The sequence below is a fragment of the Flavobacterium marginilacus genome, from assembly GCF_026870155.1.
In the GTDB taxonomy this organism is placed as follows: domain Bacteria; phylum Bacteroidota; class Bacteroidia; order Flavobacteriales; family Flavobacteriaceae; genus Flavobacterium; species Flavobacterium marginilacus.
Genome location: NZ_CP113975.1, coordinates 3,806,315 through 3,863,985, shown reverse-complemented (window position 1 = coordinate 3,863,985; position 57,671 = coordinate 3,806,315). Strand labels below are relative to the sequence as shown.

Here is a 57,671-nt window from a genome sequence, read left to right as displayed (position 1 = left end):
GATATTGAATTACAGCTGAAAGACTTGGAAACTGTTGAAAAACGTTTAGAAAAAGTAAACCGCGCAGCTAAAACCGGAAACAAAGAAGCCCAGACTGAAAAAGCGCTTTTGGATAGAATCAGAGAAGCTTTATTGCAGGCAAAATCAGCGAGGGTTATTACTCCTCAAAGTAATGAGGAAGAGGTTTTGCTGGAGAGTTTTCAGCTGATTACTGCAAAACCCGTATTGTATGTTTGTAATGTTGATGAAAATTCGGCAGTTTCAGGAAACAAGTATGTAGATCAAGTTCGCGAATTAGTGAAAGATGAAGAAGCTGAAGTAATTATCCTTTCGGTAGGAGCAGAGGCTGATATTACTGAATTGGAAAGCTATGAAGAGCGTCAGGTTTTCTTGGAAGATATGGGATTGACTGAGCCAGGTGCATCGGTTTTAATCCGTGCAGCTTACAAGTTATTGAAACAGCAGACGTATTTCACTGCTGGTGTAAAAGAAGTTCGTGCCTGGACTATTAATATTGGAGCTACAGCACCACAGGCTGCTGGAGTTATCCATACTGATTTTGAAAAAGGTTTTATCCGCGCCGAAGTGATTTCATACGATGATTACGTTCAATATGGTTCTGAAGCTAAAGCTAAAGAAGCCGGTAAATTCAAAGTTGAAGGAAAAGAATATATTGTGAAAGATGGTGATGTAATGCACTTTAGATTTAACGTGTAGTTTTTTAGAGAATAGAACATAGAGAATAGAGAACCTGCAGGAGTAAAACCTGTAGGTTTTTTTATGGACTTAATTTCCTTTTTGATCTAAAATCACGGCATTCGCTTATAAAAGTTTCTGACACTAATTACACTAATTTGCACGAATTAAGATTACTGTTTAATTACACAAAATATTCGAAACTGTAAAATTTGATTTCAATTTTGATAAGAATTAGTGTTAATTGGTGAAATTCGTGTTTATCTTTTTTAAATGCGAATGTCGTGATCTAAAATTATTTGAATTGATTTTATGATTTTTATACGTACATTTCACCTTGAATTATTTGTCTATAAAATGAAAGTATGCTTTTTGTTTCTGGGATTTCTGTTTTTAGTGGCTTGTAAAAAAGCAGATGTCCCTGAGGAAGAAGGTTTTGCTATGCGTTTTGAAAACCCGCAGCCTATAAATGATTCAGAATTGTCTAAAATTCCAAATAAATTCAGAGGGCTTTTTATGGATTCGGATTCTGTTTATTTTAATATTACTGACAAAATGATTTTTCAGGAGTATTATAACAAATCCCGATTTCACAAAAAAGAATTAGATTCTATAAAAGTTTTTTTTTGATTTAAAAGGTGATCAATATATTTCAAAACTCAATAATGATGTTTATGATTACAGGTATATTGGTGATTCTATTGAGTTTTCAAATAAACAGATTGATACATTTTTTATTTTTTCGGATACTCAAAAAGCAAAACGAATCGATGGAGAGTTGGTGCTTAATTACAAAGATTCGATTTATTGGAAAATAAAAACCATCAATGTAGAAAAGAATATCCTTAAAATAAAATACATTTATTCTGAAGAAGATTTTAAAAGAATGGATTCACTAACAAAAATAAAATCAACTATGATTGACTCTACTTTATTTATTCTAAAGCCTTCAAGAAACGAATTTAAGCGGGTTTTGAATTTAAAAAACTTTGGAAAAATCAGAGAATATAAAAAAGTAAAAAATAATTAATTGATATAAAACATAATGCTATGAAAATCATCGCCTTTGCCGGAAGCCCCAGTAAAAAATCCATCAATAAAAAATTAGTTACTTATGCATCCAGTTTATTCGAAAATGCTCAAGTAGAAGTTTTGGATTTAAACGATTACGAAATGCCATTATTCAGTGTAGATAAAGAAGCTGTGATTGGGCAGCATTCTTTAGCGCAAGCGTTTTTAGAAAAGATAGCCTCTGCTGATCTTTTGGTAGTTTCCCTTGCCGAAAATAATGGTAATTATAGTGCTGCTTTCAAAAATACAATCGATTGGTGTTCGAGGATAAACGGAAAAATATTTCAGGAAAAACCAATGTTATTAATGGCTACTTCGCCTGGAGCAAGAGGCGGAGCAAGTGTTTTGGAAATTGCCAAAAATAATTTTCCTCGCTTTAATGCCGATATTAAGGCGGTTTTTTCTTTACCAAGTTTTAATGATAATTTTGATGTGGAAGCTAATGTTATTTCAAATACTGAATTGAATAATCAGCTGAAAGAAATTGTAACCAATTTTTAGATGAAAAAAAATATATTTCGACTGTTCTTTGTTTTCTTTTTTTTTAATTCAATATATTCTCAAGACTATCAGCGGGTTGATAAGGCTGTAGGGTATTACCCATCATCATTTAGTAGTCCTTTGGAATTAGCAAATAAAATAAAACAAGATTTTACCTCTGAAGGTGACAAAGCAAGAGCTGTTTTTACATGGATGGCTTTACATATAAATTATGATATTGAAACCTATTTGAATCCAAAACCTGCAAAATCATTTTCTTATGATAATGAATTAGAGAGGGATTTTAAATGGCATGAAATTAGAAATAAGGAAATCAACACTGTTTTTAGAAAACAGAAAGCTGTCTGCAGCGGATATTCTCTATTGTATTATCATTTAGCAACATTGGTTGGATTGCAGGGACAAATTATTGAAGGAGGTTCGAAAACTAAATTTGATGATATTGGCAGAAAAAAAATTGCAATCAATCATACTTGGAATGCAGTAATGATAGATGGAACTTGGCGATTGGTTGATGTTACTTGGGGAGCGGGCGAAATTATTAATGAAAATAATTTATGGGTTAAAAAATTTAATCCAATTTATTTTGATTCAAATCCGAAAATTTTCTTTGCGAAACACATGCCTGTTTCAAAGGTATGGGATAATAAAAGTCTTGATGAAGTCTTTTTTTTGAAAGGACCTCTTTTTTTTGATGAATATTTCAGTAAAGAGGTTGAAATTGTTGAGCCAATAAATGGAGTGATAGAAGTTCGAGGGAATCAAAAAATAAATTTTAAAATTAAAAACCGTTCAAAAAATCAAGAAATTAGATATGCAACGAAAGGAGATACGATAAGTGTTAATCCTAATAAAATAGATGATAATTTAGAACAATTTGAGGTGGATTATACAAAAAGAGACGGAAGATTTATAAAAATATATGCCTCAGGTTCTGTAATTGCTGTTTTTAAAATAATGCCAAAAAGGGAGCAATAAATTTTTAATGAGTTTATTATAAAATTCACACTCTTCTGTCAATATTATTCTTGATAACTTTGCGGGTTTCCTCTTTTAAATTTTCCCGAATTACACTACATTAGCACATTCGCGGTATTTGTAAATGGCAAATGCCGAACAGAAAGCAGTTAAATTCGCTAAAATCCCAAAATGTCAGATCAAAATCAATACACCGAAGATAATATTCGTTCTCTCGACTGGAAAGAACATATCCGTATGCGTCCCGGGATGTACATTGGAAAACTCGGAGATGGTTCTTCGCCGGATGATGGTATTTACATTCTTTTAAAAGAGGTTCTCGACAACTGTATCGACGAGTTTGTGATGGGCTCGGGGAAAACAATTGAGGTAACTATCAAGGACAAAACGGTTTCGGTTCGTGATTACGGCCGCGGTATTCCGCTGGGAAAAGTGGTCGATGTAGTTTCGAAAATGAATACAGGAGGAAAGTACGATTCCAAAGCTTTTCAGAAATCGGTTGGTTTGAATGGTGTGGGAACAAAAGCCGTGAATGCGCTTTCGAATTATTTTCGAGTAGAATCGGTACGCGAAGAGAAACAAAAAGCAGCTGAGTTTTCGGCTGGGAATTTAGTTTCCGAAGAAGATATTATCGAAACTACAAAGCGAAAAGGTACTAAAGTTACTTTTACGCCGGACGAAACGATTTTCAAAAATTACAAATTCCGTTTGGAATATGTCATCAAAATGGTCAAAAACTATTGTTACCTAAACAATGGTCTGACGATTATTTTCAATGGTGAAAAATATTATTCAGAGAATGGTCTTCGCGATTTATTGGAAGAAACCATTAATGCTGAGGATTTGGAATATCCAATTATTCACTTGAAAGATAATGATATTGAGATTGCTCTTACTCACAGTAAAACTCAGTATAGCGAGGAATACCACTCTTTTGTAAATGGTCAGAATACTACGCAGGGAGGAACGCACTTAGCCGCTTATCGTGAAGCAATTGTAAAAACCATTCGTGAGTTTTACAACAAGAGTTTTGAAGCTTCTGATGTTCGTAAATCGATTGTCAGTGCGATCAGTATTAAGGTAATGGAACCTGTTTTTGAATCACAGACCAAAACCAAATTGGGATCGATGGATATGGGTTCTGATGATGGAACACCGCCGGTTTCAGTTCGTACGTTTGTAAATGATTTTATTAAAACCAAATTAGATAATTACCTGCATAAAAATCCGCCGACTGCTGAAGCTTTATTGCGTAAAATTCTGCAGGCAGAACGAGAGCGAAAAGAATTATCAGGAATCAGAAAACTGGCTACAGACCGTGCCAAAAAAGCAAATCTTCACAATAAAAAATTAAGAGACTGCCGAGCGCATCTTCCGGATACCAAAAATCCGCGAAACCTTGAAAGTACGCTTTTTATTACCGAGGGGGATTCGGCTTCCGGGTCGATTACCAAATCCCGTGACGTGAATACACAGGCAGTTTTCAGTCTGCGCGGTAAGCCTTTGAATTCCTACGGAATGAGTAAAAAAATTGTGTATGAAAACGAAGAATTCAATTTACTGCAGGCTGCACTTGACATTGAAGACGGACTGGAAAAACTGCGTTACAACAACATTGTAATCGCAACCGATGCTGATGTCGACGGTATGCACATTCGTTTATTGCTGATTACTTTTTTTCTTCAGTTTTTCCCTGAATTAATAAAAGAAGGGCATTTGTATATTTTACAGACACCGCTTTTCAGGGTTCGAAACAAGAAAGAAACGATATACTGTTATTCTGAAGAAGAGCGTGTAGAGGCTATCGAAAAATTAAAGCCGAAACCGGAAATCACCCGATTTAAAGGTTTGGGGGAGATTTCGCCAGATGAGTTCAAGAATTTCATCGGAGACACGATCCGCCTAGATCCGGTCATGATGGACAAACATACTTCGATAGAACAGCTGTTGTCTTTCTATATGGGTAAAAACACACCGGACAGACAGGATTTTATTATCAAGAATCTGAAAGTGGAATTGGATGTGATTGAGGAAGCTTAAAAATTAGCAGCATATTATTGGCGAACGATCTACAAAATAAAGTCATATTTAAGCAAGTTGCCGAGTTATTGCAAAATGCCCGGCAACAGGTTTTGCGTACAGTAAATTCAACTATGGTTTATACCTATTTTGAAATAGGAAGAATCATTGTTGAAGAAGAACAAAACGGAAAAGACAGGGCTGAATATGGAAAACAGCTTTTAAAGGGACTTTCTGAACAGTTGACAAAGGAGTTTGGAAAAGGGTTTTCTTTAGTCAATATAGAGAACATGAGAAAGTTCTATTTGACTTACTCAATTTCCGAGACAGTGTCTAGGATTTTCCAAATTCAAAAAACCCAGTCACTGACTGGGGAATTTAAATTTGGAAAAGCGCAGTCACTGACTGGGGTTTTTGAAAACCAAAAAACGCAATCACTGATTTCGTTTTTCAAACTAACTTGGACGCACTATATTTTCTTAATGCGAATTGACGATGAAAAGGAAAGACGTTTTTACGAAATTGAGTCCGAGAAATACAATTGGAGTGTTCGCGAATTAAAACGCAATATGATTCGGCACTTTACCCACGATTGGCTTTAAGCCGAGACAAAGAGGGGGTTTTGAAACTCTCCGAAAAAGGACAGATCATTGAGAAACCTAAAGATATTATCAAAGATCCTTATATACTTGAGTTCTTGGGATTACCAGAATTACATCAGTATTCGGAATCACAATTAGAGGAAGAAATTATCAATAAGCTGGAGCATTTCTTATTGGAATTGGGTCACGGTTTTACTTTCGTTGGACGGCAACAAAGAATTACATTTGACGATAAACATTTCAGAATTGATTTGGTTTTTTATAACCGAATATTAAAATCTTTTGTTTTGATTGACTTGAAAATAGGAGAATTAAAGCATCAGGATTTGGGTCAGATGCAGATGTATGTCAATTATTATGACAGGGAGATACGCTTGGAGGATGAGAACAAAACGATCGGGATTGTACTTTGTCAAAATAAGAGTGAAGCTGTAGTAAAATATACTTTACCAGAAAATAACGAACAGATTTTTGCCAGTAAATACAAAACTGTTTTACCAAGTGTTGAAGTTTTAAAACAACTTCTTGAAAGTAAATAAATTTATTAAATGAAGAAAATTATACTTTTGATTACTGTCCTTGTTTTGGTTTCTTGTAAAAATGAAAAGGCAAAGAATATTATAGAAGATGAAGCAGTTCCTTTTGTTAAATCAGTCAGTAAAACAATAAACAAAAGAGATTTTCCCATAAAGAAATTTTCAAAAATTGAATTGGTCTCCTATTATAACAGAATTATTTGGGACACTGTAAAATATAAAGGAGAACGGGCTTCTTATAAAATGCTGGTAGATAATTATAAACTGACTTTTGATAGTACAATGATACAGGAAAGGGTCGTTTTAAATAAAAATCAAGAGAAAGAATTGCTTAATTTGATAGTTTGTGATACTTGTGTTCCAGAAGAAGTATCTTCAGCTTGTTATGATCCAAGGCACATGATTTTGTTTAGAGATAATAAAAACAGAATCATTGGGTATAATGAGTTTTGTATTAATTGCATCGGATCAAGAAATTCGGTTAATCTTGAGGGTTTTCAAAAATACTGTTATTCAGATATGGGAAAACTATTTAAGAAATTTGGAATTAAACTTTTTGTGGAAGATGGTGAGGATAGTAAAGAATATGAGTTTTTAAGAAAAAAAGGGTTTTAAATAATTGGATTTAATACAAACGCTATAAAATGTCTCTCGAAACCCTCAACGACCGCCAAATTGAAGCTGTAAAAGCAGAAGAAAAACGCATCTTGGTTTTGGCAGGCGCTGGTTCGGGAAAAACCAAAACTTTACTACAGAAAATAAAGTATTTAATTACTGAAAAAAAAGTACAGCCCTCCGAAATTTTGGCCATTACTTTTACCAAGAATGCGGCCAACGAAATGATAGACCGCTTGATTATTGAAGCGGATCAATCTGGAGAGTATGAGCGGATAATCTTTGATAAGAAATTGCAATTTGACGAGAAAAACCGTCAGCGGCTTATTTATATCAAAAAGTACAAATGGATTGAAAATCTAACCATTCGGACCTTTCATAGTTTGTGTTATAAAATTATGCAAAATTATGGGGTAAAGGAATTTGATAATAAATTCAAAATTATATCCGAAGACAAGAAAAAGGACGATGATCCAATGCTGGTTTTTTCCGCTCCAGAAACCAGTTTCGAAGTTTTTCATAAACTGCTCATCAGGCAATGTGAAAACACCAAATACCTTTTGAAACTCAAAAAATATCTGTTGGATTATGTGGTTGATAAAATCCATACCGAAAAGTTCCAAAACCTTAATTTGTACCCAGACGGAAAAATATATACGACGCTTCGAGGCGAAAAGGTGCGTTCAAAATCAGAGCAATATATAGCCGATTGGCTTTTTAGACATAGCATTGTTTATCAATACGAACCACAAATTAATATAAAAGATTTCGATTTTAAACCTGATTTTTATATTGAAGATGCCAATATTTATTTGGAACACATTTCCAATAAAAGCTTTCCGTTCAAAAACAAAGCCGAACAGTTTGCTAAAGGCAATATTCTATGTGTAAAAACTTATGAGAAGATGACGGAGGATTCGGCTCTTTTCAATCACGTTTTAGACAAAATTATAAAAGGACGTTTGTCCGAAAATTATAAGAGTGAATTGATTTTGTCTTATCAGGAAGAGTTTGGACGTTATCAGGAAGAGGTTAAAGATTTTGTTTTTCAAGCCATTCGCATTTGTGATATGCTCAAAGTTGAGGGCAGTAATTGGGACGATATCTATGCCAAATCACAAGCCGATCCTCACGAAAGGATCCGGATTTTTTATAGCATTGCCATGCCTTTGGTTAAAGAATTTTTGGGTTATTGCACTAATAAATCGTATCTGGATTTTAACGATTTAATCAGTCGAACGGTTTCGTTATTCAACAACAACAAGGATATACTTCAAAAATTTCAAACACAATATCAGTATTTGCTGGTCGATGAGTTTCAGGATGTCAATAATCTTCAGGTTGAAATTATAAAGCTGTTGCTGACAGAGAAAACGCAGCTTTTTTGTGTAGGCGATGACTGGCAGAGTATTTATGGATTTCGGGGGTCGAATGTAGATTGTATTTTGAACTTTGATCAAAATTTTGAAAGTGCTAAAACTATCAAATTAAATCTGAATTACCGCAGTACGCAAAGTATTGTTGGAGCAAGTAACGAAGTCATCAAACACAATAAATTTAAGATAGAAAAAGAAATTTTTGCTTCCAAGATTTCCAGTTTTAAAATAATGGAATACGAAGGGAATAATCAAGATGAAAATGTGGCTTTTTGTGTTGAAAAAGTACGTCAATTATTGAATGAAGGATTCAAAAATGATGATATTTTGTTTTTGTACCGCCGTAGCAAAATGTATCAGCCCTATTATTTCGCTTTACGAAACGAAGATTTAAAAGTGCAGGGAAAAACCATTCATGGGGCAAAAGGCTTGGAAGCAAAAGTGGTTTTTATAATCGGTTTGACGGACGGTTACGGAGGATTTCCTGATATTTGGCTGGAAGACCGTATTTTTCAAGTTATAAAACCCGCCAATCACGATAGCTTGATGGAAGAAGAGCGCAGGCTGTTTTACGTAGCGATAACCCGAGCCAAAGATCAACTGTATCTGATTACCGAAAAAGGAAATGCTTCCCGTTTTTTAAAAGAAATACCAGACGAGTTCAAAGAAACAGTTGCGGCAGAATCCTATGGAAATAAAGATACATTTAGCATTTGCAAAAAATGCCAAAAACAGGTAGAAAATATGTTTGTTTTTTGTCCTTTTTGCGGGAAGAAGAAAGTATAGAGAAACAAAAAAATAACTTAAATAAAAATAAAATGTCCAATACATATGGAAAAACTTGGTGGGGACTGCAATGGCTCAACACTTTATCGAATATAGATTATGATAATCGTTTGCCAAGAGGAAAAAGTTATGCCAATAAAGGCTCTGTAACCAAAATTACCATCAAAGGCAATAGAATAGAAGCCAAAGTTGCAGGTAGCAGGCCTAAACCGTATAATGTTGACATTACTTTGCCGCCTTTTTTCGACCCCGAATTAGGGAATTTTATTAGTCAGTTAGCCCAAAAACCAACTATAATTTCTAAATTGCTAAACCGAGAACTCGATCCCGAGGTATTAATTATTGCCGAGAATTTAGGTTTGAAAGTTTTTCCGAAACAGTGGACTGATTTCAAGATGCAATGTTCCTGTCCCGACTGGGCGGTGCCCTGCAAGCACTTGGCTGCCGTGGTCTATAAAGTGAGTGCCGAAATTGATAATAACCCATTTTTGGTATTTGAGCTGCACCAAGTGAATTTGATTGAAGAATTGAATAAGCTGGGGATTTTTGTAAATGCCCCCACTTCTGAAATTCCGAAGATTACCGATTTGTACTTTGATTCCAAAAAGAAAAAAACGTCAGATTACAATCCTGACAATGCGTACAAGAAATTATCTTTTTCCAAGTTATCGCCTATACATGAACCCTTAACCGCTTTATTGGCTGATTTTCCTGCTTTTTATCAAGGTGCTGGAAATTTTAAGGAAAAATACAGTTCCAAAATTGCCAGAACGGTAAAAGCAGCCCAGAAGGTGGTTCAGGGCAAAATAGCATTGGAGAATTTGTTTCTAAAGGCAAGTCTTCAGGAACAAAAAATAAATTCACACAGCCAGAATAAAATTACGATAGACGAAACTTATCAATCCAAGGTTTTTGTGAACGAAACCCAGTTTTCGTTTCTTCATTTTCTGCAGCAAATAGCCCAAATTCATTCTTCTAAAACCCTAGACTATCAGCCTTCGACGGCTTCCCTGCATACGATTTTACATTTTTCTGTGCATCTTTTGGCCAATGGTGCGGTGGTGCCTCAAATCGTACAATTGCAAAATAAGGAGTTTTCCATACGCTGGCTGCCTGCAATGCTGAGTAAGGATGTTCGGGATTTGGTTCAAAAATTAGAAGATATTTTACCACCGGACATTTTTCTTTGGGAAGAAAAAAAAGGAAAGAAAGTGATAAATAAGAATCAGGCATTCAATTTGCTTTCGTTGTTTTTGACTGAAGTTATACATATTCTGGAAGATGTTCCAAATCAGGATTTGTTTCTGAATCTGTTCTTCAGAAATGAAATTTACGGATTCAAAAAACCAGGGGAAGAAGCTTTGAGTGGCGGTATTTCAGCTTGGACACAAAAATATTTTATTGCCCAAGGCAATTATAAACCCCAGATTGTGGTTAGTGAACTATCAGATGATTTTTTGATTACACTAAACATAAAGGATAAGCAGCAACAACCTAATGAAGCACCTTATGGTTTATATGATATTTTAAATTTAAAAAAATTTGATAAAAACCGCTACGAAATTCTACAAAGTCTGACTCAATTAAGCTCCTTTATTATTGGTTTAGATGGATATATAAACAGTAAGGGTGCTGAAAAAATGGTTATGAGCAATGCAGTTTTTACGCCTTTTTTGATGGAAATGATTCCTGCCATTCAGCTTTTGGATATTGATATTTTGCTTCCAAAATCATTGCAGGATATTTTAAAACCCAAAGCGAGTCTTAAAATCAAACGAAAACCCGAAGGTAAATCCTTTATTACACTCGGAAAATTATTCGATTTTGACTGGCAAGTGGCTATTGGCGATACTTTGATGAGCGAAGAAGAATTTCATAAATTACTCAAAAAATCAGATGGATTACTCAAATACAAATCCAAGTATATTTATGTCAATCAAAATGAATTAGAAAAGCTGCACAAGCATTTTTCGTCCACCAAAGAATTTTCGGCTTTCGAAATGTTGCGAGCCGCTTTGAGCGGAGAATATCAAGGTGCAACAGTTGGTTTGACGGATGACGTTCGGGATTTGATTGCTGAACTTACAAATTTCTCCGAAATTGAATTGCCAAAAGGCATCAACGCCCAGTTGCGACCTTACCAGCATCGTGGTTATTCATGGATGTACCGTAATGCTAAAATTGGTTTTGGTTCTGTTCTTGCCGATGATATGGGATTAGGGAAAACCCTGCAGGTGATTACCACCTTACTGAAATACAAGGAAGATGGATTACTTGAAAAAGAAAAAGCCTTGGTCGTTGCACCAACAGGACTTTTGACCAATTGGGAAACCGAAATAGCCAAATTTGCCCCAAGTCTAAAAACCAAAATCTACCATGGTGCCACTAGAAAATTTGATAAAAAGGATGATTTTGATGTTTTGATTTCTTCTTACGGAATCGTGCGCAGTGATGCCAAGGAATTAAAAAAGAAAAAATGGCATTCGCTGGTAATAGATGAAGCACAAAATATAAAAAACACCAATACCGAGCAAACAAAAGCGATTAAAACCATTGGTGCCAACCATTTTATAGCAATGAGCGGAACACCGGTCGAGAACCGTTTGAGTGAGTTGTGGAGTATTATGGATTATAGCAATCGAGGTTTTTTGGGCAATATCAAAGAGTTTAACGAAACCTACGGAAACCCGATTCAGCAGTTTAATGACGTGGCTGTTGCCGAAAACTTGAAGAAAGTGACCGCTCCTTTTATGATGCGTCGGTTAAAATCGGATAAATCAATTATTTCTGATTTGCCTGACAAAATCGAAATGGATTGTTATTCGACTCTAGCCAATGAACAAGCCAGTTTGTATGAAAAGACATTGCAAAAAGCTATGGAGGATATAGATAGTCTCGATCTTAGTGATGACAAGGCTCTTTTTGTCCGACAAGGATTGGTGCTCCAGATGATTTTGGCACTCAAACAAATATGCAACCATCCCACACAATATTTAAAAAACAATATTCTCGATGCTTCGTTAAGCGGCAAAATGGAATTGTTGTTTAACAAACTTGACAGTATTGTTGAAAGTGGCGAAAAAGTATTGATTTTTACTCAATTCACCGAAATGGGTAATTTGATAAAACATTTTATAACCGAAAGATACCAAGAAGAACCATTGTTTTATCATGGTGGCTGTAACCTGAAACAGCGTACAGCAATGGTAGACGGTTTTCAAAACAATCGCGCCGACAAAGTATTTATTCTGTCATTGAAAGCGGCAGGAACAGGTTTAAATCTTACTGCCGCCAATCACGTCATTCATTTTGACCTATGGTGGAATCCTGCGGTAGAAGCCCAAGCCACAGACCGTGCTTACAGAATTGGACAAAAAAGCAACGTGATGGTGCATCGTTTTATTACCAAAAATACTTTCGAAGAAAAAATAAACGATATGATTCAAGCCAAAAAAGCACTTGCCGAAATGACGGTTTCTACTGGTGAAAACTGGATTGGTAATTTGAGTAATAAAGAATTAAAGGAGTTGTTTACGGTTTCTTAAACTATACAAATATTGTTATTTGAATAACAGTTTATAATAGTTAAGTTTGTAACAGAATAAAAATAAAACAAAAATGATAAATAAAATATCGTTTAAAAATTATAAGCTTTTTAAAGAAAAGCAAACACTAGAATTAAGACCGATTACTATTTTAATTGGTAAAAATAATAGTGGGAAGAGTGCTGTTGCAAAATTACCAACTTTAATTGCAGGAAGTTTAAGTGGTAAATTTTCTCAACCATTTGAAACTAAATTTGAGGAAGTTAGAATAGGTTTAAATCCAGAGGATATATTTTATAATAGAGAGATTACAAATGATTCGTTAGATTTTGAAATTTCAGAAGACAATAGATTAATTGCAAAATGTTCAATTATCGGAGATATTCACAACAATATTAGATTAAGGAGTTTAAATTATAATAGTATTGAGATAGATTTAAAGACTACTAAAGCTAAAGGTTTTGTTCCTGAAATTACAAAACCAGTAGAGACAATTAATTTTGATTATGTTGAAGCTTTTAGAATTAAACCGGAACCTAATTTTCAAAAGAACGCATCAGAAATTACTAAAGTTGGAATAAATGGCGAAAATTCATATTCTTTATATGCAAAATACTACGATGAACAAAATCCCATATATAAATCTTTAAGTAATTGGTATTATGAAAATTTTGAAAATTGGAGATTAGAAGTTGGTCAAATATCAGGATCAGTTATATCTTATGAAATTACATTAAAAAATGAAACAAATAAGCCAATCAATATTGTGAATACAGGCTCGGGAATAAGTCAGTCTTTTCCTTTAATTTTGAGATCTTTTATGGAGGTTGAAAAACCAACACTTATAATTATAGAAGAGCCAGAAACTCATTTGCATCCTGCGGCTCATGGTAATTTGGCTGAAAGATTTGTTGATTCGTATATAGAAGACAATAATAGAAATTATTTAATAGAGACACATTCTGAAAACTTTATTTTGAGGTTGCAAAGTATAATTGCTGATCCAGAAATAGCTTTTACATCTAATGATATTAAAATTTATTATGTTGATTTTGTGAAAGAAGAGCAATGCAGTAAGTTAGTTTCTTTAGAAATTTCTGAAGATGGTGAAATTGAAGATTGGCCGGATAATGTTTTTAACGAAAATTTGGATGAAGTTTATAAATTGAGAAGAAATCAAAAAAAGCGCCAATATAATGCAAATTAAAGTTAAAGAAGATTGTTTTTATAAATCAGATAAATATATCGATTTGGATGCAATTTTTTCTTTAATAAAAGAAAGACAACATGCCTGGATTGATATTGATTTAGAAGAGTTGTCAAAAACTCTATGGTATCAAGAATTAGGAAAACGTGACAAAGATGATTTAAAAAGGTTTACTATAGCAAGTACTAGGAAAATTAAAAATAAATTGACTATAAATATTTCTGAGGATAATGTCAGTCCAAATACTTTCAATATAATAGAAGCTAAGATTTATTTAAAACAACCTTTGTCAATTTTAGTAGAGAATAGTCAATATGAAACTCCTTTCATAAATTCAATTATACGAAATTTTGATTTTGAAAGTGAAATAAATTATGCTAAAGAGGAAGGGTGGTTAGTTTATGAAAATTTAGGAGGTGGAAATAATAATGCTATAGAAGGGAAAATTAATGAATCATTCAATCATCCTTTTTTAACTAAAGATAAATCTGAATATTTAAGGACTTTCGTCATTAAAGATAGTGATCGAGAATATTGTTCCATTAGTGAAGATGGGAGTACTGTATCACAACAACAATTACCTCCTCATAAAATTAGCTATTTTAAAGAAAGGAACATTCCTTATCATATTTGGTATAAAAGGGAAAAGGAAAATTACATTCCTAATTCAGTTTATATAAATTATGAAACTGATAATGTAAAGAAAGAATATGTTAAAGCATATCTTCGTTTAAATAACCATCAAATGGATTTTTTAGATATTGAGAAAGGTTTTTCTTATTTCGATAAAGAAAGTAACATTGTTAAGGTTAAAGATAGAAATGAATTAAAGCCAGAAATCAAAAAATTATATTGTAATATTTCTGAAGATGATTACAAAATTTTAGGACTTGGATTTTCAGTAAAATATCAAAACTTTAAGGTCAATTTTTCGAATGAATTTGCTACAGTTTCAAGGGATGATATGTTAAGCAGGATTAATCATCAAACAAGAATAAATTCAATCCATGATGAAGTTGAACGCAATGAATTTGATCATATAATTCATGAAATAAAAAGGCTTTTATGAGCAAACTAGAAATAAGTACCAAAGTAAGGCGTTTGTCAAATTATTTAAGTGAATTTGAAGCGGGCATGATTCAGATACCTCCTTTTCAAAGAGATTTTGTTTGGAGTAATGATAAAAAAAAGGATTTATTAGATAGTTTAAAAAATGGATTTCCTATTGGTTCTGTTCTTTTTTGGAAACCTGATTCATCTGTTAAAAATGATTTAATAGATGAAGAAATTCAGATGATTGGTGGTTACTATTTAGTAAATACAAATTCAGAATTTCAATATATTCTTGACGGATTTCAACGTTTGTCAACTTTGTTTGGTTGTTTTATAGATTCAAAAAAAACTCATCTCAAAAGAGATGAACAAATTTGGAAAACAAATTTTGATATTTATTATGATTTAAAGGAAGATAAATTTGAGTATAATCGAAAATCAAAAAATGATTTGGCTTTTTATCAAATTCCATTGTATTATTTTATTGATGGTGAGAATTTTTTTGACTTTTCAAGCTCTCTTGTTTCATTAGGTTATTCAGACGAAGAAAAAAAACTTTTTATTAATAGATATAAAAATTTCGGAGCTAAAATTTCAAGTTATGACATTCCCGCAATTGAACTAATTGGAGGTACAATTAAAGAAGCTGTAAATATTTTTTCAAGATTAAATTCAAGAGGTGAAATTGTTTCAGATGATTGGAAAGTATCAGCATTGAGTTATAATAAGCAACGTAATTTTAGATTTGGGAGTGAAATAGATAAGCTTTTTGAAAATTTAACTAAATATAATTTTTATACTTCAAAAAATGATAAAAAGAAAAAAAGAAATTTGGTTTTACAAAGTGTTTTGAGTGCTTTTGATGAAGAAAAAGCTTATTTTGATATTGCTAAAACTACTGAAGAATTAGAGAAATTGGCTAGTGAGGAAAATTTTATAGACGTTTCTTTAAATGCATTGTCAAATTTTGAGAAAACTGTAGAATTTCTTTTTAATAATTTATTAGTATTGAATAGTAAATTTATTTCATCACAATATCAATTAATATTTATTATTAATTTTTTTAATAAAGTAAAATTACCTACTGAAACGCAAATAAATGAATTGAAGAAATGGTTTTGGATAACTTCTTATTCTAATTATTTTACGATTTATAATCTGGCAGATATAAGATTAGCATATAAAAAATTTAATGGTTTTATTCAAAATGAAAATACGACTCCTATATACATTGCTCCATCTATAGAGTTTAAAACAAAGGGATTTCCTAAGTTAATAGATTTTGGAAGCGCTAGAGGAACTTCTTTGGCTCTTTTTATGGTAAATTATTCAATAAATCAGGATGAAATTTTAAATGGAGAATCAATAAACTCGAAAAATATAAAAGGAGTTGTTGAGTATAAATTATTTAAAAATGAAAAGGCTACTGAGAATTTAGTTTATATTGTAAAAAGAGATAATGAATTAAATGATTTAATTAAAAACAGTAAAGATTTATCTTTTCTTTTAAACATTCAATATAAAGGACAATTTAAAGAATTATTCATAACAGATGATATGCGTGAAGCTTATAATGATTTGGATGATGAAAGAGTATTAGAATTGAGACTTAAATGTATTGTTGAAGCTGAGGAGAAATTTGTTAGAGAAGAATTAAGAATAGAATATATAAAATAATAATCGATTTCAATCAATGAAAGACGAAGAAGACGATAACATAATTCCAAATGACGACGAGGATAATTTCACCGAAAACCCGATTGATGACAATCAGGACGGAGATCAAAGTATTGAAGTAGAAGCCAGACATTTTGAAGGCGCACATTTTTACGAAAATCAGGAAGAAGAAGGCGAGGACGTGATTACGAAAGTGACCGGAATGTACAAAGACTGGTTCCTTGATTATGCTTCGTACGTAATTCTGGAGCGTGCCGTTCCTGCTATCGAAGACGGATTCAAACCAGTTCAGCGCCGTATTATGCACTCTTTGAAAGAGCTGGATGACGGCCGTTACAATAAAGTTGCCAACGTTGTTGGTCACACCATGCAGTATCATCCGCACGGAGATGCGAGTATTGGTGATGCGATGGTGCAGATTGGACAGAAGGAATTATTGATTGACTGCCAAGGAAACTGGGGAAATATTTTAACAGGTGACGGCGCTGCAGCTTCTCGTTATATCGAAGCACGTTTATCAAAATTTGCTTTGGAGGTTTTGTATTCGCCAAAAATCACTGATTGGGGTGTTTCTTATGATGGACGCCGTGCTGAACCGAACAATCTTCCAGTAAAGTTTCCACTGCTTTTGGCACAGGGAGCCGAAGGTATTGCGGTTGGTCTTTCGACTAAAGTACTGCCTCATAATTTTAATGAGCTGATAGATGCTTCAATCAAGATATTGAAAGGAAAACCATTTACGCTTTATCCGGATTTCCTGACTCAGGGTATCGCAGATGTGTCGAATTACAATGACGGAATGCGCGGAGGACGTGTTCGTGTTCGTGCTAAAATTGGCCAGCTTGACAAAAATACTTTGGTGATTACCCAAATTCCGTTTTCGACAAATACGACAACTTTGATTGACAGTATTTTGAAAGCCAATGAAAAAGGCAAAATCAAAATCAAGAAAATTGAAGATAATACAGCGGCTGAAGTAGAGATTTTGATTCATCTTTTTCCGGGCGTTTCTCCGGACAAAACTATCGATGCCTTATTTGCTTTTACGGCCTGTGAAACTTCGGTAGCTCCTTTGGGATGCGTAATCGAAGATAACAAACCGTTATTTATCGGAGTTTCGGAAATGCTGAAAATTTCAACGCATAGAACGGTTGATCTGCTTCGTCAGGAATTGGAAATCCAATTGGAGGAATTAAAAAACAAATGGCATTTCTCGACTTTGGAAAAAATCTTCATCCGTGAAGAAATGTATATTGACTTCAAATTGTATGGAGACAGAGAGTCTTTATATAAATATTTATACGACCGATTTGAGCCGTTCAAGAAATCATTTGTCAGAGAAATTAATGATGAAGATTTACAGCGTTTGACTCAGATTCCGATGATTCGTATTACTCGTTTCGACTCTGATAAAGCTGATGATTTTATAGCGAAGCTGGAAGACGAAATGAAAGAGGTTGAATATAATCTGGAACACCTTACTGACTTTGCTATTACATATTTCACCAAATTAAAGGAGAAATACGGAAAAGGAAAAGAACGTCAAACGGAGCTGCGCAGTTTTGATAATATCGAAGCGACAAAAGTGGTTTTGAGAAACACCAAATTGTACGTAAACAGAGAAGAAGGTTTCGTAGGGACCAGTCTAAAAAAAGACGAGTATGTTGCTGATTGTTCGGATATTGATGATGTGATTTTGTTTATGCGCGACGGAAAAATGATGATTACAAAAGTCGATGCCAAAACCTTTGTCGGGAAAGACATTATTCACGTTGCGATTTTTGACAAAAGTGACAAACGCACCATTTATAACATGATTTACCGTGACGGAAAATCAGGGCCATCATATATTAAACGATTCAATGTTTCCGGCGTGACCAGAGATAAATTGTACGATTTGACCAATGAAACTAAAGGATCACAAACCTTATATTTTTCATGTAATCCAAATGGTGAAGCGGAGGTAATTACCATTTTACTGCGCCAAGTTGGAAGTATTAAGAAACTGAAATTTGATATTGATTTTGCGTCTTTGGCAATTAAAGGACGCGCTTCTAAAGGGAATCTGGTTACGAAATATCCAATCAAGAAAATTGAGTTGAAGGAGAAAGGTATTTCGACTTTACTGCCAAGAAAAATCTGGTTTGACGATACTGTGCAGCGATTGAATGTTGATGCAAGGGGTGAACTGCTGGGGGAATTCAGGCCGAGTGATAAGATTTTGATTATTTCGCAAGGCGGAAAATTGAAAGTTGTAACGCCTGAATTGTCAACTCACTTTGATGAAGACATGATTGTTTTGGAAAAATGGATTCCGAAGAAACCAATTTCGGCAATTTATTATGACGGTGAAAAAGAGCGTTACTTTCTGAAACGTTTCTTGGTTGAAACCGAAAATAAAGAAGAATGTTTCATCACGGAACATGCTAATTCCAGACTGGAAATTGTAGCGACAGATTACCGCCCAGTAGCAGAATTAGTATTTACCAAAGTCAAAGGAGTGCAGAAAGAAAATATGACTGTGGATATCGAAGCTTTTATTGCTGTAAAAGGATTTAAGGCACTCGGAAACCAGCTGACGACAGATAAACTCAAACAGGTAAATTTATTAGAACCTTTGCCTTATGAAGAACCTGAAGAAGTTGTTCCTGAAGTAATTGAAACGGAAGGTATTGATGATTCGGAAGTGCAATTGGATGACGATGGACAGGTTACCTTATTTTAATAAAAAAACAGTTTAGAAATTTCTAAACTGTTTTTTTTGATCTTATTGTCAATACTAACATAGAAGAACTATATCTCTCTTTAGCCCTGATCGAAGTGATATCCTTTGTGGTTTTTCTTTAAAACCACAAAGATAAAACGGAGAGCAGAACCAATATTTCCAAAAAGGCCAAATCTTTCTGCTTCAAAAAAAGAGTTGCTATTTGTTAGTATTTACTCAATGAAGCTTTATAGATGCATTCTTCTATTTTTTCGACCATTTTGATGCTTCCGCAAAAGAAAGCAGTTCGTTCATGCAGTTCTGTTGGTTCTATTTCCATTACCCGGTTTACTCCGTCAGAAGCTTTTCCTCCGGCCTGCTCAACGATAAATGCCATTGGGTTGCATTCGTATAGAAGCCTTAGTTTTCCTTTGATGGCCTTGGAACTTGTTGGGTATAAATAAACGCCTCCTTTGATTATATTTCTATGAATATCGGAGGCTAAACTGCCAATGTATCTGGAGGAATAGGGACGATCCTCTTCTTCTTGCTGACAGTATTTTATATAGTCTTTTACGCCTTGCGGGAAATGAATGTAGTTGCCTTCGTTTACAGAATAAATAGAACCATCTATTGGACATTGCATTTTTGGATGAGACAAGTAAAAAGTGCCTATCGCAGGATTTAAGGTGAAACCATTTACGCCTTGGCCAGTGGTGTAAACCAGCATGGTTGAGGTTCCGTAAATCACATAACCAGCGGCAACCTGTGCGGTTCCAGGCTGTAAAAAATCCTCTAGTTTAACTGGAGTTCCTACTGGAGTTATTCTTCGATAAACCGAAAAAATTGTTCCAACGGATACATTTACATCAATATTGGAAGAACCGTCCAGAGGATCCATCAAAAGGACATATTTGTTGTTATGGCTATTGTCGCTTCCTTGAACGGTTATGAATTCATCATTCTCTTCGGAGGCGATACCGCATACTATTTCTCTGTTGATCAGGGTTTGGATAAAAATTTCATTAGCATAAACATCGAGTTTCTGCTGGTCTTCTCCTTGGATGTTTTTTTCGCCGATACCTCCAATGATATCTACCAATCCGGCTTTATTTACTTTATAGCTGACTACTTTTGATGCTAATTTTATAGAATTAAAAATCCGGGATAATTCTCCTGATGAATAGGGGAAATCTTTTTGATTCTCAATAATAAATTCTCCTAGAGTCTTATTTTTTTCTTCCATGTTATCTTTGTTTGATGTCGTCGTTTTATTAGTCTAAATAATGTTAAAGCTATGAAATTTAATGCATTATGTTTTGGGTGCTAATGCATTTACCTCAAGAATTCTCAAATTCTCAAATTTTAGAATATTATAATTCTAAAAATTTATTAATAAGTGTTTAAAATATATAATCAGTTTTACTGATTTGAGTTTTTTTATTATAGTATTGACAGAAAACTATATTTATATGGCTATCCTTAACGAATACCAAACAGATCGAATTAGCTACAGATTAAAAAAACAGTAATGAAATTTATGAGAATCTGTGTAATCAGTGGCGAAAAAAAGTACATGGTATTATTTGCGGACAGTCATATTTATTTAATATATTTTTTGAGATCCAGGTTTGTTTTTTTTAATTCTTCTGCTGCAATTTTGGCCATTTCAGTAGCACCTTTTACAGAAAAGTGAGTGTCATCTGCTTTATCTTCTTTGTAATAAGGGATTTCTCCAGCCTTGAAATGCAGGTGCAGCTGTTTTGATTTTTCCGGTCCATAGGACTGCTCAGCTAATTCAGATAAATATTCCATGTCTATAAAGGGAACATTATATTCCTGAGCAACCAAGCGGGTTTCCAGAGTATATTCGCCATGTGTACTGATCAAAACTCCTTTTTCATTAAAATTTCTTCGGGTTACTGATGAGAATAGGATTGGAGTTGCACCTTTTTCTCTGGTTTCGGTTACAAAACGGATTAAATTATGACGGTATGCAGTATGCGGGTTGGTGTAACGCAAAGAATCTTTTTCTTTTTCATCATTATGACCAAATTGGATAAAAACATAATCGCCTTTTTTAAGTTTTTGGAAAACAGCATCCCAAAGTTTTTCGTTGATGAAACTTCGAGTGCTTCGGCCATTTACAGCTCTATTGTCAAATGTTATTTTGTCTGTTAAAAATTGCGGAAACAGCTGGCCCCATCCTCTTTCCGGGTTTTCTTCGGGTTTTACCTTATTGGCCATTGTAGAATCACCAATGCCGTAGATTGTTGGTTTTTGCGCTAAACAGTTTAGAGTTACCAGCATAAAAAATAAGGAAATCCATTTCATAATTATTCGTCTTTAGTTTTACAGTTTATTTTACGACAGTAGGAATCGTTGCTTTTTGCCCTACAACAACTTCATTTATGGTTACATTTTCGGAGTTGGTAACTGTCATACCGTTTTTTGCGGATTGTATATTGATATTGTCTAGTTTGATGTCTGTTACTTTTTTATCGGGAAACCCTTCAATTACAATTCCAGTATTTGTGGCTTCAATACAGCTTATATTGGAAAAAGAAATATCAGAAACTTTAGAAGGGTTTAATCCGCTGCCTTCTCCGTGATAATTTGCGGTGATATAAAGGCAGTCTTCTACTTTTCCAAATGCGAGATTATTAAAATAAATGTCTTTGATGTAACCGCCTCGGTCAGAATTTGTTTTTATAAAAATGCCTCTTTTCAGATAGCCTCTGAACTTGCTGTTTTCTACAAAAACATTTCGTACTCCAGCTGACATTTCGCTTCCAATTACAATTGCGTGAAGGCCTTTGAATTCACAATTTCGGATAACAATATTTTCCGAAGGCGTATCAGAATTGCTTCTGCCTTCATCATCTCTTCCGGCTTTTATGGCAACATTGTCATCGGCATTGTCAAACAATACATTTTCAATCAGGATATCACTGGAATATTCTGGATCTACACCGTCATTATTATTGTTGTGAGCACTGTATTTTAGTCCTCGGACAGTTATGCTCTTGCTTTTTAGCAGATGAATGCACCAAAACGGAGAATCTTCGATTTGAACATTCTCGATAAGAATGTTTTTTGAATTGATAAATTGAATAAGCTGCGGTCTTAAATAATGGCCTTCACCAAAAATACGCTCCTTAATCGGCGTGTTTTTATGATTCATATCTCTGCTTAACAGCTGGTCTTTTTTTTCAAGCGGTTTCCATTTTATCCAGGTATTTTTGGCTTCACCATCGATGATTCCGTTTCCGGTTATTGCAATGTTTTCTACGTTATTGCCATAAATCAGCGGACAGTAGTTATAAAGCAGAGTGCCTTCCCAGCTTGTTAAAACTAGCGGATAATCCTTTGGATTGGAACCGAAACGAATTTTTGCACCGTCTTCTAAATGTAATTTTACATTGCTCACAAATTGAATAGGACCATTTAAGGTGTAAATTCCTTTTGGAACTATAATTGTGCCTCCGTTATTTTTTTTGCAGAGCGCCATTGCTTTATCAAAAGCAGGTTTAGCGTTGCTGACCGAATCGCCTTTTGCCCCCAGTTTTGTTACTTCTATTTTATACAAAGGAATAATCGGCAGCTGAATGCGTTTAACGATTGCATTCACTTTGTCTGCAGGGAAAGTATTTTCTTGAGAAAAACCATGCAGTGAAAAAAGCACTATAAGAATGAATTTATATTTCATATCTCTAAAATTTAGTTTACTCTTAAATACCATTGTTTGTCAATATTAGGAGTATCTGGTGCCAATATTTTTTTGATAGTGTACGTTTTAGCTTCAGTATCTTTTAACTGATATGACCAGGTTACTCTGTTTTTTGGCTGAAATCCTTCACCAGAGCATTTGTATTCCGCATAAAAAGTATTGGTTTCCGGTTCTGGTTTTGACCAATAATGCCAGCCTTCCGGCAAAATATGTTTACCCATTTCGCAGTTAATAAAAACGGTTTTAGCATACGGTCTCCAAGGCCTGCCAAGATAGGCTTGTGTCACTTTTTGAGCAGCTGTGAGTTTACAGTTCTTAAAAACAAATCCGTAAGCGACTCCTTTTGGTGTTGAAGCAGCTGTGGCGTAAGAGTCACTTTTGCTATGAACAGTACAATTTTCGAACAAGGCTGTGGCTTCTCCAAATATAAAATCGGTGGTGCCTTCGATATAACAGTCCTTAAAATAGTTTTTGTTTTCTTCGCCAGATATAAAAAGAGTGTCCTGATTTCCTAAAAAAGAGCAGCTGCTAAATAAAGCTCTATTGGCATTTACATTCAGAGCCACGGCTTGTCCCACTGGTCCTGATGTGTTTTGAATGGTTAAGTTTTTTGCAGAAAAATCATTTCCTTCGACCAAAACGGTATAAGTATAGAAAGTGCTGTTTCGGCCTAAATTTATTTTGGCAAAATAATCGTCATACGTTATAATTGTTTTGTCACGGCTTTCGCCAATCAATGAAATATTTGTATTCCAGGCATGAATTTTTACTTTTTCATAGTAAGTTCCATTTTTTACATAAATTGTGATTCTTTGGCTTGGATATGCTTTAGCTGCGTTTATGGCTCCTTGTATTGTTGTAAAATCTCCGGTTCCTTTTTGATCCACAATAATATTAAACTCATCTTTTAGAACGGTTTCACTTTTTTTTTGAGGTTTTAAATTCTCTACTTCAATTTTTTTTTTCCAGCTGGCGTATTTTTTCAGCACTTCTTTTGGTTCATTGGTGTACCAAGAATAGCCCACTCTTCGTTCTTGTCCTATTTCAGCAAGAGTTGCTTTCTTTATTCCGTCGCGGTCACAAAAGAAAGGAGTGTTATCGTTTAAATCCATAAAACGAGCCCAAAGGGGAGAGGCATTAGGACCTTTGACCATTACTTTTTCCATTATTTTGCTGTTAGGAACAGGAACTCGGTCTTCTCTGAGATCTGTGATTTTTGTTTTTTCGAACCAAGCAACGGTACTGTTTACAGCAGTTACAACTTCAGGAGAGGGTTTTTCTATTGACATTAAAAGCAATACAATTTTGGATGATTCTTTTCCGCTTAAAGAAGCCAATTCGAAAGCACGGGCATTTGCAGGAAGAAGCGTTACTTCGTCATGCTGGGCACACCAGGCAGTAAGGACTCCGTTTTGCTTGTATTGTGTTTTCAGGATGCAGTCAATTCCTTTGTCGAAAGCTTTTTTAGCTTTTTCAACGGCAGCATCTGGAGCTTTTATGCTGTAATAATCTGTTTTTTCAGCAATCTCTTTCAGAATGATAAGGATATTGGACATCGAATCATCATTATAGGTGATATGAGTGTAATATCCTTTTTTTAGCGGATAAAACTGAGGCCACCCTCCATTTTCATATTGCGCTTTCAATAAATAATCCAAACCAGCCAAAAATGCATTTTTGTATCTTTCATCTGGTACTTGAGCGTACATTTTTGATAAAAAAAGCATTTCCTGGCATGTTGCTCCATTATCTGTTGTTACTTCTTTTGTATCGGGTTTGAGAGCTGTTAACTTTTGTTTTTCGCTTGCTGTCAGAGGATTCTGCATCTGAATGTTTTTTGGCCAGCCGCCAATATTCCGCTGGTACAGCAATACATTTTCGGCGACTTCTTTAGCTTCCGGTGTGGCAAACCAAGCACTTTCCTTATCACGTATCAGTGATCCCCATTTTTGTTCCTTTTGTGCATGAATGCTTATGTTGAACAGTAACAGTATTAGTATTGCGATATTTATCTTAATATTTTTCATTTTTAAAAGCATTATTTTGTTATTCTGAACCAATCGATTTCAACATTCCCTGCATCATTTATAACACCCTGTCTTAGTGCTGTAAAACCAATTTTTGCACCAATCCATCTGCCTTCTCTTGCTTTAAAAGCTTCGCCGACAGGAGTGAAGTCCTGTCCGTTTTCACTATAATAAAAAGTACAGATGCCTCCCGGTTTTATTTTGGCCTGCATATAGATACTTTGAGTATTTACAGCAATAGGAGTACTTTCGGTTTCGATTCCTTTTTTATCGATGTTTTTGGCTGTTTTTTGTGAAAGATACATTTTGCCTCCTTCCTGTTTGAAGCAAAGGTAGCTGTAATCCAGTCCCATTATGACAAGTCCCATACTTTCGCCGTCAAAACGAGCATTGAATTTTATTTTTGCTGTAGCTGTAAATTCATTTGAGGGGAATTTTTGCAAAAGGAGATTAGGTACTTGATAAAGAGTTGTGGCTTCTTTTGGAACAGGAATGCAGTTCAGGCTGTAATATCCCATACTCGTTGGAAATCCCCAAACTATCTGAGGATTAGCGTGCCATTGCCATTGAAGACCTAATTTCGTGCTGTTAAATTCGTCACTGTCAGGCGGTGTTTCAATTGGAAATGTTTTTTTTCCGACATTTGGTTTTTTGTGCGACATAACAGGTTCGCCAATACCATTTTTATCATCATCATTCCCTATAACCGGCCAATCGTTTTCCCATTTCATCGGCTGGAGATGTACCACTCGGCCATAAGCAAACTGATCCTGAAAATGGATAAACCAGTCTTCGCCTGTCTGGGTTTGTACCCAAGCTCCCTGGTGAGGACCGTTTATAGCAGTTTTCCCCTGATCCATTACTTTCTTTTTCTCATAAGGGCCGAATACATTTTTTGAACGCATAACAGTCTGCCATCCTGTTGCTACACCGCCTGCTGGTGCAAAAATGTAGTAATAGCCGTTTCGTTTATAGAATTTTGGACCTTCGATAGTAGCTTCATCGGGATGCCCGTTAATAATCATAACATCATCATTATTATTGGCAGCTGATCCTTCAGTGTTCATTGTGCATATCGCCAAAATACTTTTTATGCCTGCTCTGCTTCCCGCAAAGGCATAAGCGAGATATGTTTTTCCGTTATCATCCCATAATGGAGAAGGATCAATTAAACCTTTTCCTTCCTTTACCATAACCGGTTCTGACCAAGGTCCTGCAGGATTTTTTGCCTTAACAACGTATATTCCGAAATCTGGATCGGGGTAATAAATGTAAAATTCGCTGTTATGGAACCGAATGCAGGGAGCCCAAACGCCATTTCCGTGCTGTGCTTTGTCATAGACTTCGATAGGTTTCTGCTTTGCAAGAGCATAACCAATTATTTTCCAGTTAACAAGGTCATTAGAGTGGAGTATAGGCAGACCAGGGATGCAGTTGAAGGATGAAGCGGTCATATAATAATTATCTCCCACACGGATTGCATCTGGATCAGAATAATCAGCATAGAGAATTGGGTTTTTATAAGTGCCGTCACCATTATCGGCTGTCCAAACTTTTGAATACTGTTTTTCGCTTTTTTCTTGTCCTATTACTGTCTGAAAAGCAATACAGCATAAAAAAACAGTTGTGATTTTTGTAAGCTTCATTTCAATTGCGGAATATAATTTTTTATCTGTTTAATTCTAAAGCTGCTAATATGAATGGGCCTGTGGCTTTAGGATCATTATCTTTTTTTCTTTCGTTAATATAATATTCATAAGAGCCGTCTCTATACGGAGTGCCTCCTAAACCAGCTACCTGACAGGCTTGAGTCAGTGTAATTCCGCCGTCAGCATCAGTTTTTATTAACTGCTTAGTTAATCCGTCAAACGCTTTATTGGCAAGGTTTTTATATTTTGCCGGCAGGTAGCCTTTGTTTGCTCCTTTTGCAAATGCATAAGCAAACATTGATGACCCTGAGGCTTCAAGATAGTTGCCTTTTTCACCGGCTTTATCTGTAACCTGATACCATAAACCGGATTTTTCATCTTGATATTTGGCTAAAGCAGCAGAAACGTTATTTAAATAACCCACTAATTCTTTTTGTTTTGGATGATCTTTAGGGAAATAATCCAAGGCATCAACAAGCGCCATCGCATACCAGCCTAAAGCTCTTGACCAGTAATTTGGTGAATTTCCAGTTTCTTTATCAGCCCAAGGCATTTTTTTGCTTTCATCCCAGGCATGGTATAATAATCCCGTTTTTGGATTAGTTGCGTGCAGCTGAATCTGCTCAAATTGTTTGGCTATATCGTTCAGGCTTTTTCCGTTTTCAAAAACTGCAGTATATTGTGCATAGAAAGGCTCTCCCATGTAAAGACCGTCTAACCACATTTGATTAGGATATATTTTTTTATGCCAAAATCCGCCGCTTTGGGTTCTTGGCTGTTCCTCTAGCTGTTTACGAAGCAGCTGCATTGCTTTTAAATATTTTTCTTCTTTTGCTGCAGCGTATATATTAAAAAGTAACCGCCCGGCAACAATCATATCAATATTGTATTTCTCTAATTCATAGGTTTTAATTGTGCCGTCATTTTGGACAAAATTATCTACATAGCTTTTTATGTAAGCAGTATATCTGGAATCAGGATTTTTTTTATTTAATTCTTGGAAGGAATATAAAACCAATCCGTGTACATAGTCCCATTTTGGAGCTTTTGAATCGTCAATCATATAGCTTTCCGGATGACGTTTCATTAGTGTTAAAGCCATTTTTTCTGACCATTTTGAATCTTTTGAAATTGTAATCTCACTCTGTCCTGCATTACTTTGTGCAGATTCCTGAGCGATAGTCTTACAGCTGAAAAACGCTAATGAAATAAAAAGACCTGCTGCTTTGAAAGCATTTTTTTTTCCGTTTACCATGATTATTTATTTAATATTTACTGATTTTTATTTATCTAATTCGATTGCCGCTAGAAGAAAAGCACCTAATCCATGTGAATTGTCTGTTATTATTTTTTCATTGATGTAATAGTTAAATGAACCGTCTCTATAAGGGTTTCCGCCTAAACCGGCACTTGCACAGACTTGTGTAATGTGGATTTCTCCATTTTTGTCTACTTTTATTAATTGGCTGATTAAACCATTGAAACCATTATTAGCCGCGGTTTCAAATTTAGCCGGTAAATAACCTTTATGTAATCCTTTTGCTAAAAAATAAACTAACATTGAAGAACCGGATGCTTCCAGATAGTTTCCTTTTTTCGATCCTAAATCCGGAATTTGATACCATAATCCTGATTTATCTTGGTATTTACTTACTGCTGCAGCCAATTCGTTTAAATAGCGTACCAGTTCTTTATGTTTGGGATGATCTTTTGGGAAATAATCTAAGACATCTACTAATGCCATTCCATACCACCCTAAAGCTCTTAGCCAAATATGCGGAGCTGTTCCGGTTTTTGAATCTGCCCAAGGCATTTTTTTGCTTTCATCCCAAGCATGAAAATATAATCCTGTTTTTTTATCGAATGTATGATTGTGAAGCAGCTCGAACTGAAGAGCAACATCGTTTAGTTTTTCTCCTCCTTCAAATGCTGTAGTGTAACGGGCGTAAAATGGTTCTCCCATATATAAACCATCCAGCCACATTTGATTTGGATATATTTTTTTGTGCCAAAAACCTCCAGAAAGAGTTCTAGGGTGATCTTCAAATTGTCTTCTTAGTGTTTGTAACGCGGTAAGATATTTTTGTTCTTTGGTGGTGTCATAAAGATTAAAAAGAATTTTTCCAGCATTGATGAAATCGATATTATGATCTTTTGGATCAAAATTTTGGAAAGTCCCATTCTTATTAATCAGTTTATCAGTGTAATCTTTGATGTAATCAAAATATTTTTGATTTTTTGTCTTATGGTATAACTTTTCGTATGCTGTTAAAATCATTCCAATTTTGTAGTCCCATTTTGGAGCAGGATGATTATCAATCTGCCAAGCTTCAGGATAGGCTCTCATTATAGAGAATGCCATTCTTTCAGACCATTTTAATTGATCTGAAAGGATGATTTCCTTTTGAGATTCCATAGTTTGTGCTTTTAGATCGATGGAAGTAAAAAATAATAATATTAATAATCCTTTCATGATTTACAGTAGTTATACTTTTTATAATTTAAAATAAGGAGTTTGACTTTTTTCAAACTCCTTATTTTGTTTAATTGTAAGTTTCAATAAAAAGAGAGGTCTGCAAAATTTGCAAACCTCTTTTATTTAATAATTCTATTTATCTCCAACGAGGATCTCCAACTTTATTATCTATTAAAGTTTGATTTTTAAGTTTAAAATTACCATTTGCGGCATCCGTATATTGAGGATCTAATGTTGTAAATGTTGTTGATTTGTCAAGAGTTGTCGTTGTTAGTGCTGGTACAGCAGGTGTAAATAATGGATTAGCATTAAAATAATTGTTACCTGCAAACGTAGGAGGAGTTGTAGGTGTTGCCGTACCGTTCTGATTCGAATATAATGCAGTTGGTGTATCTGTAATCAATGTGTTTTTTACAGTAGATGTATTTGAAGCAAAACGAAGATACAAAATTCTTTTTGCAGCTACAGTAGTACATACTTTGTATAAAGTACAGCTATTAATTAATACATCGGATGTTAAACCTGTACCAGATAAACCAGCAGATTGATCTAAACGAATAAATTCGCGTGAATCTGAACAAGTGTCAAATGTACTGTTTTGAAGAACAATACTCTTGATGTATGAACTTCTTACATCAATGAATTCAGCACCAGCATTAGTATTTACATTTTTAACAATAGTGTTGTCTACTATTAATGAATTTATTTTAGAGGCACCGGCAGTGTTAGCAAATAAGGAACGGGTATAGTCATGTACATAACAGCCTCTGATTAAAATATCATTAAAGGTTCCAGCTGAGGAAATTGTTATTACACTCGAATTTGTCATACCTGCTCCGGTTAAATCTAAATCGATTAAGCTAAGATTACCAACTCCGCTATTAAGTAAGAAATTAATTTTTAGTTTTGGTTTATTCCAACTTGTAAGAGCTCTCAACGTTAATGTTTGACTTAAAGTTACAAGTCCAGTTTGTGAAGTATAGTCACCAGGTTGTAAAAGCAGAACTTTGCCTGAAGAAGCTGCAGTAGCAATTGAAGCCATTAAATCATCTGCAGGAGAGATTACAATAGCATTTGTAGGATCAACTTCTGTTGTAAAGCTTATTTGTCCTCTGTTTTTTGAGCCATTTTGTAAAATAGCATTGTAAGTTGTTTCACCTGCTAACCCAGTTATTGTTGCAATACCAGCTGTTTTTTCGGCGGCTGTAATTGCATGTGTGATATTACCTGGAGTCAGAACAATTTGAGTTACATTACTATTGGCACCCCATCTAAGAGTCGCTTGCTTTCCAGCTATATCTCCAGGAATTATCGGTAAGAAAATTTGTTCAGACAATGTTGCTGCTGTAATGATTGACCATTTCGAATCATCTAAACCAGGAGTTACTGCTTTTACTCTGATTGAATAAACAGTTTCACCTTCTAATTTAATCTGTATTGGTAATTGTGAAGCCGTAACCTGAACAGTTTTAAAAATAGTACTAAACGTTGGATCATCTGCACTGAATTCTACAACAAAATTATTTTCTCCTTCTTTTACAGTCCAGTTCAATTCAACTGTTGTCTGGTTTCTTAGTTTTGCTGTAAGATTTAATGGAGAAAATTCTCTAGTGTTCCCAATTCCATCTAATAGTGGCTCATTGTAATTTTCGCAGTTAGTAAAAACTAATACAATTAACAATGAGGTTATTAATCCTTTTAATATATATTTTATATTCATAAACATAAAAAATTATAATTTATTAATTAATTTTTTTCGCAAGATCTTTAATAATTATAGTCATTTTTTAATAGACCATTACTTGAATCTAGGAACACTTGCCATATTGGCCAAAATTGTCTGTTATCTGGATTTACTCCGGTTTTGTAAAGTGAAGCTATTTTAGCATCGTCAAGAGCAACCCATGTCCAGGCAGTATAATCTGCTCCAGGGCTTGTAGTTTCACCACGATTTAATCCATAAATAATAAGAGTAGTAAGCGGGTTACCTTTTGCGTCTGGAGTTGGATCATATTTGTAAAATAAAGTACTTGGTACATTAGCATAATCTCCAGTACGGGTTTGTAATGCTTTCATTTTAGTTTTTGCAAGATCTAAGTTTTTTGCAAGTAAATTCCAGCGAATAAGTGCTTGTTTACGTTCCATTTCACCTGTAAATTCATACTCGTTTTCTTTTACAAGGGCGTTAAACATATCATCTTTAGAGTTTATAGCAGCCAGATATGCATCAACATTTAAAGGGCGGTCAGCTGCTGCGAACGCTCTGTTTCGTATTTCTTTTAAGTATGGCTTAGCAGCAGCAACACCTTCTAATTCATTCGCAGCTTCAGCAGCAAGTAAAAGAACTTCAGCATAACGCATATAAACTTTATTTACTCCATCATCATTATCGGAAACAACTTTACGAGTCATCCATTCATAACGGTATTTTCCAAAATACCATGTATTTAATGAACCTAACTCCTGTTTTGCTACACCATTAACTGCTGTGCCATATTTATAGGGAACACAAGTAACGTCTCTACGGGTATCTTTTTGGTTATAATCATAAAATACAAAAGGCAGCGGTCCTGCACTTCCACCTCTAGGTTGAGCAGTAAATTGATCAGAACTAGTATGTTTTACCGCAAAAGAATATAACATTCTTCCTCTACCATCAGCAAAAGGAAGTTCCCAAAGTGATTCACCACCAGCTGTAATAACTTCTTTATTGTAATTTCTCCAAAATGTTTCAAATGATGGTTCTAAGTGAGCTTTTCCGCTTGCTATAACTTCACGACACTCAGTTAATGCTAAACTATACATATTGGCAGTTGAAAGAGCAGGGTCATTACTTTTACGGATACCATCAGGATATTGCTGAAAACCACCAGCTGCCATTGCTATACGGGCACGAAGAGCTTTTACAAATGCTTTATTAATCCTTTCTACACTGTTGGTAGCAGTAGTTTCATTCGGCCATGGTACCAATGTAGCGGCTTCTGCTAAATCAGTAAGCAGTTGTTTATAAATTATGTCACGACTTACTTTTGCCTGATATATAGTAGCATTCGTAACTGGCTCAAAACGATATGGTACGTCACCCCAGGCTTTTACTAAATCGGCATAATAAATGGCACGTAATGTAATTGCCTCTCCTAATAAATATCCTAAATCAGTTCCTGGTTTTGGATTGCCATATAAACGAAGTCCGCGAATACAAATGTTGGCGCGTTCAATCCCAGCATACATTTGCTGCCAGGCATTGTTGGTGGTATTCATTATTGTATTTGTTGGAATGACACCATAATTCTGTAGTTCAGCTGTGTCACCGGCAGATGTAGAAGCATTGTTCCATTCAAGATCGGAGTTTAAACCATAATAAGGTAAAAACCGACCTCTGTATGAATTCGTTTCAGCAAATGGTATTTTAATCCCATCTATAGCTCCTGAGGCTAGTGTTACAGAAGAAAAAATTACTGATTCGTCCAGTGATGATTGTGCTGGAGTATCCAGATAATCTTCTTGACAAGATGTAAAAAGACTAGCTAAAACTATTCCTGCTATAATTATTGTATGTTTCATCTTTTGATAGTTTTTTAATTAAAAATTAAGGTTTAAACCAAAAATAAATTGTCTGCTGCGCGGATAGGCTGAATAATCAACTCCAGGTGTATATGGAGTAGCTCTTCTTGTAGAAGACTCCGGATCAGGACCTGTGTAATTAGTCCAAACAAAAACGTTAGAGGCTGTACAGTAAAATCTTAATTTACTGATTCCCATTTTAGAATTAAAGAAAGCTGGAGCAGTATAACCCAATGTTAATGTGTTTAGCCTTAAGAAAGAAGCATCTTCAACTGCCCAGTCACTAAAAACATAACTTTTCATATATGGAGACCACATAGTAGTGTTAGCATTTAATGCTGTTAATGCTGCAGGATCAGTAACTAATGTACCTGTTGCAGGATCTAAATTTGTCCATCTTTGACCATCAGCCATTTGAGAAGACATGTTTCTATATTGGCTATTAGGGTTAGAAGTAGTAGATTCAACTTTATTAGCGTTATAAATATCATTCCCGTAACTCCAGTTGAAGGCAGCCGAAAGATCAAACCCATAAGCATAAGCATTAATTATGAAACCTCCGGTATTTTTTGGATTAGAATTCCCTATAATTGTCTGGTCAGCAGCTGTTATTTTATTATCTCCATCACGATCTACTAATTTCATATAACCTGGTTGTACTTCACCAACGATATCTGAATCGTTTGGAATTCCTGCTTTTAGAGTGTATTTTCCTGTGCTTGGAGCATAATCAAAATCTGAAACTTCATAACGGCCAGCACTTTGATATCCATACATTAAACCTAATGGAGATCCAACATTTACTGCATAATCGTTACCAATTTGTGTAGAGGCCCATCCACTTGGAGAACCAAAATTATTCATGACTCCAAGTGTGTTGATGTTGTTTTTATTGACACTAATGTTTAAAGAAAAATTCAAACCATAGTTTTCTTTTTGTATTGCCGCAACATTCAAAGTTGCTTCATAACCTGAATTTTGAGTTTCTCCCATATTACGGAATTGGTTATCATAACCTACTCCAGAGACAGGGAATAATAATAACAGATCTTTAGTTTTATTTATGTATGTTTCTACAGATCCGTTGATACGGCCTTTGAAAAAATCAAAATCCAAACCTAAGTTTTGTGTTACTGTAGTTTCCCATTTTAAGTCTGGATTAGCTAAAGTTTTAGAAGGTGTCCATTGGCTTGAGCTATTATTTATCCAAGTATTATTTCCTGATTGAAAACTTTGTATAGTCTGTCCGGTTGGAATATTATTATTTCCAGCCTCTCCATAACTTGCTCTGATTTTAAGCGAGTTTATCCAGCTTACATTTTTAAGGAAACTTTCTTCAGAAATTTTCCATCCTATTGCTGCTGCTGGGAAATAACCCCATTTGTTACCTGTTGTAAATTTACTGGAACCATCCGCTCTGAAAGTACCAGTTAATAAATATTTATTTTTATAGTCGTAATTGGCACGTCCAAAAAATGAAAGTAATTTATCATCTGGGCTGTAAAAATTATCTATCGATTGCGCAATACCTTGTGTAGTAAGTTTTTTTGCACGGTCAAAATCAAAATCATTAGGGAATTTATGGATTGTAGATGTCACTGTGTTTAATGTAGTGTTAATCATCTCTTGTCCTGCAAGAACATTAAAATGGTGGTCATCGCCTAATAATTTTTTAAAATCATAATTTAATGTGTTTGCATTTCTAAAAGTAGCTGTTTTTTGATCAGCAATAACAAGTGCCGGGCTTCCTTGATTTAAAGCTGAAGGGACATTTTTCACATAAAAGGTTGATCGTCCATAAAAACGGTAATCTTGGCTATTACGGTTGTCTAAACCAAACTCTGATTTAAAAACAAGATTGTCAATTAACTTCCAGGAAAAACTGCCAAGCATATTGAAGTTTTTTCTTAATTGTTGACGATCTGTGTCTGCTATAAGCAGAATCGGATCCACAAGGTATCCTGTAAGAGCCTCGTCTGTATTGTCTGTGGTTAAGCCTGGTAATGGAATTGGAGAATATCCAATTGCATGACGCAAAACTGAATCGTTAGTTGATGTTGCATTTTGATTATTAGCGCCACCTCCATTAATTTCTGTATCAGAATAACGCATAGTAAACGAAAGGTCTATTTTATCTGATGCCTTACTGTTTAAAGATAAGGAAATGTTATTTCTGTCAAAATCTGAACCAAGCATAATTGCTTTTTCATCATAATGAGCATAATTAAAATTATAATTGATTTTATCAGATCCTCCTCGGATACTTAAATCGCGGCTTTGTACTTCACCAGTACGTCCGAAAATTTGTTTTTGCCAATTATCACCTTTTATTCCATTGTATAAATCATGATCCTGCCAAGCTCCGAAATATTTTTCATAACTGCTAACGTCTTTTTTTAGTAAAGCATACTCATATTGCCACTTTACATAATCTTCTGGTGAAAGTACATCAATGGAATTTGCCATTTCTTTCATACCATAAAACATATTGAAATTCACAGCCATTTTACCACTTTTCCCTTTTTTAGTAGTATAAATAATAACCCCATTCGCTCCTCTTGAACCATAAATAGCTGTCGATGCTGCATCTTTTAAGACGGTTTGAGTCTCGATGTCAGAAGGAGAAATATCGTTTATACTGTTTACAGGAAACCCATCAACAATTATTAATGGTGATGCGTCCTGACTTAAAGAACCTCCTCCACGGATTCTGATTTTTATTTCAGAATCTGGTGATCCTTCTGAGGATGTTACTGAAACCCCTGCAATACGGCCTGTTAGAGCTTCTCCAATATTAGCTACCGGATTTTTTCTTAGCTCAGTACCTGAAAGTGTTGAAACAGCACCCGTTAAATCTGATTTTTTTACTGTTCCGTATCCAACGACTACGACTTCGTTTAGTGTGTTTGATTCTTCAGATAAAGAAACATCAAGCCTTGTTTTTCCAGCAGCTGAAACTTCTTTGCTCTTAAATCCTACAAATGAAAAATTTAAAACAGCTCCTTGTTTTGTAAGTTTGATGGTATACTTACCGTCAAAATCTGTTGTAGTGCTGTTTTGTGTTCCTTTTTCTAAAATGTTTACGCCTGGCATTGTTAAGCCGGCGGCATCTTTAACAGTACCTTCCAGTGTTACGTTCTGCGCAATTGTTTTATTGCCTATGAGTAACATCAGAAAAAGAGTAAAAGCAAAAAAGCTTTTTGTTCCTTTTTTTATTAAACAGTTATTGGTCATAAATTTTTTTTTAATGATTAATTGATTGGTTTTTTGGTTTGATTTTTTTTGGTTTTTAGTGTTTCATTAATTTTCCATTGATATAAGTGTTTATAAATTTGAGATTATTCACGTTTTCGATTAAGTATGGTTCTTTTACATTTTCGATTGTCACATTTTCAAGGGTTATGTTTTTTATAGGTGATTCTTTGTAACCTTTTGCTAAAATGCTGTACTTTCCTCCATTTTTTACTTTTACATTTTCTAAATAAATGTTTTCTATTCTAGGGATAAATGTTCCCAGCTGATTGCCGTGTACATTATAAAACATATCAGCTTTTAAAACTGCTTCTTTAACTTGTCCTATTTGTATGTTTCTGACATAAAAGTTTTCTATTAACCCGCCTCTTTTTGAATTGGTTTTTAAACGGATGGCAATATCTAAATTGGGGCTGTCCATTTTACAATCTTCTACAAATACATTACTCACACCGCCGGAAATTTCGCTTCCGATTGTAACTCCTCCATGGCCGTCAAACATATTGCAGTTTTGTACAATTATATTTTCACTTTTCATGGCAACTCTTCTTCCGTCTCCATCGCGCCCTGATTTTATTGCTATGCAGTCGTCTCCGGTATTGAATGTGCAGTTTTTGATAATTACATTTTTAGAATACTCAGGGTCACAGCCGTCATTATTTGGTCCATGACTATTGATATTGACACCATCCACGATTAAATTCTCTGATTTGATAGGGTGAATAACCCAAAAAGGAGCATTTATAATAGTGATATTTTGTATAAGGACATTTTTGCATTCAAAAAATTCTACAAAATTGGGTCTCAAATAATGTCCTTCTCCAAATTGCCGTTCGGAAACTGGGATGTTGTTTTCTGCCATTTCGACTAAGCGCAATCGATTGAGAGGATCGGCCTGAGAAGGAGTTCCTTTTTTCCATCCATATAATTCACTGCTGCACCAAGGCCACCAGTTATCGCTGCCTGCCTGCCCATTTAAGATTCCTTCTCCTGTTATTGCGACATTCTTTTTTTGAAATGCATATACTAAAGGGGAGTAGTTCATAAGTTCAGTTCCTTCAAAAGAAGTCTGCACTAATGGATAGTAGTCTTTTGGATTTGTACTGAAAAGAATTTCGGCATCTTTGTCCAGATGAAAATTTACATTACTTTCTAAATGAATAGCTCGGGAATGGTATTTTCCTTTTGGGACCAATACTGTACCGCCTCCGTTTTTACTGCATTCCTTAATGGTTTTCGTTATTGCTTCAGTGTTATCAAAGTCAGTATTGGCCTGTGCGCCATACTGAAGGATACTGTACGTTTTATTTGGGAAGCTAGGGTATTTAACTGACTTAACGATCGAAAGCATTTTTTTCCACTGCTCTTTCGATTGGTTTTTCTCTTGTGAATGAAGTGAAAATACCCCTAATAAGACACAAGCAAAAGAAATGACAGTTGTTTTACTGGTTATATTTTTCAAAATTGTATACGTTTTGAATAATTTCATTATGTTAAGTTTTGAATGTGTAACTGTAATTATGTAATCGATTACACAAACCTACATATAATTTTTAGATAAACAAAAAAAAGTCAGAAAAAAAAGTATAAATAAAATTAAAACAAAATATTTTTGCGATATTGATACTTTATGATTTGCTTTTGTGATTTTTTTAAGGTTTCAGGGTGCCTTTGAAATCAAAAAATGTGGAATAAATTAATTTTTATGCAATCGATAACATTAATCGCTTTTTATTGAATTTTTTATTTATTTTTACCGATATTATTGTATATATTAAATGCCAGAATGGATCAAAAAACAACAATTTATGACATTGCAAAAGCACTTGACATAACAGCAGCCACTGTTTCAAGGGCTTTAAACAACAATCCGAAAATCAGCGAAGTAACCAGGAAATTGGTGCTGGAAACTGCTGCTAAGATGAATTACAAGCAGAATAGATTAGCACAGTCTCTTCGCTCTGGCAAAAGCAATAATGTGGGTGTTATTGTACCTCGTATTGATAGTAACTTTTTTGCTTCTGTAATTCGAGGAATTGAAGAAGAGTTACATCCAGAGGGGTATCATGTTATCATTTGTCAGACTAATGAAGAAGAATCGAGACAAAGTGAAAAAATTACTACTTTATTGAATGCTCAGGTTGACGGAATTATAATGTCTATATCTAATGTATCGGCAGAAAATGATCATGTAATAGAAACTGTAGTTGCTAAAAATGTGCCTTTAATCTTTTTTGACAGAAAGAAAGATATGCAGGGGGTAAGTTCTGTAACAATTAATGACTTTGAGGGCGGTTATCTGGCTACTAAGAATCTTATTGAGCAGGGATGTAAACGTATTGCTCATTTAACTGGTGATCAGTCACTGGAAATATTTGAGAATAGAAATAAAGGATATAAAAAGGCTTTATTGGACAGCGGTTTAGAATGCAGCGAAGAGTATGTTTTTCAAACCAGGAGTAATGTTGACGCTGGAAGACAAGCTGTCGCAAAGTTATTGAGTTTAACCCCGCCGCCTGATGGAATTTTCTCTTCGAGTGATTTTGCAGCTTTAGGAGCCATTCAGGAACTGAAAGAAAGAGGGATAAGAATCCCTGAGGATTTTTGCGTGTTTGGCTTCGGAAATGAACCTTTTACCCGTTTTATGGAGCTGTCTATTTCTTCGGTTGATCAATCACCGTTAGAAATGGGAAAAATGGCTGCCAAAGTTTTTTTAGAACAGATTAATAACACAGAGAACGTAAAAATCGAAAAGAAAGTGGTGCTTAATCCTACACTGCATATCCGTAAATCATCTACAAGAACAAAATAATTGCTAAAAAAATACTTTATAGTGTCCAAAGTAATGCTTTAGGGGAAATCAAAAAGCTGTTAGAAAATGAATCCTAACAGCTTTTTTTGAACAAAATAATCTAAAAACTCTCTTTGATATTATAATGATACCCCTCTTTTCCAAGGAATAAAATCGTTTTGATTTAAAATCGCTGCTTTGGTTTTTGTGGTACCGCTGGCAACATCTATAATGAATTCAAGCATTTCATCGGCAGTTTCTTCTATTGATTTTTCACCTGTGATAATGCCCCCAGTGTTAAAATCGATAATATCAGACATTTTTTGAGCCAATTGAGTGTTTGAAGATACTTTTACAACCGGTGCAATTGGGTTTCCTGTCGGCGTACCTAAACCTGTTGTAAATAATACCATATTTGCTCCGGAACCTACCATTGCTGTTGTACATTCTACATCATTTCCAGGAGTACATAACAAAGTAAAACCAGGTTCATTGATGTATTCTCCATAATCGTAAACACCTACAATTGGAGAAGTTCCTCCTTTTTTGGCAGCTCCGGCAGATTTCATTGCGTCTGTAATCAATCCGTCTTTGATGTTACCTGGAGATGGATTCATGTCAAATCCTGAACCTGCATCTACAACTGTTTTTTCATACCACTGCATTAATTCTAAGAAACGTTTTCCGTCTTTATCGTCAATACAACGGTTTACTAATTCCTGCTCTACACCGCATAATTCTGGGAATTCAGAAAGAATTGTCGTTCCTCCTAAAGCAACCAATTTATCAGATAGAACACCTAATGTCGGATTTGCAGAAATTCCAGAGAAACCGTCAGACCCGCCGCATTCCAATCCAATTCTTAATTTTGATAATGGAGCAGGGGTTCTCTTAATTTTATTAGCTTCTTTGATAGCAGCGAAAGAGTCTTTCACTACTGTACTAAGCATTTCTTCAATTGTTCCAATCTGCTGTTGGTCGTAGATCAAAACTGGCTTGCTGTAGTTTGGATTTATTGCTTTCATCGCATCTTCGAAAATAGAGATTTGAAGATTTTGACAGCCTAAACTCAATACTGTAGCGCCAGCAACGTTTGGATTGTTAACATAACCAGCCAACAATTTAGCCAATGAGTGTGAATCCTGACGAATTCCGCCACAGCCGCCTTGATGCTGAATAAATTTTACTTCAATATTTTCAAATAAATCTACTTCAGTTGATTTTGCTACAGCATCATCAGCTCCTTTTTCAGAATTTACCAAAGAACGAAGCAGCAATTGGTAGTCATTTTCTTTTGGTTTTTTCAATTCTTTTTCGAAAATACCTTTTAAGATTTCGATATTTCTGTTTTCACAAAATACCAATGGGAAAAATAACCAGACATTCTCAGTTCCTACTTGTCCGTCTTCTCTTTGGTAGCCCATGAAAGTTCTGTCTTTCCATTTGTCAACATTTGGGATTTCCCATCCGATAGACTCTGTTTTAGCTGTAACTTTTGCACTTTCGTGTTTTACATTTTCTGTAGAAAGTAATCCTCCTTTTGCAATAGGAGCACTTGCTTTTCCTACCAAAACACCATACATAATAATGCGTTCGCCCGTTTCAAAAGGATACATAGCAATTTTATGCTTCATTTTCACATCTGTTTCGATGGTAATGTCTTCACCTTCAAAATTGATAACTTCTCCAGCAGTTAGATTAACTAATGCTACAGCAACATTATCAGATGGATTTACTTTTATTAATTTCTTTTGCATGATCTTGTTTTTTTTGAAAATTCTAAATTAGAATTGAGAACTGAAATTGTTGAATCCTTTTTCAATTCCGTTGGTCTCTATTTCATTCAAAGCTACCACTATAGCTTCTGATAAACCGTTAATTTTTGTTAAATCTTCACCCCAAAACTCTTTGTTCGCTAAGACTGTATTTACAACCAAATCTGCAGCTCCTAACTGCCAGGCATTTTTAAATGCTTCAACCAATTCAGGTGTATCTTTTACAGGCAGTGCTTCATTATTCCAAGTTCCTTTGTAGAATTGGATTAAACAAGCTAATGAGAAAGTTAAATTAGCAGGAATTGTTTTATTAGCATTATAATGTCCTAACAAACTTGGTAAAACTCTTACTTTGAATTTTGATATAGAATTTAAAGCAATATCAGCAAGTGCATGTTTGATAAATGGATTTTTGAATCGATCCATTACTTCTTCAGTGTAAGCAAGGATTTCATTTTTGTCCATATCAAGTGTACCGCTGATTTCATTGATAACGCCGTTTACAAATGCTCCAGTAAAATCTCCGTTAACGGTTTCCATTACCAATTTGTTTCCGTATAGAAGTGAAATTGGAACCATTGCTGTATGTGCTCCATTCAGAATACGGACTTTAATCATTTTGTAAGGACGTATATCGTCAACAATCTTCACATTCAAATCCGTTTTGTGGAAAGGTAATTTTTGTTTTAAATCCTCACCGCCTTCAATAGCCCAAAGGAAAAATGGTTCTGCAGCAACAATTAAATTGTCTTGATAATCTAATTTGCTGTTGTATTCTTCAATCTCAGCTCTTGGATATCCAGGAACAATTCTGTCAACCAAAGTACTGTGGTACGTACACGCATCTGATGCCCAAGTTTTGAATGCATCTTCTAATTTCCATAAATCACAATATTGCAGGATATATTTTTTTAAAGTCTCAGAGTTATAATCAATCAATTCACAAGGGATAATAGTCAGTCCTTTAGAAGCATCTCCATTGAAATGTTTGAATCTTTCATATAACAAAACAGTCAATTTTGCTGGAAATGCTGCTGGCGGCTGCATGTCTGGAGTGTCACTTTCAATGAATTCAATTCCAGCCTCTGTAGTATTTGAAACAATAAATTGAAGTTCTTCTTCTCTTGCTAAAGCTAAATAATCTGCAAAATCAGTATATGGATTTATAGATTTTACAATATTTGAAATTAACTCGATGTCCTGAATCTTTTCGCCTTTTTTGATTCCGTTCATAAACAGAGTGTAAAGACCATCCTGTTCGTTGATCATGTCAATCATACCATTTTTCAATGGCTGAACTATCGCAATTCCAGCATTTAAATCAGCTTCTTTATTAAGTCTTTGAAAAGCGTAATCAACGAATGCTCTTAGGAAATTCCCCTCTCCAAATTGAATTACTTTAATAGGCTGTAATTTTTCTAATCCTAAATTTTTTCTATTTAAATTTTTCATTTTTTCCTTTACTGTTTGTTTACCGGCTTTTTTAAGCCCAATTTTATTTTATAATAATAAGCGACTAACGTCCTAGACTATCAGTTTTTAATCCTTTAATGAGGATTGGGGATTAAATTCTTCCCTCTAGTATTCAATCGCTTATTTAACTATTATCTTAATTTTAATATTTTTGAAAGCTGTTGAAATCAATAGATTGCATTATTCAATGCATTGAACAGCAGATTGCTGTATGTGATTATAATAGTCTTGTTAACGCTTATTTTTTTCTGATTTCTTTTATTGTTGCTAATGTGTTTCTAACTTGAGTTTCCAATAGACCTAAATCTTGGTTTTTCAATATTTCGTTAGTAATTAGCTGAGATCCCATACCTACACATACCGCACCTGCATCAAACCAGCTTGTCAGATTGTCTTTTGCGGTTGTAACACCTCCCGTAGGCATGATACTTGTCCAAGGGCAAGGTCCTTTTATACCTTTTATGAATTGAGGTCCGTAGATTTCACCAGGGAATAATTTTACAATTTCGCAGCCCAATTCTTCTGCTCTTGCAATTTCAGTAAGTGATGCACAGCCTGGTGACCATAATACTTTTCTGCGGTTGCAGGCAATAGCGATATCTTCTCTAAAAACCGGAGTAACGATAAAATTTGCTCCTAGCTGCATATAAAGAGACGCAGCTGCTGCATCAGTAATTGATCCTACTCCCAGAATCATTCCTGGTAATTCCGCGATAGCATATTTGTTAAGTTCTCCAAAAATTTCGAAAGCAAAATCTCCTCTGCTGGTAAATTCCATCAAGCGGGCGCCACCGTCATAACATGCTTTAAGTACTTTTTTTGCTAATGTTACATCTGTATGAAAAAACAATGGAACTAATCCTGTTTCCTTCATTACTGCTGCAACTTCAATTCTTGTATATTGTGCCATTTTTGTTTTTTTTAGTTTCTGAGTTTCTAAGTTTCTGAGTTTTTTTAACGGAGCTAAATCTTAGCAAATCAGTGACTTAGGAACTTTTTTATTTTTACTTTATCTAGATACTAAACCAGCAGAATCACCTTCTGCCATATTTTCTACTTCTTTTAAGCTTGCCAGATTATAATCTCCTGCAATGGTATGTTTTAAGCAGCAGGCTGCAACTGCAAAGTTTAATGCTTTTTGGCTGTTATTTGGATATTCCAATAAACCGTAAATTAATCCTCCCATGAAGGCATCACCGCTTCCGACACGGTCAATAACTGGTGTGACTTCTTTTACAGCTCCTTGGTAGATTGCTTTTCCGTCAAATAATATACCGCCGATTCTTTGATGAGAAGCACTTACTGAATAGCGCAATGTTGTGGCCACAGTTTTCAGATTAGGAAGTAAATCAAATAAGGCTGTATATAAAACAGGAAGTGATTTTTCGTCTTGATAATCTGGATTTACTTTAGCTTTTCCTAACATAAAATAAGCAGTATCAATATCTCCTAAAATTACATTACAGTATTGCAGTAACTCAGGCATTACCTCACTTGGAGTTTTTCCATACTGCCATAACTTGGATCTGTAATTTAAGTCGCATGATATAGTTAAACCTAATTTATGTGCTGTTTTAACAGCTTCCAAGCAAGCTTCGGCTGCACTTTGAGAGATAGCTGCTGTAATACCGCTCCAGTGAAACCAGGCAGCATCTTTTAGTACATTTTCCCAGTCTATAGTTCCTTTTTCAATAGTTGCCATAGAACTGTGTGCTCGGTCATACACTACATTACTTCCTCGTGTTCCGGCTCCTGTTTCAAGAAAATAAATTCCTAAACGTTCTCCTCCAAAAACAATGTTTTTGGATTCTACGTTCATTTTTCTCATTTCTCTTAAGGCACAGGTACCAATTTCATTTTCTGGTAATCTTGTTACAAACTCAGCGTTTACACCATAATTTACTAAAGAAACAGCAACGTTAAATTCGCCTCCGCCATAAGTTGCTCCAAATGATGTGGCTTGGCCAAAACGTAAATTCCCTTCTGGTGAAAGGCGTAACATTATTTCTCCGAATGAAACTACTTTACTCATATTGTTTTATTTTTTTTACCAATAAAAATTTTCTTTTACATTAAGAGATTAAGGAAATAAAGATTTAAGCCTAATGAACCTTAAATGTCTTAATGGTTTATTTTTTATTTAGCCACAGATTAAAAGATTATAATGATTCTTGTTTTCTTAAAATAAATCAGCCTATTATGCTTGCTTTTTTTTTAAAACTTAATGAGCCTTAATGTCTTAATGGTTCAAAAATAAATTAGAATTTGAAATATTCTTTAGCATTATTATAACTGATATCTGAAACCATTTTACCTATCCATTCCATATCATTAGGAAGTTCCCCTCTTTTAATTTCATCACCTAAAAGATTACAAAGAATACGTCTGAAATATTCATGTCTTGGAAAAGATAAAAAGCTTCTTGAATCTGTCAGCATTCCAATAAAGCAGCTGATAAGCCCCATGTTTGAAAGTGCATTCAGCTGTTTGGTCATTCCGTCTTTTTGGTCTAAAAACCACCAGCCTGAACCAAATTGAACTTTTCCTCTAACGCTTCCGTCATTAAAGTTACCAATCATGGTAGCCATAACTTCATTGTCTGCAGGATTCAGATTATAAATAATTGTTTTTGCTAATTTATCTTTGCTGTCCAAAGCGTTTAAGAAACCAGACAGTTTTTGAGCCTGCGGATAATCTCCAATAGAATCCCATCCTGTGTCAGGTCCAAGGATACGGTGCATACGGGCATTGTTGTTTCTCAATGCTCCTAAGTGAAGCTGCTGTACCCATCCAAATTCGTGGTAGGTTTCAAAGAGGAAGAACAATACTGCGCTTTGAAATTTCAATGCTTCTTCGCTGCTTAGTGCTGTATTTTCTCTTTTCTTTTTGAAGATAGCATTTATTTCGGTTTCAGTGTAGTTTTCAAAGTAAACCTGATCCAAACCATGATCACATAATTTACATCCGTTTTTGTCAAAATACTCAATTCTATTTCTTAAAGCCGAACATAAATCGGAATAGGTATTGATAGTCACGCCGGCCACTTGACCCAATGTGTCAATGTAATCATTGTAACCGTCATTTGAAATAAGGATTGCCTTATCAGGTCTAAAAGCTGTGCTTACTTTTGTAGTGAAATCACTTTTAGCTAATTGCTGATGGTATTCTAAGTTGTCAATAGGATCTTCAGTAGTACATACAAATTCGGCATTTACTTTTTTAAGTAAGTTTCTTGTGCTGTATTCTGGAGAATTTATTTTTGCAGAAGCTTGTTCGTAAATTGATTCTGCAGATTTTTCGTTTAATAACTCAGTAATATCAAAATAACGGGCCAATTCTAAGTGCGTCCAATGATACAAAGGATTACGCATTGTATAAGGTACAGTTTTTCCCCAGTTTAGGAATTTGTCTTTATCCGAACCATTTCCAGTAATAAACTGCTCATTGATTCCTAAAGTACGCATGGCACGCCACTTGTAGTGATCTCCATTTATCCAAACATTGGTGATATTGTCAAAAATTTTATCTTCGGCAATAAACTGCGGATTTAAGTGATTGTGATAATCAATTATAGGCTGATTTTTTGAATAATTGTGATACAATTCTTCAGCAAATTTATTTTCTAATAAAAAATTATCGTGTATGAAACTTGTGCTCATTATAAACGTCTTAAAAGATTATTATTCGTTTGATGGTTTTCCAATAGTAGCTAGAATTCCGCCATCTACATAAAGGATGTGTCCGTTAACGAAATCACTTGCTTTTGAAGACAAGAATACGGCTGCACCTTGTAAATCTTCTGGATCTCCCCAACGGTTTGCTGGAGTTCTGCTGATGATAAATTCATTAAATGGGTGCCCATCTACTCTAATTGGAGCAGTTTGGGTTGTAGCAAAGTATCCAGGACCGATTCCATTTGTCTGGATATTGAATTTTGCCCATTCTGTAGCCATGCTTTTAGTAAGCATTTTTAAACCTCCTTTTGCAGAAGCGTAAGCACTTACTGTATCTCTTCCCAGTTCGCTCATCATAGAACAGATGTTGATGATTTTTCCTCCGGTTCCGCGAGCAATCATACCTTTAGCAACTGCTTTAGACATGATAAAAGGGCTGATTAAATCTACATTGATTACTTCAGCAAAATCAGTAACTTCCATATCAACGATAGGAGTTCTTTTAATGATTCCAGCGTTATTGATCAGGATATCGATCGGGCCGACTTCAGCCTCGATTTTTTTAATATTTTCAATTACAGCAGCTTCATCAGTTACATCAAATATATATCCGTAAGCATCAATTCCTACTGATTTGTATTCAGCAACAGCATTGTCTACTGTTTCTCGTGAAGAACGATCGTTTATTACAATTTTTGCTCCAGCATGACCAAGTCCTTTTGCCATTGCCATTCCAAGTCCGTGAACTGCACCAGTTACTAATGCTGTTTTTCCAGTTAAATCAAAAAGGTTGATTGACATAATTTTTATTTAATTGTTATTAATTATCTTAAATCTGTTATTTTACAAACATCCATATCTCCATAATCAAGGTTTTCTCCAGCCATTCCCCAAATAAAAGTATAGTTGCTTGTTCCTGAACCTGAATGGATTGACCATGGCGGTGAAATAACAGCCTGGTGATTGTTCATCCAGATATGTCTTGTTTCCTGAGGCTGTCCCATAAAGTGACAAACGGCTTGATTTTCTGGAATATCCAAATAGAAATAAACTTCCATTCTGCGGTCATGAACGTGAGCAGGCATAGTGTTCCAAACACTTCCCGGTCTTAATTCGGTCATTCCCATCTGCAATTGGCAGGTAGTAACAACACCGCCAATAATCATCTGATTTACGGTACGGTGATTTGCTGTTTCCATAGTTCCTAATTCCAGTTTTTTAGCTTCAGCTAAACTTACTTTTTTAGTTGGATAGTTTGTATGAGCAGGAGCAGAGTTGATATAAAATTTAGCAGGATTTTTTGAATCTGCACTTTTAAAAATTACTTCTTTGTTTCCACTTCCAATATATAAAGCATCTTTAAAACCTAATTCATATACTGTTCCTTCAACTACTACAGAACCATTTCCTCCAACATTTATAATTCCCAGTTCTCTGCGTTCCAGGAAATAGCCTGCTTTTAATGGATCTATTGTTTCCAATGTTAAATCGTTAACAGGAACAGCTCCTCCCGCAATATATCGGTCATAATGAGAATAGGTCAATGTAATCTCGTTTTCCTGCATTAAATCATCAATTAAGAATTCATCTCTCAATTGTTTAGTGTCATAATGTTTTACTGCTTCGGGGCTGGAAGCGTATCTGGAACTGTATTTAGTCATGGTATAAAATTTAATGTAATCGATTGCACAAAATTAGTTTTTTATATTAACAAAACATAATTCAAATCAAAATTTATTTTTACTTGAATTTTATAGCTCTACTTTTTTCATTCTTGGAACTAAAATATGCATGATAAGCCAGGCTAATAAATAAGCTGCTCCGCAAATGCAGAACATGATGAAGTAACCCGTTTCAATCTTGCCGATTTTTGTATAATAAACAAACATGTTTTTCTGTACTACTAAAGTTAATAGAATTCCTCCAAGTGCACCGAACATTCCTCCGAGTCCTGTTACAGAAGCAGTTGCGTTTTTGGGAAACATATCTGATACAGTTGTGAATATATTTGCACTCCATGCCTGATGCGCAGAGACAGCAAGACCAATAACCAAAATTGCACACCACATATTAATTGAGCCTAAATACTGTGAAAATAAAACAGGTAAAACTGCAATTGCATAAATGAGCATACTTGTTTTACGGGCTTTATATGCTGGCCAGTTTTTGTTTATCAGCATTAAAGGAAGCCATCCTCCGCCAATACTTCCTATGCTTCCAATGACATAAACTAATGCACAAGGCCAGATAATTTCAGTAGTCGTAAGTTTGTATTGTTTCATTAAGAAATCCGGTAACCAGAATAAATAAAACCACCAGATAGGATCGGTTAATAATTTACCAATTGCAAATGCCCAAGTCTGACGGAAAGAAAGCAGTTTTAACCAAGATACTTTTTCAGCCTTTTCTTCTTCATTCACTTCCGTTTTGTCTGAAGTAATATATTCAAGTTCGGCCTGAGACAGACGTTTTTGTTTTTGAGGCACTTCATAATAGATGAACCATAAAAGCAGCCATATAAAGCCAATAATTCCTGTTGCAATAAATGCCCATTGCCAGCCGTAATTTTCAGCAATAAACGGAACTGTTAAAGGAACGATTATTGCTCCAATGTTGCTTCCGGAGTTAAAAATACCGGTAGCTAATGCCCGCTCTTTCTGAGGAAACCATTCGGCAGTAGCTTTTATTGCTGCGGGGAAGTTCCCGGCTTCAGTAACTCCTAAAAAGATACGTGCAATTATAAAACCTCCGGTTCCTGTTGCAAAAGCATGAGCGATGGCGGCTAAACTCCATAAACCTGTTGCTATCGCATAACCTAATTTTGTTCCTAATTTATCAATGAATCCTCCCGCCATCAGCATTCCAAAAGCGTAGGCAATTTTAAAAGCTATTTCAATATTTGCATAGTCTATTACTTCCTGTTCAGGCGACCAATGAAAAGCTTCTGCTAAAAAAGGCCTTAAATAACTTATTACATTCCTGTCTAAATAATTCACTGTCGTAGCAAAAAAGACTAAGCTGCATATTGTCCAGCGATATTTTCCAATCGCCGCATTGGCTTCATTCATAATTACAAATTTGGTTAGGTTAGTTAATATTTAGTTTTTTATTCTTAAAGATCTGTTATCGGACTGTATTTTGGCACTAATGATTTCATTACTGTCCAGCCTATTAAATAACAGACAGCACAAATGGAGAATATGATGAAATATCCAGCTTCAATTCCTTTGAATCCCATGAAAACCATTTCGCTTTCTTTGGCATAGTCAAATAATACTCCAGAACCTTTATTGATTATTGTTGACCCAATTCCTCCTGCTAATCCGCCAATTCCAGTGATGGTTGCAATTGCTTTTTTAGGGAACATATCTCCAACAGTTGTAAATATATTTGCAGACCAGGCCTGGTGTGCAGCACCTGCAATACCAATTATTATTACAGGCAGCCAATATGAAATGTATCCTAATGGCTGTGCTACTAATGCCAGCAAAGGAAAAAATGCAAAAATCAGCATGGATTTCATACGACCTTCATAAGGATTCATTCCTTTTTTCTCAACAAAGTAAGTTGGAAGCCATCCGCCGATTATTGAAAGTAAAGTGATCATGTATAAAACAAATAATGGGAAAGCAGCTTCTGTAGAATCCATTTCGTAAACTGAGCTTAAATAAGCAGGAGTCCAGAATAAAAAGAACCACCAGACACCATCAGTCATAAATTTTCCAAAAGCAAATGCCCATGTTTGTTTGTATTTAAAGCAGTCTGCAAGAGAAACTTTAGTATCAGTTTCTGGCACATATCCCTCAATTTTGCTATCTGCCGTGACATCCTGCTGAATATAGGCTAATTCAGCGGCATTAACTTTTGGATGTTTTTCAGGTTTTGCATAGATGAAAATCCAAAAACCCATCCATATAAAACCTAAAGCTCCAATTATGATAAATGACATTTCCCAGCCAAAGGATTTAGCGATAAAAGGAATTGTTATCGGTGCGGCCAAAGCACCAACAGTTGCTCCGGCATTGAATATACTTGTTGCAAATGCTCTGTCTTTTTTAGGGAAGTATTCGGCTGTGGTTTTAATAGCAGCAGGAAAGTTTCCGGCTTCACCTATGGCTAATATAAATCGGGCAAAAATAAACAGAGAAACACTCACAGAGATAATCATTGCAGTATCGTTTACTTTGCTTATGGCTTCTTTTGCTCCTTCAAAGCCTACAAACCAGTTTCCAGTTATAATTCCTGATGTTGCAATCCCGCAGAAGGCGTGTAAACAGGCACCTAGTGACCAGATTCCAATTGCCCAGAGGAATCCTTTTTTTGTATCCATCCAATCAACAAATTTGCCTGCAAATAATAATGAAACAGCATAAAATATAGAAAATAAAGCAGTTATGTTTCCGTAGTCATTGTTTGTCCAGTGAAATTCGGGTGAAATAAAATCGCTCCATGTTAAAGAAAGTACTTGTCTGTCAAGGTAATTAATGGTTGTTGCAAAAAAAAGCATTGCACAAATGGTCCATCTAAATTTACCTGGGTTCTGATTATTCATATTTTTTTTGTTAAATTTTGAGGGCTTGATTTTAATGTGATTATCGATGTAATCGATTACACAAAAATAGGTTTTATTTTTATATATACAATTTATTAACTAGTTTTTTTTCAATATAATAATTAAGAATACGTTTTTTTATAGTAAAAGTATATTGGTTATTCTGATAATAGTTTGTAAGTAATGCGGAATGTGATTTATTACACAAAAAAAGTAGATTTTGTGTTTTTTTTTACAGTTCAGTTTGAAGTGAAATGCTGGCTGGTACTAAGAAGTTTTAATGTTTATTTTATATAATGCAAGTTTTATCTTTCCTGATCAAAACTATTCACTTAGTGCATTCGGTTTTAGCTTCTAAAAAAAATCATTTGCCACAGATTCACAAATTAAAATGATTTTAAAAGCTCTTAATTTGTGGCAATTTCATAATTTTTTGTAATTCAGCCTTGCAGATTCAGTCTGCTAAGCCAAGATTGTAGACTTTAGTTTGTAGTTATTTATTTACAAAAATACCAAATACTGCCTTTTAGCCCTGATCGAAGCGACATCTCTCGATTTAGAAAAACAAGGCTTTTTTGCCGTAGTTTTTGTTAATCGGGAATATAGCGGAGAGCAGGACCTATAATTACCAAGGATACCTAATTTTTCTGCTCCTAAAAACAATACTATTCGGATGCAGATTAATAATAAAACAAATCTTTAAGAAGAAATTCGCCTTTTCTTTTTTTCTCTTTTAATTTTTTTACAATTTTCAGGAAGGCAATAGCAGTGATAAAGGCATCGCCCATTGCGGTGTGGCGGTCTTTTTTGGAAATATCAAATTTATCGGCAAGATCGTCCAATGCATAATGATCTTTATATTCCAATAAATTAGATCTGATTAATGTTTTTTTATAAAGAAATGCTGTGTCTAATGTTTTGTTCGTTAACAGCGGAAGACCATTTCGTTCCAAAGCACGATTGATCATCGTGATGTCAAATATGGTATGATGGGCAATGATAATCGAATCTCCCAGGAAAGTCAAAAACTGCTGCAGCACTTCTAATTCACTGGGTTTGGTCATAACCAGATCTTTGAGAATACCATGGATCTGAACACTGTTTTTGTCATAATGTTCTTGGTGTATGTACATTTCAAATGATTCTGAAATTGCAATAACACTGTTTTGCAGCGTAACGGCACCTATGCAGAGCATTCGGTCGTTGTCATAATCAAAACCAGTGGTTTCGGTATCCAATACTACAAAACGGGCGCTTTCAACACTGTGTAAAAGCGTTTCATCAATTGGCTTTTTAGTTATTTTTAAAAAATCAAATAGTATGGTTTTCCATTTCTCAAAAATGTTCTTCATTACAGTATATTTGATGGATTAAAACGGATGGAGATAATTTCCTGAAGTTCTTTAATGGTTTTAAAAGTACTTTTTAATTTGATTTTTTCTAATTTAGTAAGGTGTTCCAGTGCAATATACTGCCCGGAATCATGATGCAGCAGTCCTTGTTTGGTTCTGAATTTTAAAAGCGCTTTATACGAATAGGCGCAGGACAGGTATAATTCTTTGTTCTGCGGTTCCAGTTCGGCTAATTTTTCAAAACGCTCAGGAGTATTACTGATTGATTTTACGGCATGGGATAAAATTAATACCCTTGCTGCATCACTCAATGGCATTAATGCTCTTCTTTTTATGTCAAAAAAATCTTTGTTGGCACCATCCTGCTCCAATAAAAATTGTCTGAAAAATCCAGTAGGGGACGGGCTTTGCAAAGCACCGCTTAATAAATGAATGTAAAATACAGGATTTGCTTTAATGTCTTCCAGAATAAAATCGGAAAGTTTGTTTACAAGTTCGCTGTCTCCATAAGACAAGCTGTAATCAAAAAATATAAAGGACAGGAGCACCTCGTCTTTTCCGGTATTTGTGATCCAGTGATGTACTAAATTTTTCCATTCATCGAGACTCAGACACCATTTTGGGTTGGACGCCATCATTTCGGCAGGGCAGTATTCATATCCTATTTCAAATAGTCCTTTGTTGACATGTGCAGCGAGTTCTAGGAAGTATTTCTTGGTTTTTTCTTTTAATTCTTCGGGAACATCTTCATAAACCAGCGCATTATCCTGATCGGTCTGCAGTAATTGTTCACTTCGCCCTTGGCTTCCCATAGCCAGCCAGCCGAATTTTACCGGCGGAGGCGTATCCATTTTTTTCAAAGCAATAGTAATAACCTGCTGAATACAGACATCATTTAATTCGGTGATGATTTTTGATGTTAATGTTATTGGGATGTTCTGGTCAAGATAGCCTTGCAATAACTGCATGATGCTGGCTCGTATTGGTTTTATTTCCTTGTATTTTTTGGCTCTTTTTACAGCTTTAATCAAAACAGCAGGATTATTTCCTAATGAAACCATCACATCGTGCTTTGAAAGGATTCCAATAGCTTTAGTATTTGGAGTGCCGTCTTTGGTAAGGCAGATATGGCTGATGTTGCTTTTCATCATGGCCATCTGCGCTTGTGTAGTGGTCAGCTTTTTAGGATATGTGATAACAGGGCTTGTCATGATGACTGATGCAGCAGATGTGATTGGATATTCGCCGGTGACAATTTTATTCCTCAGATCCTTATCTGTAATGATACCTATGGGAAGTTTATCTTCAACTACAAGTATTGCTCCCACATTTTTTTTTGTCATTATCTGTGCAATTTCTTTCACCGGAGTTGCAGAGGAACAGGTTACTATTTTTTTTGAATATTTTACAGGATGAATATCTAATATCTGAGGTTTATTATCCAAAAGATCTCCAGCCAAAGTTTCGCCATAGAGTTTTCCCCTGTAACTTTCGGAATACGGATTTTGTGTATTGGAAGCAAAACTCTGAATTAAAAAATCCCCGACATTTTTATTCATTAATGCATACGGCTTAAAAACTGCGATAGGAATAGCATACAGAATGGTTTCTTCATAGGCTCTAGACTCCATCTGGTAATTTTCATTAGCTATCAGAGGTCTTAATCCAAAAATATCGCCTTCATCACACATATCAATAGTGTCATTTTTTATTCCTTTTCTAAGAGCAACAGCGCCTTTATGAACAACATAAAAAGAGTCGTGAGTTTCATCATTTTCGGCAAAAATTACACTGTCTTTTTCTTTGTAAATAATTGAAATCTGTTCGGAGAGTATCTCAATATCATTTTGGCTTAAAAAAGTAAAAGGAGGGAAGTTCTTAAGGAAATCGGCAACTCTATGCGAAATAGTATTTTTCATTTTATGAGAATAATGTTTTTGGAAACTAAAATAAAATTATAAAAAAAAACACAGCTACTTTTCGGTAACTGTGTTTCTTGTATTTGATTTTTCAAATGATTTTGATGCTAATGTAGAAGAATATAAAGAAACACAAAACGGAGTGATGTACGTTAATACAATTCTTAAAACATTTCTAAAAGTAAAATTGCTTTCCCAAATCACACCATAACTATTGATCGTGTTCAATATTGTTCCTACTACAACAGCAATAATCAAGGCGTTTTTTATGTTTTTGGAAAGCATATTATTTCTTTTTAGTCACTTTCATATTTATTATTTCTACAAATAAAGAGAACGAAATGGCAAAGTATAGATATCCTTTTGGAACAGGAGTTACATGACTTCCAAAAATAAGGGCATTAGACAAATGTGCGCTTTCTGTCAATAACATGAATCCAATTAGAATCAAAAAGGACAATCCCAATATTTGAATGGAAGGATGCTTGTTTACAAAATTCCCAACAGGAACGGCAAACTGCATCATAATTAATACCGAAATAATTACAGCGGTAATCATAATAACCAAAGCACCTTCAACGCCGTTAGTCATCCCGACTGCAGTCAAAATACTGTCAAAAGAGAAAACCAGGTCAATCATTATAATCTGCAGAATTACACTCTGGAAAGATTTTGCGGCCACTTTACCCAATTCTTTTTCTTCGTGTCCTTTTTCGTCTACTTTTTCGCGGATTTCATTGGTGCTTTTATATATCAGAAACAATCCTCCAAATAACAAAATGAGACTTTGCCCCGTAACGCCCGCATGAAGCCAGCTCCAGTCAATCGTGAACCAGGGTTTCTTCATTTGGGTAAGGAAATTAATTCCAAACAACAATGCAATACGCATAAACATTGCTAAAAACATACCTACTTTGGTTGCTTTCTTACGGTCTTCTATAGCTAATTTTCCAGTAGCAATTGAGATAAAAATAATGTTATCGATTCCTAAAACAATTTCCAAAAAAGTCAATGTTAATAGGGCAATCCATGCATCTGGATTCAAAAATACTTCCATGCGTTGTTAGTTTGTTTATGATTTATAGTTTATTGTTTGTGATTTGCTGCTTGTGATTTATCCAATTGTTTATCTGCTTTCTGAATTCTGTTATTCTAGATTCTCTAATCTGCAATCTTAACAACAGTTCCTTTTTGTTTCGAATTGGATCCTACCATTCCAAATTCAAAGGTATAGGAATTTTTTGAGGTAGTCAAAATTTTCATGCTGATCGCTTTCTCTTCAGCCTTGTTTTTCGGGTGTTTCTTCTGTAAAATGTATTCGCAGTCATTCACCCAGCGAACGGTAGAAGTATCTGTTTTACCTTCAAAAGTCTCAATTTCAATACTATCATTGCGCTCAAACATCGTTGTTTTTTTTACGCCGTCAATTTCGTATTCAAATTTAAATTTTCCATTCTTGAAATCTTTACAGTTGCGCTCCACATCATAACAGGACAATAGTGAGAGCAAGGGAAAGAGTAAGATTAATTTTTTCATTTAGTTAGTTTTGATATTTTAATTAGCTTTAAGCAATAAGCCATAGGCTTTAGGCAGTGACAATGCCTATGGCTTATTGCATAAAGCTTTTATATTATTTCATTCGTCTAAATTCTTCTTCAGTAAAATTTTTGATTGATTTTTCCTGAGCAAATTTATCAGCATTGTAATTAGCTGATTTGTTTTTAGGAATCGAAAGACTGTTCCATTCGTCTTTTTTAAGCTGTTTGGCATAAAAAACAATCTGCCCGATATGATACGGATAATGCGCCAGCTGTCTATTGATGGCTTCAATAACAGTATGTCCTTCATTTCGGATATAGATAATTTCCGAAAGCTGTTCGGGCTGTAAACTGTCCAATGCTCCTAAAAAGCAGTCCCATCCAGTATTCCACTCAGTCAGTACTTGCTCTTTTGTCTGTAAATCATTTTCAAATTCGCCATCACGATTTCTGGTTTCCTTTTCGCCATCAGTGGTTAGGAAATCTGTCCAGCGCGACAGCATGTTTCCAGCAAGGTGCTTTACTATCACGGCAATGCTGTTCGTGTCTTCGTTTACGGACACAAATAATTGTTCCGGTTCCAATTGTTCCATCGCTTTTTCTCCGAGCATTTTATAGTAGAGAAACTGCTTTTTTACGCTTTCAAGATAGGATGTGGTTGTGCTCATAATGGTTGATTATTATGTTTGTCTTTTACTATTTAATTTTTAAACCACTTTAGTGATCTATTTCTCGTACTAATGGCGCGAGTTTTGTTAAATCATTATAAGTTTTGCAAACTGCTTCATTTTCCTTATGTTTTCAGGAGAGAAGCCAGATTTACTCAATTTTTATATCATATTTGTCCAAAAGCCCCGCAATTCCCTGACTGGAAAATTTAGCTTTTTTCATTGGGTTGTATTCGGGATCAATTTTATAGTTATAAGCGGTGATAAAATCGGCACCTGCTAAAATGGTGTCATTAAAAACGGCATTGTCCAAATTACAGTTTCCAAAAACCGATTGGGTTAAATTAGTTCCGATAAAAGTAACTTCTTTCAGCGAGCAGGAATTGAATTTGGTTTTCGGCATTTTTTTATTTGCAAAAGAACTATAATCCAAAATACAATCCTGAAACTGCACATTAAATAAAAAATCCTGACAATCCTGAAACTGAATCCCCATTAGTTTACAGTTTCTGAAGTTAACAGTCTTCAGGCTGGAACCTCCCAATTGGGTCATCGATAAGTTGCATTCTATGAATTCGCAGTCCATAAAACTATTGTTAGAGAAATCACTATTAGAGAAATCACAATTCTTGAAAACGCAGTCTTCAAATTCACGATTGTTAATTCTCTTACCTATATAAGTTATTTTTTCAAATGTTTTTTGAATGTGTATCAGGTCTTCCATGGGAGTTTTTTAGTTTTGCGTGCATTATGTCTGACACGGAGAATTTGAATAGAGTTCTCAGTAATTCGGTAAGAGATACTATAATCATAAATATAGTAAACTCTGAAGCTGCCGTCATTATTAATTTTTTGTGCATCGAGTTTGAAAATTTCAGGCTGAGTTTTTAATATTTCAGTACTTTCAAAAATGGTGTCGACAACTTTGTCTGCAATATGAATCGATTTACTTTCGAAAAAAATGTAAAAGTGAATATCTTCCAGTTGTGTTAAAGCATCATTTGACCAGATTATTTTCTTCCCCATTTTTTTGAAATAGCCTTAGCTTCATCTTCGGTATAAAAATTACCTTTTTTGATATTATCCAGCGCATTTTCAATATCAGCGTTGTATTCTGTAGCTGTTGTCTCAGCAGGAGTGTTTATCGATTGCAAAAGATGTTTCATTTTTTCTATGAAGCTAGGGTCTTTTACTTTATCAATTTCTTGATGAATCCAATTTATTTCGGCTTGAATATCCATAATTGTAATTTTTGTAAAGATACAAATTAGTCGTTAAATATGCCTTTCATTATTATTTTCAACCCTGTAAACATTAAATATATTGATGCGATACAGGCAATGATTCCAATGCCCAAAACCAAATAATGCCAATTGGTATGCTGATTCATAAATGCATTGTAAATTACGGATGGTCCAATGAACATAAGAGGTAAAGCTCCTGTTAAGTATTTTACTCCCTTTGCCAAAAGTTCTTTATTTGCCATTTTTTGCTATCTGTTATATGAAATCAGTTTACTGTCCATTATAAAAATCTACTGCTTTTCTCACGCTTCCGTATTTTGCAAGCAGTTCAGAACCTTCTTCGTAGGTTACCGGAATTTCTTCCATAATCATTTTTACACCGCGGTCTACAAGTTTGTTATTGCTCAATTGCATATCGACCATTTTGTTTCCTTTCACTTTTCCGAGCTGAATCATCGTAGCTGTCGAGATCATATTCAGAACCAATTTTTGTGCAGTTCCTGCTTTCATTCGGGAGCTTCCTGTTACAAATTCAGGACCGACAATAACTTCGATAGGGAATTTTGCCGTTTGCGAAAGCGGGCTCCCAGCGTTGCAGGAAATGCTTCCAGTGCTGATGTT

General features: G+C 34.8%; 46 protein-coding genes (2 of these 46 running past the window's edge). 15 read left to right on the top strand and 31 right to left on the bottom strand.

The window, feature by feature from the left end:
- From ychF to OZP07_RS15900, 14 genes are all read left to right on the top strand, one after another.
- Positions 1-717 carry the 3' portion of a redox-regulated ATPase YchF gene (gene ychF / locus OZP07_RS15965; protein WP_194639365.1) on the top strand. The gene continues 378 nt to the left of window position 1, outside the view, so the window shows 717 of its 1,095 coding nt (coding positions 379-1,095); its start codon lies off the left edge, out of view; its stop codon occupies positions 715-717.
- A gap of 336 nt (positions 718-1,053) precedes the next feature.
- Positions 1,054-1,326 carry a hypothetical protein gene (locus OZP07_RS15960; protein ID WP_281635889.1) on the top strand — a complete coding sequence of 91 codons (273 nt, stop codon included), beginning with the start codon at positions 1,054-1,056 and terminating at the stop codon, positions 1,324-1,326.
- 420 nt (positions 1,327-1,746) lie between these two features.
- Positions 1,747-2,268: an NADPH-dependent FMN reductase gene (locus OZP07_RS15955; protein ID WP_281635888.1), complete on the top strand. Its 522-nt coding sequence runs from the start codon at positions 1,747-1,749 to the stop codon at positions 2,266-2,268.
- Positions 2,269-3,246 carry a transglutaminase domain-containing protein gene (locus OZP07_RS15950; RefSeq protein WP_281635887.1) on the top strand — a complete coding sequence of 326 codons (978 nt, stop codon included), beginning with the start codon at positions 2,269-2,271 and terminating at the stop codon, positions 3,244-3,246.
- Positions 3,247-3,417: 171 nt separating this feature from the next.
- Positions 3,418-5,286 carry a DNA topoisomerase IV subunit B gene (locus tag OZP07_RS15945; protein ID WP_281635886.1) on the top strand — a complete coding sequence of 623 codons (1,869 nt, stop codon included), beginning with the start codon at positions 3,418-3,420 and terminating at the stop codon, positions 5,284-5,286.
- Between the two features lie 17 nt (positions 5,287-5,303).
- Positions 5,304-5,867, top strand: coding sequence for a DUF1016 N-terminal domain-containing protein (locus tag OZP07_RS15940; protein ID WP_281635885.1), 564 nt, complete (start codon positions 5,304-5,306; stop codon positions 5,865-5,867).
- Positions 5,868-5,887: 20 nt separating this feature from the next.
- The gene (locus tag OZP07_RS15935) at positions 5,888-6,406 is read left to right on the top strand and encodes a PDDEXK nuclease domain-containing protein (RefSeq protein ID WP_281635884.1); all 519 of its coding nucleotides are present in this window, start codon (positions 5,888-5,890) and stop codon (positions 6,404-6,406) included.
- Between the two features lie 9 nt (positions 6,407-6,415).
- Complete coding sequence (locus OZP07_RS15930) at positions 6,416-7,018, top strand: hypothetical protein (RefSeq protein WP_281635883.1); 603 nt, start codon at positions 6,416-6,418, stop codon at positions 7,016-7,018.
- Positions 7,019-7,047: 29 nt separating this feature from the next.
- Complete coding sequence (locus OZP07_RS15925) at positions 7,048-9,180, top strand: UvrD-helicase domain-containing protein (RefSeq protein ID WP_281635882.1); 2,133 nt, start codon at positions 7,048-7,050, stop codon at positions 9,178-9,180.
- A gap of 32 nt (positions 9,181-9,212) precedes the next feature.
- The gene (locus tag OZP07_RS15920) at positions 9,213-12,725 is read left to right on the top strand and encodes an SNF2-related protein (protein WP_281635881.1); all 3,513 of its coding nucleotides are present in this window, start codon (positions 9,213-9,215) and stop codon (positions 12,723-12,725) included.
- Positions 12,726-12,798: 73 nt separating this feature from the next.
- Positions 12,799-13,932 (top strand): AAA family ATPase, encoded by a 1,134-nt coding sequence (locus OZP07_RS15915; RefSeq protein ID WP_281635880.1) that lies wholly within the window; start codon positions 12,799-12,801, stop codon positions 13,930-13,932.
- Positions 13,922-15,001: a hypothetical protein gene (locus OZP07_RS15910; protein WP_281635879.1), complete on the top strand. Its 1,080-nt coding sequence runs from the start codon at positions 13,922-13,924 to the stop codon at positions 14,999-15,001. Before OZP07_RS15915 ends, OZP07_RS15910 begins: the two co-directional genes overlap by 11 nt.
- A complete protein-coding gene (locus tag OZP07_RS15905; RefSeq protein ID WP_281635878.1) occupies positions 14,998-16,662 on the top strand; it encodes a DUF262 domain-containing protein in 1,665 nt (554 codons plus the stop codon). The genes OZP07_RS15910 and OZP07_RS15905 overlap by 4 nt, the downstream gene beginning before the upstream one ends.
- A gap of 16 nt (positions 16,663-16,678) precedes the next feature.
- The gene (locus OZP07_RS15900; RefSeq protein WP_281635877.1) at positions 16,679-19,387 is read left to right on the top strand and encodes a DNA gyrase/topoisomerase IV subunit A; all 2,709 of its coding nucleotides are present in this window, start codon (positions 16,679-16,681) and stop codon (positions 19,385-19,387) included.
- 205 nt (positions 19,388-19,592) lie between these two features.
- Here OZP07_RS15900 and fbp read toward each other — a convergent pair whose 3' ends face one another.
- From fbp to OZP07_RS15845, 11 genes are all read right to left on the bottom strand, one after another.
- Positions 19,593-20,612 (bottom strand): class 1 fructose-bisphosphatase, encoded by a 1,020-nt coding sequence (gene fbp / locus OZP07_RS15895; protein WP_194639350.1) that lies wholly within the window; start codon positions 20,610-20,612, stop codon positions 19,593-19,595.
- A 356-nt stretch (positions 20,613-20,968) separates the two neighbouring features.
- The gene (locus tag OZP07_RS15890) at positions 20,969-21,700 is read right to left on the bottom strand and encodes a rhamnogalacturonan acetylesterase (RefSeq protein ID WP_281635876.1); all 732 of its coding nucleotides are present in this window, start codon (positions 21,698-21,700) and stop codon (positions 20,969-20,971) included.
- Between the two features lie 25 nt (positions 21,701-21,725).
- The gene (locus OZP07_RS15885; protein ID WP_281635875.1) at positions 21,726-23,075 is read right to left on the bottom strand and encodes a glycoside hydrolase family 28 protein; all 1,350 of its coding nucleotides are present in this window, start codon (positions 23,073-23,075) and stop codon (positions 21,726-21,728) included.
- Positions 23,076-23,086: 11 nt separating this feature from the next.
- A complete protein-coding gene (gene pelA, locus OZP07_RS15880) occupies positions 23,087-25,123 on the bottom strand; it encodes a pectate lyase (protein WP_281635874.1) in 2,037 nt (678 codons plus the stop codon).
- A gap of 11 nt (positions 25,124-25,134) precedes the next feature.
- Positions 25,135-26,769 (bottom strand): glycoside hydrolase family 43 protein, encoded by a 1,635-nt coding sequence (locus OZP07_RS15875; RefSeq protein WP_281635873.1) that lies wholly within the window; start codon positions 26,767-26,769, stop codon positions 25,135-25,137.
- Between the two features lie 22 nt (positions 26,770-26,791).
- On the bottom strand, positions 26,792-28,027 hold the full coding sequence (locus tag OZP07_RS15870) for a glycoside hydrolase family 88/105 protein (protein WP_281635872.1): 1,236 nt from the start codon (positions 28,025-28,027) through the stop codon (positions 26,792-26,794).
- 27 nt (positions 28,028-28,054) lie between these two features.
- Complete coding sequence (locus tag OZP07_RS15865; RefSeq protein WP_281635871.1) at positions 28,055-29,245, bottom strand: glycoside hydrolase family 88/105 protein; 1,191 nt, start codon at positions 29,243-29,245, stop codon at positions 28,055-28,057.
- Between the two features lie 139 nt (positions 29,246-29,384).
- Positions 29,385-30,968 carry a DUF5123 domain-containing protein gene (locus OZP07_RS15860; protein ID WP_281635870.1) on the bottom strand — a complete coding sequence of 528 codons (1,584 nt, stop codon included), beginning with the start codon at positions 30,966-30,968 and terminating at the stop codon, positions 29,385-29,387.
- Positions 30,969-31,015: 47 nt separating this feature from the next.
- Entirely contained in the window at positions 31,016-32,812 is a 1,797-nt protein-coding gene (locus OZP07_RS15855; RefSeq protein WP_281635869.1) for a RagB/SusD family nutrient uptake outer membrane protein, read from the bottom strand.
- 18 nt (positions 32,813-32,830) lie between these two features.
- Complete coding sequence (locus OZP07_RS15850) at positions 32,831-36,046, bottom strand: SusC/RagA family TonB-linked outer membrane protein (protein ID WP_281635868.1); 3,216 nt, start codon at positions 36,044-36,046, stop codon at positions 32,831-32,833.
- Positions 36,047-36,101: 55 nt separating this feature from the next.
- Complete coding sequence (locus tag OZP07_RS15845) at positions 36,102-37,553, bottom strand: glycoside hydrolase family 28 protein (protein ID WP_281635867.1); 1,452 nt, start codon at positions 37,551-37,553, stop codon at positions 36,102-36,104.
- Between the two features lie 297 nt (positions 37,554-37,850).
- Between OZP07_RS15845 and OZP07_RS15840 the strand changes: the two genes are divergently transcribed.
- Positions 37,851-38,876: a LacI family DNA-binding transcriptional regulator gene (locus OZP07_RS15840; RefSeq protein ID WP_281635866.1), complete on the top strand. Its 1,026-nt coding sequence runs from the start codon at positions 37,851-37,853 to the stop codon at positions 38,874-38,876.
- Positions 38,877-38,995: 119 nt separating this feature from the next.
- Here OZP07_RS15840 and OZP07_RS15835 read toward each other — a convergent pair whose 3' ends face one another.
- From OZP07_RS15835 to murQ, 20 genes are all read right to left on the bottom strand, one after another.
- Positions 38,996-40,612, bottom strand: coding sequence for a UxaA family hydrolase (locus OZP07_RS15835; protein ID WP_281635865.1), 1,617 nt, complete (start codon positions 40,610-40,612; stop codon positions 38,996-38,998).
- A gap of 27 nt (positions 40,613-40,639) precedes the next feature.
- Positions 40,640-42,082, bottom strand: a complete 1,443-nt coding sequence (locus OZP07_RS15830) for a tagaturonate reductase (protein ID WP_281635864.1) — start codon at positions 42,080-42,082, stop codon at positions 40,640-40,642.
- A 259-nt stretch (positions 42,083-42,341) separates the two neighbouring features.
- On the bottom strand, positions 42,342-43,013 hold the full coding sequence (locus OZP07_RS15825; RefSeq protein WP_281635863.1) for a bifunctional 4-hydroxy-2-oxoglutarate aldolase/2-dehydro-3-deoxy-phosphogluconate aldolase: 672 nt from the start codon (positions 43,011-43,013) through the stop codon (positions 42,342-42,344).
- A gap of 99 nt (positions 43,014-43,112) precedes the next feature.
- Complete coding sequence (locus OZP07_RS15820; RefSeq protein ID WP_281635862.1) at positions 43,113-44,135, bottom strand: sugar kinase; 1,023 nt, start codon at positions 44,133-44,135, stop codon at positions 43,113-43,115.
- A gap of 226 nt (positions 44,136-44,361) precedes the next feature.
- Complete coding sequence (uxaC, locus tag OZP07_RS15815) at positions 44,362-45,762, bottom strand: glucuronate isomerase (RefSeq protein WP_281635861.1); 1,401 nt, start codon at positions 45,760-45,762, stop codon at positions 44,362-44,364.
- Positions 45,763-45,783: 21 nt separating this feature from the next.
- The gene (locus OZP07_RS15810; protein WP_281635860.1) at positions 45,784-46,578 is read right to left on the bottom strand and encodes a gluconate 5-dehydrogenase; all 795 of its coding nucleotides are present in this window, start codon (positions 46,576-46,578) and stop codon (positions 45,784-45,786) included.
- A gap of 23 nt (positions 46,579-46,601) precedes the next feature.
- Positions 46,602-47,438 (bottom strand): 5-dehydro-4-deoxy-D-glucuronate isomerase, encoded by an 837-nt coding sequence (kduI, locus tag OZP07_RS15805; RefSeq protein ID WP_194639309.1) that lies wholly within the window; start codon positions 47,436-47,438, stop codon positions 46,602-46,604.
- A 90-nt stretch (positions 47,439-47,528) separates the two neighbouring features.
- Positions 47,529-48,845 (bottom strand): MFS transporter, encoded by a 1,317-nt coding sequence (locus OZP07_RS15800; protein ID WP_281635859.1) that lies wholly within the window; start codon positions 48,843-48,845, stop codon positions 47,529-47,531.
- A 44-nt stretch (positions 48,846-48,889) separates the two neighbouring features.
- Positions 48,890-50,329 carry an MFS transporter gene (locus tag OZP07_RS15795; protein WP_281635858.1) on the bottom strand — a complete coding sequence of 480 codons (1,440 nt, stop codon included), beginning with the start codon at positions 50,327-50,329 and terminating at the stop codon, positions 48,890-48,892.
- Between the two features lie 680 nt (positions 50,330-51,009).
- Complete coding sequence (locus tag OZP07_RS15790; RefSeq protein ID WP_281635857.1) at positions 51,010-51,681, bottom strand: 3'-5' exonuclease; 672 nt, start codon at positions 51,679-51,681, stop codon at positions 51,010-51,012.
- Complete coding sequence (locus OZP07_RS15785; protein ID WP_281635856.1) at positions 51,681-53,600, bottom strand: DUF294 nucleotidyltransferase-like domain-containing protein; 1,920 nt, start codon at positions 53,598-53,600, stop codon at positions 51,681-51,683. The genes OZP07_RS15790 and OZP07_RS15785 overlap by 1 nt, the downstream gene beginning before the upstream one ends.
- Positions 53,601-53,654: 54 nt before the next feature.
- Positions 53,655-53,885 (bottom strand): nitrate/nitrite transporter NrtS, encoded by a 231-nt coding sequence (gene nrtS, locus OZP07_RS15780; protein WP_281635855.1) that lies wholly within the window; start codon positions 53,883-53,885, stop codon positions 53,655-53,657.
- A 1-nt stretch (position 53,886) separates the two neighbouring features.
- Positions 53,887-54,657 carry a TerC family protein gene (locus OZP07_RS15775; protein WP_281635854.1) on the bottom strand — a complete coding sequence of 257 codons (771 nt, stop codon included), beginning with the start codon at positions 54,655-54,657 and terminating at the stop codon, positions 53,887-53,889.
- A 104-nt stretch (positions 54,658-54,761) separates the two neighbouring features.
- A complete protein-coding gene (locus tag OZP07_RS15770; RefSeq protein WP_281635853.1) occupies positions 54,762-55,136 on the bottom strand; it encodes a DNA topoisomerase IV in 375 nt (124 codons plus the stop codon).
- 94 nt (positions 55,137-55,230) lie between these two features.
- Complete coding sequence (locus tag OZP07_RS15765; RefSeq protein WP_281635852.1) at positions 55,231-55,806, bottom strand: DUF1572 family protein; 576 nt, start codon at positions 55,804-55,806, stop codon at positions 55,231-55,233.
- Between the two features lie 151 nt (positions 55,807-55,957).
- A complete protein-coding gene (locus OZP07_RS15760) occupies positions 55,958-56,530 on the bottom strand; it encodes a pentapeptide repeat-containing protein (RefSeq protein ID WP_281635851.1) in 573 nt (190 codons plus the stop codon).
- A complete protein-coding gene (locus tag OZP07_RS15755) occupies positions 56,518-56,832 on the bottom strand; it encodes a type II toxin-antitoxin system RelE/ParE family toxin (protein ID WP_194639282.1) in 315 nt (104 codons plus the stop codon). Before OZP07_RS15755 ends, OZP07_RS15760 begins: the two co-directional genes overlap by 13 nt.
- Positions 56,817-57,047: a hypothetical protein gene (locus tag OZP07_RS15750; RefSeq protein WP_194639280.1), complete on the bottom strand. Its 231-nt coding sequence runs from the start codon at positions 57,045-57,047 to the stop codon at positions 56,817-56,819. The genes OZP07_RS15755 and OZP07_RS15750 overlap by 16 nt, the downstream gene beginning before the upstream one ends.
- A gap of 26 nt (positions 57,048-57,073) precedes the next feature.
- Positions 57,074-57,292: a DUF6095 family protein gene (locus OZP07_RS15745; protein ID WP_281635850.1), complete on the bottom strand. Its 219-nt coding sequence runs from the start codon at positions 57,290-57,292 to the stop codon at positions 57,074-57,076.
- A 28-nt stretch (positions 57,293-57,320) separates the two neighbouring features.
- Positions 57,321-57,671, bottom strand: the 3' end of a protein-coding gene (gene murQ, locus OZP07_RS15740; RefSeq protein WP_281635849.1) for an N-acetylmuramic acid 6-phosphate etherase. The gene runs 465 nt beyond the window's last position; the window shows 351 of its 816 coding nt (coding positions 466-816); its start codon lies off the right edge, out of view; the stop codon is at positions 57,321-57,323.

Coding starts and splice junctions, on each gene's coding strand:
- OZP07_RS15960 (WP_281635889.1), top strand. CDS start 1,054: ATGAAAGTATGCTTTTTGTTTCTGGGATTTCTGTTTTTAGTGGCTTGT.
- OZP07_RS15955 (WP_281635888.1), top strand. CDS start 1,747: ATGAAAATCATCGCCTTTGCCGGAAGCCCCAGTAAAAAATCCATCAAT.
- OZP07_RS15950 (WP_281635887.1), top strand. CDS start 2,269: ATGAAAAAAAATATATTTCGACTGTTCTTTGTTTTCTTTTTTTTTAAT.
- OZP07_RS15945 (WP_281635886.1), top strand. CDS start 3,418: ATGTCAGATCAAAATCAATACACCGAAGATAATATTCGTTCTCTCGAC.
- OZP07_RS15930 (WP_281635883.1), top strand. CDS start 6,416: ATGAAGAAAATTATACTTTTGATTACTGTCCTTGTTTTGGTTTCTTGT.
- OZP07_RS15925 (WP_281635882.1), top strand. CDS start 7,048: ATGTCTCTCGAAACCCTCAACGACCGCCAAATTGAAGCTGTAAAAGCA.
- OZP07_RS15920 (WP_281635881.1), top strand. CDS start 9,213: ATGTCCAATACATATGGAAAAACTTGGTGGGGACTGCAATGGCTCAAC.
- OZP07_RS15915 (WP_281635880.1), top strand. CDS start 12,799: ATGATAAATAAAATATCGTTTAAAAATTATAAGCTTTTTAAAGAAAAG.
- OZP07_RS15910 (WP_281635879.1), top strand. CDS start 13,922: ATGCAAATTAAAGTTAAAGAAGATTGTTTTTATAAATCAGATAAATAT.
- OZP07_RS15905 (WP_281635878.1), top strand. CDS start 14,998: ATGAGCAAACTAGAAATAAGTACCAAAGTAAGGCGTTTGTCAAATTAT.
- OZP07_RS15900 (WP_281635877.1), top strand. CDS start 16,679: ATGAAAGACGAAGAAGACGATAACATAATTCCAAATGACGACGAGGAT.
- fbp (WP_194639350.1), bottom strand. CDS start 20,612: ATGGAAGAAAAAAATAAGACTCTAGGAGAATTTATTATTGAGAATCAA.
- OZP07_RS15890 (WP_281635876.1), bottom strand. CDS start 21,700: ATGAAATGGATTTCCTTATTTTTTATGCTGGTAACTCTAAACTGTTTA.
- OZP07_RS15885 (WP_281635875.1), bottom strand. CDS start 23,075: ATGAAATATAAATTCATTCTTATAGTGCTTTTTTCACTGCATGGTTTT.
- pelA (WP_281635874.1), bottom strand. CDS start 25,123: ATGAAAAATATTAAGATAAATATCGCAATACTAATACTGTTACTGTTC.
- OZP07_RS15875 (WP_281635873.1), bottom strand. CDS start 26,769: ATGAAGCTTACAAAAATCACAACTGTTTTTTTATGCTGTATTGCTTTT.
- OZP07_RS15870 (WP_281635872.1), bottom strand. CDS start 28,027: ATGGTAAACGGAAAAAAAAATGCTTTCAAAGCAGCAGGTCTTTTTATT.
- OZP07_RS15865 (WP_281635871.1), bottom strand. CDS start 29,245: ATGAAAGGATTATTAATATTATTATTTTTTACTTCCATCGATCTAAAA.
- OZP07_RS15860 (WP_281635870.1), bottom strand. CDS start 30,968: ATGAATATAAAATATATATTAAAAGGATTAATAACCTCATTGTTAATT.
- OZP07_RS15855 (WP_281635869.1), bottom strand. CDS start 32,812: ATGAAACATACAATAATTATAGCAGGAATAGTTTTAGCTAGTCTTTTT.
- OZP07_RS15850 (WP_281635868.1), bottom strand. CDS start 36,046: ATGACCAATAACTGTTTAATAAAAAAAGGAACAAAAAGCTTTTTTGCT.
- OZP07_RS15845 (WP_281635867.1), bottom strand. CDS start 37,553: ATGAAATTATTCAAAACGTATACAATTTTGAAAAATATAACCAGTAAA.
- OZP07_RS15840 (WP_281635866.1), top strand. CDS start 37,851: ATGGATCAAAAAACAACAATTTATGACATTGCAAAAGCACTTGACATA.
- OZP07_RS15835 (WP_281635865.1), bottom strand. CDS start 40,612: ATGCAAAAGAAATTAATAAAAGTAAATCCATCTGATAATGTTGCTGTA.
- OZP07_RS15830 (WP_281635864.1), bottom strand. CDS start 42,082: ATGAAAAATTTAAATAGAAAAAATTTAGGATTAGAAAAATTACAGCCT.
- OZP07_RS15825 (WP_281635863.1), bottom strand. CDS start 43,013: ATGGCACAATATACAAGAATTGAAGTTGCAGCAGTAATGAAGGAAACA.
- OZP07_RS15820 (WP_281635862.1), bottom strand. CDS start 44,135: ATGAGTAAAGTAGTTTCATTCGGAGAAATAATGTTACGCCTTTCACCA.
- uxaC (WP_281635861.1), bottom strand. CDS start 45,762: ATGAGCACAAGTTTCATACACGATAATTTTTTATTAGAAAATAAATTT.
- OZP07_RS15810 (WP_281635860.1), bottom strand. CDS start 46,578: ATGTCAATCAACCTTTTTGATTTAACTGGAAAAACAGCATTAGTAACT.
- kduI (WP_194639309.1), bottom strand. CDS start 47,438: ATGACTAAATACAGTTCCAGATACGCTTCCAGCCCCGAAGCAGTAAAA.
- OZP07_RS15800 (WP_281635859.1), bottom strand. CDS start 48,845: ATGAATGAAGCCAATGCGGCGATTGGAAAATATCGCTGGACAATATGC.
- OZP07_RS15795 (WP_281635858.1), bottom strand. CDS start 50,329: ATGAATAATCAGAACCCAGGTAAATTTAGATGGACCATTTGTGCAATG.
- OZP07_RS15790 (WP_281635857.1), bottom strand. CDS start 51,681: ATGAAGAACATTTTTGAGAAATGGAAAACCATACTATTTGATTTTTTA.
- OZP07_RS15785 (WP_281635856.1), bottom strand. CDS start 53,600: ATGAAAAATACTATTTCGCATAGAGTTGCCGATTTCCTTAAGAACTTC.
- nrtS (WP_281635855.1), bottom strand. CDS start 53,885: ATGCTTTCCAAAAACATAAAAAACGCCTTGATTATTGCTGTTGTAGTA.
- OZP07_RS15775 (WP_281635854.1), bottom strand. CDS start 54,657: ATGGAAGTATTTTTGAATCCAGATGCATGGATTGCCCTATTAACATTG.
- OZP07_RS15770 (WP_281635853.1), bottom strand. CDS start 55,136: ATGAAAAAATTAATCTTACTCTTTCCCTTGCTCTCACTATTGTCCTGT.
- OZP07_RS15765 (WP_281635852.1), bottom strand. CDS start 55,806: ATGAGCACAACCACATCCTATCTTGAAAGCGTAAAAAAGCAGTTTCTC.
- OZP07_RS15760 (WP_281635851.1), bottom strand. CDS start 56,530: ATGGAAGACCTGATACACATTCAAAAAACATTTGAAAAAATAACTTAT.
- OZP07_RS15755 (WP_194639282.1), bottom strand. CDS start 56,832: ATGGGGAAGAAAATAATCTGGTCAAATGATGCTTTAACACAACTGGAA.
- OZP07_RS15750 (WP_194639280.1), bottom strand. CDS start 57,047: ATGGATATTCAAGCCGAAATAAATTGGATTCATCAAGAAATTGATAAA.
- OZP07_RS15745 (WP_281635850.1), bottom strand. CDS start 57,292: ATGGCAAATAAAGAACTTTTGGCAAAGGGAGTAAAATACTTAACAGGA.